The organism is Xanthomonas sp. NCPPB 2922, assembly GCF_041520885.1.
In the GTDB taxonomy this organism is placed as follows: domain Bacteria; phylum Pseudomonadota; class Gammaproteobacteria; order Xanthomonadales; family Xanthomonadaceae; genus Xanthomonas; species Xanthomonas campestris.
Genome location: NZ_JBGOFY010000006.1, coordinates 168,339 through 222,317 on the forward strand (window position 1 = coordinate 168,339; position 53,979 = coordinate 222,317).

Consider the following 53,979-nt stretch of genomic DNA (forward strand, 5'->3'; position numbering starts at 1 on the left):
TGTCCGGGCGCCTGCGTACGCTGGCGGCCAATGCCGACCGGCTCGGCGAAGGGCTGCCGCTGGCCGCACAGCCGCGTGCCGGCGATGAACTCGGGCAGGTCGGCCAACGCCTGGCACAGGCCAGCGAACTGCTGGCCGCACGCGCCAACGAAGCACAACTGGCCCGCCGCGAGGCCGAGACCGCCAACCGCGCGAAGACCGAATTCCTCTCGCGCAGCAGCCATGAACTGCGCACCCCGCTCAACGCGATCCTGGGCTATGCGCAGGTGCTGGAGATGGATTTGCCCGAGCCGGGCCACCGCCGTCACCTGCAACACATCCTGGGCGCCGGCCGGCACCTGCTCGGCCTGATCACCGAGCTGCTGGACATCGCACGCATCGAAGCCGATCAACTGGACCTCAGCCCCGAACCAATCGCGGTGCGCGCCGCCGTGCACGAGGCGCTGGGCCTGATCGCGCCGGACGCCGACAAGCACGGCATCAGCCTGCAGCCGCCGGCCATCGATGGCCCCTGGACGGTGCGCGCTGATGCGCAGCGCCTGCGCCAGGTGCTACTCAATCTGTTGTCGAATGCGGTCAAGTTCAATCGCACCGGCGGCCAGGTGCAGGTGAGCGCGCAGCCGGATGGCGATCGGGTACGCATCGTGGTCGCCGACCAGGGCGCCGGGCTCACGGCGGCGCAGATCGAACGGCTGTTCACCCCGTTCGAGCGGCTGGGCGCGGAACGCTCGGCCGTGGAAGGCACCGGGCTGGGGCTGGCGCTGAGCAAGCGCCTGATCGAGGCCATGGGCGGGCAGATCGGCGTGAACAGCAGCCGTGACGGCGCGCGTTTCTGGATTTCCCTGCCGCAAGGCGAGCCGCAGAGCGCCGAACCTGCACGCACACTGCTGCCGCCCAGCAACGCCGGCAGCGGTGTCTGCCGCCTGCTGAGCATCGAAGACAATCCCTCCAACCAGGCGCTGATCCGCACACTCACCGAGCGGCGGCCGCAGTGGCGGTTGCTGGAAGCGGCCAGCCTGGCGCAGGCGCGTGCGCTGCTGCAGCACGAGGTACCGGACCTGATCCTGCTCGACCTGCACCTGAGCGATGGCAGTGGCGAAGAACTGCTGCGCGACCTGCAGGCGCAGCCGGCCACTGCCGCGGTGCCGGTGGTGGTGATCAGCGCCGACGCGACCTCTGCCACGCTGGCGCGCGTGGGTAACCAGGGCGTGCGTGCCTATCTGACCAAACCGCTCGATGTGGCGGAATTCTTCACCGTGATCGACAGGCTACTGGCATGACACGCGACGACATCCTCGCCTCCCGCATCCTCATCGTCGACGACGAGCCTGCCAATGTGCGGCTGCTCGAAGACCTGCTGCAACGCGAAGGCTTCCAGCAGGTGGTCGCCACCACCGACCCGCAACGGGTCATGGGCCTGGTGTCGGCATTCGCGCCGGACCTGATCCTGCTGGATCTGAAGATGCCGGAACTGGACGGCTATGCGTTGCTGGAGCAGCTGGCGCGCCTGTCCGACCCGGGGCAGTTCCTGCCGGTGATCGTGCTCACCGCAGACCCCAGCCGCAGCGCCCGCCATCGCGCGCTCGGGTTGGGTGCCAAGGACTTCCTGACCAAGCCGTTGGACACCTTCGAGGTGGCGTTGCGGGTGTGGAACGTGGCCGAAACCACGGTGTTGTTCAAACGCCTGCGGGCACTGGCCTCGCCCGATGCCGCGCCGCCGGGCTGGCGTCAGCCGGAGTAATCGTGCCGCCGATCTGCGCGCGCGACCTTCGTAGGAGCGCACCTGGGCGCGACCGGCGTTACCGGGGAAACCTCATCGCGCCCAAGTGCGCTCCTACGAGCAGCACAGGACACGCACAGGGACCGCGCACCGCTACAGCGCGCGCGTGACCTCGCCGCACAGGCCGATCTCGGCCAGCACCGCTTGCGCCTGGCTCAGATGCATGTCTGCCACGCAGACCTGCAACACGCCGAAGGCCGGCAGTTCGCCTGAGCCGCCCAGCAGCGATTCGCCGAACACGAAGGCGGTGATGCCAGCATCTTCCAGCGCGTGCTTGGCCAGATGGGCATCGATGATGTGACTGGCTCGGTAGGCGATCTGCATGCTCAGCCGCGCCCCAGCCGTTCGCGTTCGGCATCCAGTTTCCACTCGCGCAGTGCGGGCAGGCTGTCGAGCGCGGCCAGATAGTCGCCGGCGGCTTCGAACAGCGGCACACCGTAGCTGGCAAAGCGCAGTGCCACCGGCGCGAACATCGCATCGACGATGCCGAAGTCGCCGCACAGGAACGCACCACCCTGCCCGTGTTCGGCGCGCAGGCTGGCCCACAGCGCCTGGATGCGCGCGATGTCGCGCTCGGCGGCGGCATCCCAGTGGGCGGGCCCAGGCACACGCGCCAGATCCATCGGCAGCTGGCTGCGCAGCGCGGCAAAGCCACCGTGCATTTCGGCGGCGGCGGCGCGGGCCTGCGCGCGCACTGCCGGGTCGGCCAGCCAGCCGCGGCCGTCAAGCCAGCGCTCGTTGACGTACTCGCAGATCGCCAGCGAATCCCACACGTGCAGCGTGCCATCCCACAACACCGGCACCAGCCGGGTCGGCGAATAGCCGGCGATACGGGCCTGGAATTCGGGCGTGTTCAACGGCAAGGCGACTTCTTCGAACGGCACCTGGAAATGCCGCAGCAACAGCCACGGCCGCAACGACCAGGAGGACAGGGTCTTGTCGCCGATCACCAGGCGGGGCAGTGACATTGCGCAGCTCGCTCGAAGGAGTGCGCGCAGCGTACGCGTCGGGCGCGATGCCGGCCAGCGGCCGATGGCCGAGCCGATGAACCGGTTGCGCGCCTGCCCCGGCCGCCGTAGGTGCCAAGGCGCCCTGGCGCTGCCCCGCACGGGCCACCAGGCCGCCACGTGCGCCGCGCCTACCCCTAAACCGGTGCCACCGCCTAAACTTGCGGTTTATCCGATACCGATGCCCCGCATGTCCGAGATTCCAGCCACCGACGCCACCGCCCCGGCGGAGAAGAAAGACTTCATCCGCCAGATCGTTCGCGAGGATCTGGCCAGCGGCAAGCACACGGCCATCCGCACCCGCTTCCCGCCCGAGCCCAACGGCTACCTGCATATCGGCCATGCCAAGGCGATCTGCCTGGACTTCGGCCTGGCGGCCGAGTTCGGCGGGCTGTGCAACCTGCGCCTGGACGACACCAACCCGGCCAAGGAAGACCCCGAGTTCGTGGTCGCCATCCAGGACGACGTGCGCTGGCTGGGCTTTGAGTGGGCGCAGCTGCGGCACGCCTCCGATTACTTCGAGGTGTACTACCTGGCGGCGGAAAAGCTGATCCGCGACGGCCATGCGTTCGTCTGCGACCTCTCGGCCGAGCAGGTGCGCCAATACCGCGGCACGCTGACCGAGCCGGGCCGCAACTCGCCGTTCCGCGAACGCAGCGTCGACGAAAACCTGGACCTGTTCCGGCGCATGCGGGCCGGCGAATTCCCCGATGGCGCGCGCACACTGCGCGCCAAGATCGACATGGCCAGCGGCAACATCAACCTGCGCGACCCGGCGCTGTACCGCATCAAGCACGTCGAACACCAGAACACCGGCAACGCCTGGCCGATCTACCCGATGTACGACTTCGCGCATTCGCTGGGCGATGCGGTGGAAGGCATCACCCATTCGCTGTGCACGCTGGAATTCGAAGACCACCGCCCGTTGTACGACTGGTGCGTGGACAAGGTGGACCTGAGCGGCCATCCCGAGCTGCTGGCGCCGCTGCTGGGCAAGGGCTACCCGAAGGAAGCCGCCAAGCCGCGCCAGATCGAGTTCTCGCGCCTGAACATCAACTACACGGTGATGAGCAAGCGCAAGCTCACCGCACTGGTGGAAGAACAGTTGGTGGACGGCTGGGACGACCCGCGCATGTACACGCTGCAGGGTCTGCGCCGGCGCGGCTATACGCCGGCGGCGATGCGCCTGTTCGTGGACCGCGTGGGTATCAGCAAACAGAACTCGGTGATCGATTTCTCGGTACTGGAAGGCTGCCTGCGCGAAGACCTGGACGCGGCCGCCGCGCGGCGCATGGCCGTCATCGACCCGCTCAAGCTGGTGCTGACCAACCTGCCCGAGGGCCACACCGAGACACTGCAGTTTTCCAACCACCCCAAGGACGAGAGCTTCGGCACGCGTGAGGTGCCGTTTGCGCGCGAGCTGTGGATCGAGCGCGAGGATTTTGCCGAAGTGCCGCCCAAGGGCTGGAAGCGGCTGGTGCCGGGCGGCGAGATCCGTCTGCGCGGCGCGGGCATTGCGCGGGTGGATGAAGTGATCAAGAACGCCGCCGGCGAGATCGTGGAGCTGCGCGGCTGGCTGGATCCGGAATCGCGCCCGGGCATGATCGGCTCCAATCGCAAGGTCAAGGGCACCATCCATTGGGTCAGCGCCGCGCATGCGATGGAGGCGGAAATCCGGCTGTACGACCGTCTGTTCTCGGTGGAAAAGCCCGACGACGAGTCTGAAGGCAAGACCTACCGCGACTACCTCAATCCCGAGTCCAAGCGCAGCGTGCGCGGCTATGTGGAACCGTCGGCGGCGCAGGCCGCGCCCGAGCAGGCGTTCCAATTCGAACGCACCGGCTATTTCGTGGCCGACCGCCGCGACCACAGTGCCGCCACGCCGGTCTTCAACCGCAGCGTGACCCTGCGCGACACCTGGGCCAAGTGAGGCTCCGCCGCGCCGCTGTTCGCAACGGCGCGGCCCTGCTGCAATGACCGATGGCGCCCTGCACCTGCGCCAGTACGGGCGTGACGGGTATCGCCACCGCCACGCCCATGTGCAGGTGGTGCTGCCGGTTCGCGGCACGTTGGAGATCGAGGTCGGTGGACGCGGCGGGCGCGTCGATCACCGGCAGGCGGTGGTCATCGCACCGCACACCGCTCACGATCAGGCCGCGCACGACGACAACCGTTTTCTGATCCTGGAATGCAGCGTCGCTGACGTGGGCGCCCATCGCGTGGAGCAGCTGCAACAGCGGCCATTTGTGGCCACCACGCCACGCCTGCTGGCCATTGCCAACTTCATCGACCAGCACTGCCGCACGCGCGATGCCGTACCTGCCCTGCTGCGTGGCCATTGTCTGCCGCCCCTGCTGCACGCCCTGCGCGCCGATCCTGCACCACTGCAGCGCCTGCAGCAGCTGTGCGACACGATTACCGCAACACACGCCGAGCCCTGGCCGGTGCAGCGCATGGCCGCGTACCTGGGCATGGGCGCAGGCCGCGTACACGCGCTGTTTCGCGACACCTTCGATCAAACGCCGCAGCAATGGCTGGGTGCGTTGCGGCTGCAGCGCGTCTGCCTGCAGCTGGCGCATACCGATGTGCCGATCGCGCAGCTGGCACTGGTGCATGGCTGGTCGGACCAGACCGCACTGACGCGTGCGATGCGCCGCACCCTGGGCATGACGCCGGCGGCGTATCGACGCCAGCCCCATGCCGGCACGCGCTGAGCGGCATGCCGTGGGCGGTGTGATCCCCGCGCACAGCGGCGGCCAGGCTGAACGTCGCACAAGAGTTCGGGTCAAGCCGCCCCTGCACACACGCGGCATGCTGTGCGCCTGGAAGGAGGCGTGCGATGCGTGAGCGGCTGATGGCAGGCGTGGCCAGTGGCATGGGCGCCGGCGCGTTGTGGGGGTTGGTGTTTTTGGCACCACAGTTGCTGGCGGCGTTTTCGCCGTTGCAACTGGCGTTGTCGCGCTACCTGGCGTATGGCGCAGTGGCCGCATTGGTGCTGGCGCCGCGCGCGCGGCGCACCGCCGCCCGGCTGGGCCGCGCCGAGTGGTGGGCGCTGGTGCGCCTGAGCCTGCTGGGCAACCTGATCTACTACGTGCTGCTCGGCAGTGCCGTGCAATGGGCCGGTGGTGCGGCCACCGCGCTGATCATCGGCCTGCTGCCGGTGGTGGTCACGGTGATCGGCACGCGCGCCGCCGGTGCGGTGGGATTACGGCGCCTGGCCGCGCCGTGCGTGCTGTGCGTGGCAGGCGTGGCGCTGGTGGCCGTGGACACCTTGCAGCGCAACGGCGGCGCGCAGGCGTCGGATCTGGGCACCCGCGTGGCCGGGCTGTTGTGCGCGGTGGGCGCACTGATCAGCTGGTCGGTGTATTCCATCGGCAATGCCCGCTGGCTGCGCCGCCGCGCCGACCTGTCCAGCCAGGACTGGTCGCTGCTGACCGGCGTGGTCACCGGAGCACTGGCGCTGCTATTGGCCCCGCTCACATTGCTCGACACCACCGTGCATGCGCCGCTTGACTGGGCCCGCTTCTGGGCCATTGCACTGGTGCTGGCGGCGCTCGCCTCGGTGATCGGCAATGGCCTGTGGAACCGCGCCAGCCGGCTGCTGCCGCTGACCCTGGTCGGCCAGATGATCGTGTTCGAAACGGTGTTCGCGCTGCTGTACGGCTTTGCCTGGGAAGCGCGCCTGCCCACCGGGCTGGAGCTGGCCGCCATCGCCTGCCTGCTGGTGGGCGTGCTGTGGTGCGCAGCGCTGCATGGCGAAACGAACTGACTCACCGCCGGCACCACACCAGGTGCCTACCCTGCGGCATTGACCCCACGCAATGCCCATGCATATTTCCCCATCCCTACGCTGCGCGTTGGCTTGCCTGATGCTTGGCCTGGGCGCCTGCACAACCCAGCCCGCTGGCCCACAGGCGAGCACGCCGCCCAGCGGCCCCTGCGATGTGGTCGCAGTGCCGCCGAACTACGACATCCCGCCAGCGCGGCTGGACGAAACCATGCAGCAGCTGGCCCACGCCACCCGCTGCGCGATTCAGTTTTCCCCGCCCACCGACCGCTCCTTCGATGCAGTGCCGGTCAATGCGGTGCACGGCCAGGTGAGCATCCGACAGGCAGTGCGCCAGGCCATCGCCGGCACCGGGATCGTGGTCCAGCAAGAAACCGCCGATTCGATCACGCTGAGCCGCTGACCGGCCACAGCGGCGTGCGGCGTGGGCAGGAGGGCTACCATGGCAGTCCTCCGCCCCTTGCAGGACGCCCGCATGCCCCGCCCCCATTCCTGGCTCCTGAGCACCGTGCTGCTGATCGCACAGGCCTTGCTGATTGGCTGTGTTGCTCCCCCGCCCACTGAAGCGGCCACACCGCCCGCATCGGCCTCACCCATCAAGCGCATCCAGGTCAACACCACCTGCCGCACCGATGCCGATTGCACGGTGAAAGACGTGGGCAACTGTTGCGGCGCGTTTCCCGCATGCGTCAACGTCAACAGCGCCACCGACCCCAAGGGCGTGCTGGCGCAATGTCAGGCCAGCGGCACGATGAGTGTGTGCGGCTTCCGCGAGATCAGTGCCTGTCAGTGCGTTTCCGGCCAATGTGCCGCAAGCGATGCACAGACCGATACACTGCGCCGCCCCGATTCCTCTCCTGCACCGGTCCAGTGATGCTCTACGCGCAAGTTCACCTCACCCTGCCCGCCTGGATCCACGACCATGTGGACGCTAGCCGCGCCTATCCTGGCGACGCCGAGAAAGTGGCGCTGGCGATCGATCTGTCGCGGATGAACGTGGAAGCACGCAGCGGCGGCCCGTTTGGGGCGGTGGTGTTCGGGCCCGACGACCGCATCATCGCCGCGGCGGTGAACCGCGTGGTGCCACAGAACACTTCGCTGGCACATGCGGAAAACATGGCCTACATGCTGGCCCAGCAGCGCCTGCAGACGCCACGGTTGAACGATGTCCTGTCGCCGGTGACCCTGGCCACCTCTGCGCAGCCGTGCTGCCAGTGCTACGGCGCCACCGTGTGGGCCGGCATCGACCGCCTGCTGATCGGCGCGCGCGCCGAAGACGTGATGGCCTTGACCGAATTCGACGAAGGCCCGCTGCCGGCCGACTGGGTGGGCGAGCTGACCCGTCGCGGCATCGAGGTGGTGCGCGATGTGCAGCGCGAACAGGCCTGCGCGGTGTTGCGCAGCTATGGCGAGGGTGGCGGTGATCATTATTGACCTCCCACGGCAGGCACTGCGATGAGCGGGCTGCTGTGCTATTGCCGGCAGGGCTTCGAGCCGGAACTGGCCGCCGAACTCAGCGCCCGCGCAGCGTTTGTCGGCATTGCCGGCTATGCGCGCACGCAGCGTAACGATGGCTATGTGTTGTTTGTCTGCGACGAGGCCGCGCAGCTGGCCGCCAGGCTGCAGTGGCGCGAGCTGATCTTCGCGCGCCAGAAACTGGTGGTGCTCGCCGAACTCAAGGGCCTCGATCCCAAGGACCGCATCACCCCGATCCTGGCGGCGCTGGACGGCCAACCGCGCTTTGGCGATCTGTGGGTGGAGCATCCGGATTCGGACGCCGGCAAACCGCTGGCCGGCCTGGCCCGCAGCTTCGGGAATGCGTTGCGGCCTGCATTGCGCAAGGCCGGCCTGCTGACCGACAAACCACAAGCGCGACTGCCACGCGTGCACATCTGTTTTCTGGATGGCGACCACGCACTGCTGGCAGTGGCCGACAGCAGCGACAGCGCGCCCTGGCCGCTCGGCATTCCGCGCCTGAAATTGCTGCCGGAGGCGCCATCGCGCTCGGCACTCAAGCTCGACGAAGCACTGCTCACGCTGCTGACCCCGGAAGAACGCGAACAGCTGGTCAAACCCGGCATGCGCGCCGCCGATCTGGGCGCCGCACCGGGCGGCTGGACCTGGGTGCTCACCCGCCAGCACGTGCACGTGACCAGTGTCGACAACGGCCCGCTACGCGAGCATGTGCTGGCCACCGGTCTGGTCGAACATCTGCGTGCCGATGGCTTTCACTGGAAGCCCGCACAGCCGCTGGACTGGATGGTCTGCGACATGGTCGAGCAGCCACGCCGCGTGGCCGAACGCATGGCCACCTGGGTGCGCGAAGGCTGGTGCCGCCACACCATCTTCAATCTCAAGTTGCCAATGAAAAAACGCTGGGACGAGACCCGACTGTGCCTGGACCTGTTCGAGCAGCAAGCCGAGAAATCACTGACCGTGCGAGCCAAGCAGCTGTATCACGACCGTGAGGAAATCACGGTGCTGGCGATGCGGGGCTAGGAGCGGGGATTGGGGAATCGGGATTGGGGAATCGTAAGAGCGGGGATTGGTGGTGTCATTGCTACTCGCTGGCGGGCATGCGCTGACTAGGCGCGACGGTTCACTCGCGCGCAGTTGGTATTTTTTGGCGGGCGGTCGCGCTTTCGGTCACCGCTGGTAGTGCTGCTGCAGGCTTGTTCTCAGCGCATGCATCACGGCAGGCTGGTTTGTGCCAGCCTGCTCGCTTGATTTAAGCGGGCCGCTCCGTCGACAAAAAGAGCGGGCTGCGGTTACAGCACGATGCGCTTGCTGCCCTCGCGCGCAGAGCGGTAGATCGCATCCACGATGCGGATGTCGCGCAGGCCTTCTTCGCCCGGTGCACGTAGCGGCGTGCCGTTGAGGATGGCCAACGCATCTTCATCCATCTGCAGTGCCTGCTGGTGCGGCACCTTGGCGTCGAACACGCGGCCATCGCTGGCCTTGCCGGTGACGCCCTGGTAGGCCTGAAACGGCGACAACTCATACCAGCCACGTTCGCACTCGGCACGGAGCACATTCATGTTGGCACCGAAGCTGGTCTTGCATGCCGCACGCACGGAATTGGGGAATTCCAGCGTGAAATCCATATGTTCGTCGACTTCGTCGAACAGCTCCGGGCGATCGGTCCAGCGCTTGGCGGTCACGGCCACCGGCTCGGCACCCACCGTATAGCGCGCGGCATTGAGCGGATACACGCCCATGTCGTACATCGCGCCGCCACCGAATTGCGAACGCAGGCGCCACGGCCGGTCCGCCTTGGTCGCATCGTGATAGCCGTTGTAGCCGGCTTCGGCACGCACGCGCTGCATGGCTCCAAACGGCTTCTCGCTGGCCATCGCAATCAGGCGCCGTGTGTTGGGCTCGTGCTGCATGCGATAGCCAATGGTCAACGCCACCTTGTTGCGTTTGCATGCAGCGATCATCGCCTCGCACTCGCCTGCGTTCATTGCCATCGGCTTTTCGCACCATACGTGCTTGCCGGCCGCGGCCGCGCGCAATGTCAGCGGCGCATGCAGATGGGTGGGCGTGACGATGTAGACCACGTCGATGTCGTCGTTATCGGCGATCTGGTCGAAATTCTCGTAGTTGTAGACGTTGCGATCGGGAATCTTGTACTTGGATTGCCACTGCGGAATCTTCGAGGCCGTACCGGTCACGATGCCGGCGAGCCTGCAGTGCTTGGTCAAGGCCAGGCCCGGTGCGAGCTGTTCGCTGGCATAACTGCCCAGCCCGGCAAGCGCGACATTGAGCGGTTTTCCTGGCGCTTTTTTCGGCAATGCCCAGGCAGGTGCACCGAGCAGGATGCCTGCACCGCCGAAGGCGGCAAGCAAGCGGCGACGCGTTACGGATTCCACAGACATGCAAACCTCCCTCGCAAGACTAGGCCAATACTGCTCGCGCACCTTACTTGATCGGCGGCGATCACCGCCATGGTTGCAACGCACGTTCTGGCACACTGCGGCGCACCCTCTCGGAGCCTGTCGCATGATCGCTGCCGCCTGTGTTCGCTTGTTGCCGTTTGCGCTTGTCTTGTCCAGTTCGCTCGCCATCGCGGCGGATGCGCCCTTCGTTGCACGCGACCTGATCGGCGATGGTGCGTTTACAAGCAATGCAGAGGGCCCGGCCGCCGGGCCGGACGGTGCGATCTACGCGGTGAATCTCGACAAGGACGGCACCATCGGCCGCATCACGCTGCACGCCGATGGCAGTGCCAAGGCCGAGGTCTTCCTCACCTTGCCCGAAGGCAGCCGCGGCAATGGCATCCGTTTCCGCGATGGCGCGATGTTCGTGGCCGACACGCTTGGCCGCAAGATCCTGCGCGTGGATCTGCGCACGCGCGCAGTGAGCACGTTCGCCGCGCTGCCCGCCTCCAACGGCCCCAACGATCTTGCGCTCGCCCCCGATGGCAGCTTCTATACCAGCGATCCCAACTGGACCGACAACAGCGGCCGCCTGTGGCAGGTCAGCCGCGATGGCGCCGTGCAACTGCTCGAAGACGGCATGACCACGCCCAATGGCCTGGATGTGAGCCCGGATGGCAAGCACCTGTACGTCAACGAGAGCATGGCGCGCAAGGTGTGGGTCTACGACCGCGTGGACGGCGGCCTGCGTAACAAGCGCGTATTGATCGAATTCCCCGATTTCGGCCTGGACGGCATGCGCTGCGATGCCGACGGCAATCTCTACATCGGCCGCTACGACGCCGGCCAGATCGCGGTGGTGTCGCCGCAGGGCAAGCTGCTGCGCACCATCGCGCTCAAGGGCCGCAAGGCCAGCAACGTGGCGTTTGGCGGCACCGACGGCAAGCAGGTGTTCGTCACGCTGCAGGACCGCGGCGCAGTTGAAACGTTCAGGTCCGACCGCCCCGGCCGCGAAACCGGACGCTGAAACTGCTGCGCACGTCGCAGCGGTTCTCAGGGCACGCAACGGCGTCCTGGCATGCTGCATGTCACCTGTGGAGGACTCCTCATGCAACCGATCGAACTGAAGGACGCGGCCGCCTTTGGCAGCGAATTCCTGCGCCTGACCTTGCTGCAAGGCTTCCAGTCGCTCACCAAACGCGATCTGGAATTGTTGATCTTCGTGTTGCTGGAGCGCGACGGCGCGATCTCCCGCAACAGCTCCAATGCCGCGGTCGCACTGCAGCTGCGGGTGACCTCGGCCAAGGTGAAGGCGCTGCGTCGCGATGGCTACGCACGCTGGCGCGCGTTGGTGCCCGAAGAAGGCGACGCGGCAATGCAGCGCATCGTGGCCAACGTACTCACCGAAGATAATCTGCGCTCGGGCGCAAAACATGTCAGCGAACGCAGCCGCAAGGAAGGGTTTCTGGCCGTGCGCATCGAACACCCCGATGATGCACAGCAGTTCGAGCAGGCCATTCTGGATGTCGGCGCGCTGCCGGTGTACGAGCGCAATCGTGAAGTGGTGGCGGTGCGCTTCGACACGCTGCTGAAGATCGCCGAACGCTGGGGCTATCTGCAGCCGGACCCGCAGGCCACCGTGCGCGAACTGCAAAAGCTCACGCCTACCGCCGAAGAAGTGTCCGACCTGCTGAAAAAAGACATCACGCAGGTGCGCTGGGAAGATGTGCGGCGCGCGCTCAACAGCCTGGGAGCCAAGGCCGTGGCCAGCACCGCCGAAGGCGGCTTGAAAGGCTTGCTGAAGATCGTGTTCCCCTTCATCCCTGGCTGAGCGTACGCACGGCGTTGCAGGTCCGCACGATCCTGCAACGTCGATGCGTTGATCAGCGGTTCTTCGCTGCGACAACCAGTCACCACCGCATGGCTGCACACGCTCAACACGCATGCGGATGCCGCGTCCACCACGGAAATACAGCGCGCCTCACAACCGGCCACGCCAGGAATGGCTCGCAGCCGCCCGCCATCGGCGCTAGGCTTGCGGGCTGTTCCACATCAGGGGGGATCTGATGACCAAGCTCCGCACCGTTACCTGTTCGTTGCTGCTGCTCGCCAGCGGCACTGCCTGGAGCCAGCAGGCGCCCACGCCCGCCAGCAGCATGCCGTTGATCGATGTGCCCAGCGCCATCCGTACCCAGCCGCTGGCCAGCGGCGAAGTGACCCACCAGGCGCAGTTGGAGCGCCCGCGCGGCGAATCCAGCGTAATCGTGCGCTCCATCCAGCCTACCAGCGTGGTGGGCAGTTACCGCATCGATTTCCAGGCGATGGACACCGATGGCGACGGCCGCATCAGCCGCGCCGAGGCGCAGGCCAACCCGGCACTGGCCGATGAATTCGACGCACTCGATACGCGCCACAGCGGCGCCCTCAGCCGCGAACAGCTGGCCGGCTGGCTGATCCAGTAACTGCCCGCGCTCCTTGCGCAGCGGGCCGTGCGCGCCGCCGCACGGACACGCGCACAGTTATTCATGCAGCGGCCGTCTTTGCCTATTGCAGGGTCCGCTTGGGTCGGCTAGATTGTATTTAATGGATACAATCTGGACGCCCCGATGACCGCTCGCCTGGCCCTTGCTGCCGACCTTGGCTATCAACTGCAACTGGCTGCCCTGGCTTCCGGGCATGCCGCGCGGCAGGAACTGGCCGAGCTGCACCTCACCCCGGCGCGAGTCACCGCACTGATCCACATCCGCGACCAACCCGGTTGCGATCAGACTGAACTTGGTCAACGCCTGCTGGTCAATCGCGCCGCCGGCATGAAGATCGCAAACGCGCTCGCCGAGCAGGGCCTGATCGAACGCCTGGCCGGCCGTGATCGGCGCAGCAAGGGGCTCTATCTCACGCAGCTGGGCGAACAGACGCTTGTGACCGCGCAGGGCTGCCTGGCGCGCGCCACCGAACGCACCTGCAGCGATCTGCAGGCTGGCGAACGCCAGACCCTGTTGCGCCTGCTGTGCAAATTGAACGCCAGCACTGTCCTGCAACCGGCAGACGCCGAAGACGCGCTGGCCGAATCACTCTGATCCGCTACATCCCTCACTGCTAGGAGAGGCCGCTTGAACGAGCATGACGTGGTATCGGTGCATGTGGAAAACCGCATTGCGTGGGTAAAGTTTGCGCGGCCGGACAAGCGCAACGCGATGAGCCCGGCGCTCAATCGCCGCATGCTGGACGTGCTGGACGAGCTGGAATTCGACGACAACGTCGGCGTGCTGGTGCTCGGCGGCGAAGGCACTGCGTGGTCGGCCGGCATGGACCTGAAGGAATACTTTCGCGAGACCGAAGCACAAGGCCTGCGCGGGGTGCGCCGTTCGCAGCGCGAATCCTATGGCTGGTTCCGCCGGCTGCGCTGGTATCAAAAACCCACCATCGCCATGGTCAACGGGTGGTGTTTCGGCGGCGGCTTCGGCCCGTTGTTCGCCTGCGACCTGGCCATCGCCGCCGACGAGGCGCAATTCGGCCTGTCGGAAATCAACTGGGGCATCCTGCCCGGCGGCGGCGTCACCAAGGTGGCGGTGGAATTGCTCTCCATGCGCGATGCAATGTGGATGACGCTCACCGGCGAATTGGTCGACGGCAAGAAGGCGGCCGAGTGGCGCCTGGTCAACGAAAGTGTGCCGCTGGAACGGCTGGAAACACGCACGCGCGAAGTGGCCGAGTTGCTGCTCAAGAAAAACCCGGTGGCACTGAAATATGCCAAGGACGCCGTGCGTCGCGTCGGCACCATGACTTACGACGAGGCCGAAGACTATCTGGTGCGCATGCAGGAAGCGGCCAACTCGTTCGACAACAACGCGCGCAAGGAAGGCATCCGTCAGTTCATCGACGAAAAGCGCTACAAGCCCGGTCTGGGCGCGTACGAGCCGGACGCCGGCACCAACTGAGCAACGCCTTCGGCGCGTGAGCGGCCCGTGCAACGCACGTGCCGCCCATCGCTGCCGCCAGTGGTTTTCTGCACCGAGGAGGGAGTATGGAAGCCTTAGCCGCGACCCTGCGTGGCATCGCCGCGCGTGGACCGTTGGGACTGTTCATTGATGGTCAGTGGCGCGCCAGCACCGGCCGCCAGACGCTGGATGTCGTCGCGCCGCACACCGAAGAACGCCTGCTGCGCTACATCGAACCATCGCATGCCGACACCGAGGCCGCGGTTGCCGCGGCGCGCAGAGCCTTCGACAGGGGCCCCTGGCCGCAGCTGCCGCCGCCAGAACGCGGCGCCGCACTCAAGCGCATTGCCGAGCATTTGCGGGCGCGCATGCCGGAACTGGCAGATGCATGGACGGCGCAGGTCGGCGCCACCATCGGTTTCAGTCGGCGCGCCTCCAAGCAGGCGCCGGATCTGTTCGACTACTACGGCGACCTGATCACCACCCACCCGTTCGTCGAGCCACGCACGCGCTCCAGCGGCGGGCGCGTGCATGTGGTGCAGGAACCGGTCGGCGTGGTCGTCGCCATCACGCCGTGGAATGCGCCGTTGGTGCTGCTCTGCTACAAGGTCGCCGCCGCGCTGGCGGCCGGCTGCACCGTGGTTGCCAAGCCGTCTCCGGAAACGCCGATCGACGCCTATATTCTGGCCGAATGCATCAGCGCCGCCGGGCTGCCGGATGGCGTGTTCAATTTGCTCCCGGCTGGGCGCGAGGTGGGTGAACAGCTGATCCGGCACCCCTCCGTGGACAAGGTGAGCTTCACCGGCTCCACCCAGGCAGGGCGATCGATCGGTGTGGCCTGCGCCGAGCGGCTGGCGCGCGTCGGGCTGGAGCTGGGCGGCAAGTCGGCAGCGATCGTGCTGGAGGATGCCGACATCGAGAAAGTGCTGCCCAGCCTGGTGCCCTACTCGATGCCGATCACCGGCCAGGTGTGTTTCGCGCTCACCCGCGTACTGGTCCCCGCGCATCGGCGCGAGGCCATCCTGCAAGCGTATTGCTCGGCGCTGGCCACGCTCAAACTCGGCGACCCGTTTGCCGCCGACACGGGCATGGGCCCGCTGGCACTCGGCCGCCAGTTGGAACGTGTGCAAGGCTACATCGCCCAGGGCAGCGCCGAAGGCGCAAAGCTGGTCATGGGCGGCGGGCGGCCAGAGCACTTGCCACGCGGTTTCTTTCTTGAGCCGACCGTGTTTGCAGGTGTGACGCCGGAGATGACCATTGCCCGCGAAGAAATCTTCGGCCCCGTCGTGAGTTTTATCGACTATCACAACGAAGAAGATCTGATCGCCAAAGTCAACGACAGCGATTACGGCCTGCATGGCACCGTCTATAGCGACGATCCCGAACGCGCCTACGCGATTGCGCGACGCATGCGGAGCGGCAGCCATTCGATCAACGGCATGTGCGTGGATATCGAGATGCCGTTCGGTGGTGTCAAACACTCCGGCATCGGCCGCGAAGGTGGCATCGAAGGCCTGCACGGGTTTCTCGAAACCAAAACGATCTATCTCGGCTAACACCGTTTAACGCAGTCAAAAGCGTGCAACACCGATCACGTTGCCAACATGCGCAACGCGCTGCGCCATGCGTCGCGTTGCGCTCGCTGCTGCAGCTTTGCTTGCCAATGCTGTGGTGAACGCGCACTGCATACAGATGCATGCACTTGAACCGTCTTGCCACCTCCGTCGCACTACACGCCCGTCACTCCCTCATCCGTACCGGAAGACAGCTTCTTGACCATGCCGACCGACTCGATATCGTTCCATGCCCGCCTGACACCGCAGCGGCTTGCTGCCCGCGACCTGCTGCTGCAACAGGAATGGACCTACGCCGAACTGGACGACCTGATCGGTCGCCTGGCTGCCGTGCTGCAGACACGCGGCTGTGTCGACGGCGAACGGCTTGCGGTGCTGGCGCGCAATTCGGTCTGGCAGGTTGCGTTGCATTTTGCCTGTGCGCGGGTTGGTGCAATCTACGTACCGCTCAACTGGCGGCTGAGTGGCACTGAGCTGGATGCCTTGTTGCAGCGTGCAGAGCCTCGCTTGCTGCTGGGCGACGATGTCGCTGCCGGACGCGCGCAGGTGGAAGACTTCGCCCGCTTCATCGACAACGCCAAGCAGCTTGCACCTGCCGAAACACCCTACATTCCGCCCGATCGGGTCAGCCTGATCCTGTTCACCTCCGGCACGTCCGGCCAGCCCAAGGGCGTGATGTTGAGCGAACAGAACCTGCAACAGGTCGCGCACAACTTCGGCGTCACCACACGGGTGGAAGCGCACAGCAGTTTTCTGTGCGAGGCGCCGATGTTTCATATCATCGGCCTGGCTACCAACGTGCGCCCGGTGCTGGCAATGGGCGGCTCGATCCAGGTCTCCAATGGCTTCGAGCCCAAACGCACGCTGGGCTGGCTGGGCAACCCGGCATTGGGCATCACCCATTACGTCGGCGTGCCACAGATGATGCAGGCCTTCCGCAGCCAGCCAGGCTTCGATCCTGCAGCGCTCCGTCATCTCACCGCGTTGGTCAGCGGCGGCGCGCCGCACGCCAGCGAGGACCTGCTGGGCTGGCTGGAGGATGGCATCCCGATGGTCTGCGGCTTCGGCATGAGCGAAGCCGGCACCGTGTTCGGCATGTCGGTGGATTGCGAGGTGATCCGCAGCAAGCTCGGTGCAGCGGGAATCTCATCACCCACCGTGCAGACGCGGGTCGTGGATAACGAGGGCAACGACTGTGAGGTGGGCATGCCGGGCGAACTGCTGTTGCGCGGGCCCAACCTCAGCCCAGGCTACTGGCGCGACCCGCAGGCCACTGCCGAGATGCGCGATGGCGCGGGCTGGTTCCGCACCGGCGACATCGTGCGACGCGATGCCGATGGGTTTTTCTGGGTAGTCGACCGCAAGAAAGACATGTTCATTTCCGGGGGTGAAAATGTGTATCCCGCAGAGATCGAAGCCGTGCTGGCCGACCATCCAGAAATCCGCGAGTGCGCCGTGGTCGGCATGGCCGACGCGCAATGGGGCGAAGTGGGCTATCTGGCGATCGTGCCAGCCACCGAAACCCCGGACCTGGAGCGGATTCGCAGCTATCTGAGCGAACGCCTGGCCAAGTACAAGGTACCCAAGCACCTGCGCGTGGTCGAGGCGCTGCCACGCACTGCCACGGGCAAACTGCAAAAAGCGCGCTTGAAGGATGTCCTGGCGAAGGAGGCCTGATGCAGGTGGCGGGCCATCGAACAGGTGGGCGCGCGTACTGCGGCCCGCTTGGTTCTTGTGATTCCGCACTACCCACGCATGCACGGTACGCGACGCGACAAGACGCATAGATCCAAAGAGAAGACGCAGCTGTGCTCAACCGGTGCGGCGAGCCGCATGCTGGCTCACCACTGTGCAACACCACTTCCGGACAGCACTGCAGCAGATACACGGACACGGACACGACCGCGACGGACACGATCGCGATCGAACGGAGACCGGTGCCCAACACGGGCGTGCCCAGCCGTCCCGTTCAACCACGCAGCATCACGCGCGCGCAGCAACCTTCAGCTACGCAGACGCATCCATCAGCACGTCGTATTCACCGGCCTGGTCATCGACCCACACGGCGCCCTGCTCGGCCATGGTCTTCAGCTGACGCTCCAGCTCACGCATCAACAGCCGCACGCCCGGCTTGAGGATCGCGCCGCTGTCGCGATAGATCACGCCACCGGCGCGCGCCTGCGACGGCTGCTGCAACTGAAACGCGCGTAGCTCGCCACGTGCGATATCGCCCGAGACCATCATGCTGGGCATTACCGCGATGCAATCGGTGCCGAGCAGGATCTCGCGGGTAAAGCTCGCTGAGCTGGAACGCAGCTGATCGCGCGTGGCCAGCCCGTGCTCGCGCATCACCTGCGCCACATCGCGCTCGACATGCTGGCTTAAAGTTGGCAGTACCTGGCGATACGCCGCGGCCTCGGCGATACGCACCTGGCCATCGGCGAACAACGGATGGTCGCTGCGCGCCACCAGGGCGATCGGGTCCTGATACAGCACCTTGCGCACCAACGCGTCGTAGCGCGCCAGCGGATACAGCCGTCCAACCACCAGATCGATCTCATTGCCGGCCAGCTTGGGCAGCAGCTCGTCGGTGCGCCCATGCAGCAGGCGCACACGCAAGGTCGGCTCAGCGCGGTACAGCGCCGCCAGCACTGCAGGCAGCAGCCCGCTGGCGGCCACGGGCAGCGCGCCGACGGTGATGGTGAGCGCGTCGTCCTGCAGCAGCCCTTCGAACGTATCCTGCGCGCGCCGCAGTTGGCCCAGCACCACGTGCGCGGTCTGTACCAGCACCTCGCCCATCGCATTGGGACGCACCCCGCGCGAGTGGCGCTCGAACAGCGGCGCACCGACGATCTCTTCGATCTCCTGCAATGCGCGCGTCAGCGCGGGCTGGGTAACGTTGAGCACGCGCGATGCGCGCAGCAGGCTCTTTTGCCGGTCCAGCGCTTCGATGACGCGCAGATGCCGGACCTTGATGCGGTGTTCGAAGAACACGGAGGACATGGTCATGGGGACGACCTTCAGTAGGGAAAAACAAAAAGGCCCGCGCAATCGCGTGCCCTGGACGTGCGTGAGGTGGGATCAGCGCGCATCGGGTACGCGTCGCGTCTGCATGAAGGCTTCAAAGGTCTCGCCGCGCATGATGGCGTAGACCTGCAGGTTGGTCATGCGCACCACCCGGGCGAACTTTTCGATCACGAAGAAGTTGGCGCCGTACTGCACCAACCCCAGCCAATCGCGCGCGCGGATCAACTCTTTTTCCTGCTCGCTGAGGTCGGCCTCCTGCATCAACGCCTCGGCATCCTGCAGGAAGCGGTCGCGCCACGGCGCGCGAATCATGTGCCAGAAAAAGCGGTTGATCCGCAGCGCGCGATTGCTGGTGCGCAGATCGAACACATAGGTGCCGCCGAGTTGGTCCATGCCTTGCACTTGTGGATTCATGTCCGATCCTCAGGCTGCATTCGCGTTTGCGTGCCCAAGCCAGTCGGCAGAGCGCGGGGCATCGGCGCGTTCTTCGCCGGGCTCGTACAGCACCACGGTCATTGCGGTGGTGGTCATCAGGTAATAGTTCTGGTGCAGCTTGCGGATCGGCCCACCCATCGCGCCGCGCATCGCCAGCCACATGATCTGCTCCACGCTTTCCGCGCCGCCCAGGCGGACGTAGTCGGTATGCGTCAGGTCGGTCAGCGTTTCCGGTGCGTGCTGGAAGCGGTCCAGAAATTCCATGTCCCACTCGGTGTTGTTGAAGCCGGTGCGCTCGCCATGGATCTGGTGCGACAACCCGCCGGTGCCCACCACCACCACCTTGAGATCTTCCGGATACGACTCGATCGCCCGCCGCAGCGCCTGGCCCAGGCGGTAGCAGCGGCGCGCGGTCGGCAGCGGGTACTGCAGGACATTGATGGCGATCGGTACCACCGTGCCGGGCCAGTCAGGCACGTGCGGCCACAGCAGCGGCAGCGGCGCGGCGCAGCCGTGGTCGATGGGCTTGTCCTGGAATACGGTCAGATCGAATTCGTCATTGACCAGGCATTCGGCGATGTGGGCCTGCAGCTTGACGTCGCCCCGGATGGGCGGCAGGTCCCGCAAGCCGGCGCCCTCGTCGGCGATCGGGAAACGCTCGCCGACGCCCAGTGCGAAGGTCGGGTACAGGTCGAAGAAGAACGTCGTGCAATGGTCGTTGTAGAAGAACACCAGCACGTCCGGCTGCTGTTCGGCCAGCCAGTTGGCCACCGGGGTGTAGCCGTCGAACAACGGCTTCCACAGCGGATCCTGCTGTTTGCCCTTGTCGTAGGCCACGCCGATGGTGGGCACGTGCGAGGTGCCGATCCCGCCAATGATGCTTGCCATGCTGCACTCCTGCGAGGCGAGCGGCCGGACCGCGTCATGCGGAACAGCGCGCGTCAATGTGGGTGGGATCGGTGCCGCTTGGGATCCCAAACTCGATCAACCGGGACGGCTTCGCCCCGAAACGGTATCCTTGGGATCCAAATTGCCATCAAGCGACCTCATCCGCAAGGTTTTTGTGCGGGCTGCATCGAGTTTTGCCACTCGGGCGGGCAGGCAGCACGGTTAGGCGCGAGAGAATGGAGCCCATGGCGAACAACCACCGATTGCAAGCGGTCCAGCAGCTACGCGAACTGATCCTGTGCGGCACCTTTGCGCCAGGCGAGCGCATCACCGAGGCCGCCCTGGCCGAGCGCCTGGCGATTTCCCGCACCCCCATCCGTCAGGCGCTGCCTGCGCTTTGTCAGGAGGGCCTGCTGGTGCAGGCGGGCAACCGCGGCTACGCAGTGCGCCGCTTCAGCCAGCAGGAAAGCCTGGACGCGCTGGCGGTCCGGGCCCTGATGGAAGGCATGGCTGCGCGCGCGGTGGCCGAACAAGGCGCCTCCGCCACCCTGCTCGCCGCACTGCATGGCTGCCTGGACGAGGGTGACCGCATCCTGGCCAAGCGCACCCTGGATGCCAGCGACGAACTGGCCTACGGCGATATGAACGCGCGGTTCCACCGGATGATCGTGATGGCGGCCGACAAACCGATCCTGACCGAGACGGTGGACCGCTGCACGCTGGTGCCGTTTGTCAGCCCCACCAACGTGGTGTTCGGGCAACGCTCGCCGACGCTCGCCTACGACGATCTGTTCTACGGCCACCGCCAGCACGGCGCGATCGTCACCGCCATCGAGCAACGCGATGGCGCGCGCGCCGAACTATTGTTCCGCGAGCATGCCAACACGCAACGCCACAGCATGGGGATGTAAGTCTGCGGCTCGGCTGCGTTTGCATCGCAGCCAAACCGCGAAAGTAGCCTGCGTCAATACTCACGCGCGTGTCCACCCTGTCGTTGCGCAAGCGCGCAGTGCGAGTTGCGCCCCTCCTGCACTCCACGTCACGTGCATGCCGGCTTTGCGCCCGCATGCACGCCGTAGCGCACGCTACAACGAATGCACGTACATCAGGTTCACGCTGTTACCGGCGACCGAATTCTCCACGTCCAGCGGGATGTACAGATTGAGGTTGAACAGGTTCTTTGCATCCACGCGCCAGGACAGCCCAGGACCCAGATACAGCTGCATGCGCTTGCTGTCGGCCACGCGCTCACCGTTGGTCCGGTTGTCTTTGAGCTGCTGCAGGAAATAGCCGTTCACACCCACGCGCAGTTGCTCGCTCACTTTCACCGAGCTGGCAAAGTTGACCCAGACCGCATCGCCGGCCTGGCCGTTGCGAAACCGGAACCCCGGGATTGGTGGCACGCCACCGGCGCGATCGGTGCGGAAATTGTAGAGATAGTTGATGCGCGCACTGATTTCCCAATTATCGGTGGGCTGCACCGTGAATGCCCACTGCGGTGCGATCGACCAGAAACCGGTGCCCTGGTTGATGGCGATGTCGCGATCAAACTTACCGACCGGTGCGAACAGATCCAGCGCAAAGCGCTGAAAGAAGAACACACGCCCGTCCCGCATGACCGGCGGCATCTGCAGCGCCGGACCGAACGAAATATCGCCCATGCCAAACCCATTGCTGCGCAAGCGCACCGGGCTGTCGGCTGCGAACGAGGTGTCGTAATTCACCAGCGGGATGATGGTGTTGAAACTCAGCGAGCCGCGCCCCAGCGAATACGGGGTCACGTAGATCAACTGGGTCAGCAACGCACTGACCCCGACCTGCGGGTCGCGAAACGCAGGCGAGTTATCCCCGCGCGCATTCTTGATCGCATCCAGATCGTAGTAGCGCAGGTATTCCAGCACCGTCCAGCCAGGCGTGGTGGAGCCGAAGCCATCCATGAAACTGGTGCCGCCCAGGTTGATGCCCTGCGGCATGGCCACTGTGTCGGGCGCTGCCTGCGCAAGGACGACCGCCGGTGCCAGCGTGCCGAGCAAGAGGGCCAGCCTGCCCGCATGCTGGCGGCGCGACCGGGACGATGAAGGACGACGACCAACAGACAAGCATGCGCGTTCCACTAGGCGATTCTCCGATAAGGATGGGCGATTGAGGCAACGCGACAGGGGGGAGGAGCGGTGGTGCAATGCCGCCCGGGTTCGTCGGCGGCATCGGTGAACAGCGGTGGTAGGTGTCTAGTGCGCTTCCACGCGCACCAGCAATGCGCCGAGGCGTTGCTTGAACAGCCAATGCTCGTCCTGGCGCACTAGCACATCGTCGAACGTGCCAATCAATGCCGGCGCCTGTGCGGTCCACGGCGGCGGCGTGGTGGCCTGTGGTGCGCTGTACAGCACCACGTAGCTATGCGCATGGGCCAATGTGTCAGAGTGCACGCTGACCAGGGTATTGAGCATGAGATGGCAGGTACTACGCGGCGCACGTGCACGGAATGCCTCGCGAATCGCCTCACGCCCATGCACGGGTGTATCTGGCGCGCTCGGCCGTGCAAACACGCCATCGGCGGTGAACAATGCAGCCAGCGCGTCATGTTCATGGCGATCGTTGTGCAAGGCGAATCGGCGGATCAGCTGTTCGCAGGCAACGGTGATCGAAGCGTCTGGGGACACGCGGTGGCCTCACTGGCAATGGGTGCTACGGATAAAAATGCGGCGGGCGACGCTGACGTCAGCGCACGTGCATTGGCGAGCCGATGGGTCTGCCGTCGAACGGGGAGACGGTGGTCATGCAGCCAGCCAATCGCGCAGCGCGGCGCTGACCGCAGCAGGCGCTTCTACCGGCGTCATATGCCCGCTGTGTTCGAACACCACCAATTGCGCGTGCGGGATCTCCCGCGCCATGTCCTGGTGGCGTTCCAGCGGACTCCAGCTGTCTTGGCGGCCAACGCCGAGCAGCGTTGGACACTGCACCTGCGCCAGCACGGGCGCGGCATCGGGCCGGTTCAGTAGCGCGGTCACCTGGGCGGCATAGCTGTGCGGGGTCTGCCGCATGACCATGGCGACTAGTGCGTCCATCAGTTCGGCATCGTCGTGGCGGTCGGGGTGCAGCATCGGCGGCAGCCACTGCCGGGCCAGCACCTGCATGCCGTCACGGCGCGCAAGCTCCACCAGCGCACCACGCTGCGTGTGCTCCTGCGCGTGCGCCGGATGCACGCCGGTGTCGAGCAGCGCCAGACGCTGCACGCGCCCCGGCGCCTGCCGCACGATCTCCAGCGCCACCCGGCCGCCCATCGAATGACCGGCCAGCGCAAACTGGTCTGGCGCGGCGGCCAATGCCTGTGCAGCCATCTGCTGCACGCTGTCGATGCCGGGGAAATCGAGCACCTGCACCTCGGCGATGTCCGCCAGCGCCGCGCGTTGCGCGTCCCAGATGCTGGCATCACACAGCAGCCCGCTCAGCAGGAGCAGCGGCGGGGTGAGTCGTGCGGGAACGGCGGAGGTCATGGCCCGACTGTAGCCAGCCCGGGCGTATCCGTCGTATGGAAACTGCAGCCTTCGCTATTAGCGCTGGAACATAGCGGCCAGCAAACCGTCAGCGCGGTGCGCCTACGCGTTGCCGGACGCGCGCTTCCACAGCAGGTCCACCAACGGCGGCAGCTTGCCCGCCGCCCCCAGCACCGAACCGCGCAGCAGGGTCAGATGCATCTCGTCGTTGGAGAACACGCGGTTGATGGCGTCGAACCCATACGCAGCGACGGTATTTTCGCTGCGGCGCGTGCGCGCCCAGCGCTGCAGCCGGTGCGGCGCGGCCCAGTCGGCGCGACGCGCCAGTGCGTCGTGCGCCAACGTGCTCAACGCCGCGACATCGCGCAATCCCAGATTCACGCCCTGCCCGGCCAGCGGATGCACCACGTGTGCGGCATCTCCCAGGGTCAGGACGCGGCCGCTGACGTACTGCTGCACCAGTTGCCGCTGCAGCGGGAACGCCGCGCGCGGCGAGCTCACCTTCACCGCGCCCAGACGGCCAGCAAAGGCCTGGGTCAGCTCGCGCGAAAACGCAGCATCGTCCAGATCCAGCACGCGCTCGGCATCGGCATCGGGCAAGGTCCACACGATCGAACTGCGGCCATCGGTGAACGGCAGGAAGGCCAGCGGGCCGGTGGGCAAAAAGCGCTGCCATGCGGTGGATTGATGCGGCTGCTCGGTCTGCACGAACGCCACCACGCCTCGCTGTGCATAGGCATGCCGCGCCACCGGCATGCCGGTCAACTCGCGCAACGTGGATGCCGCGCCATCGGCGGCAATCGCAATCGCCGCCTCCAGCCGGCTGCCGTCATCCAGGCGCAGGCGCACGCTGCTTGCATCCTGCTCCAGCTCGGTCACGCGCGCCGGGCAATGCACTGCGATGCCTGCGGCATGCACGGCGGCCCACAGGCGATCGACCAGCAACGCGTGTTCGACGATCCAGCCAAGTTGTTCGCGGCCCAGCGTGTCGGCATCGAAACTCAATTGGCCGCCACCGCCTGCGTCCCAGACCCGCATGCGCCGGTACGGCTGCACACGTGCGGCGCGCACGGCCTTCCACACGCCCAGACTCTCCAGCAGCGCGGCATTGTCAGCGGCAAAGGCGTACACGCGCAGATCGGGTTGCTCTGCGTGCCACCGCGCAGGCTCACGGCCTTCGACTAAAGCGACGCTCAAGCCCGCATCGGCTAGGGCCAGCGCGCAGGCGGCACCGACCACACCACCGCCGACGATCAATGCATCGCGGGTGCTGCGGCGGCTCATGCGATCCCCCGGCATAGCTGCGGCACGTCGCCACGGAAGCCCATTGCCCCGCCGACCAGCATCGATTGCAGCGGTGCCGCCTGCGAGGTGGCCAGCAGCCCGAGACTGCGCAACGGCCGCAGCAACGGCGCCGGATTGCCGGTGAGCCGTGCCAATCCGCTGGAAAACCCGATGGTCTGTTCGCGGTCCACGCGCCGACGCGCCAGATACTCGCTCAGAAGCGCGCCCGCACCGGCATCGCTGCGATCGTGTTCGATCAATTCGGCCAGCGTCAGCGCATCGCGCAAGCCGAGGTTGAAGCCTTGCGCGCCGATCGGGTGCAGTGTCTGCGCCGCATTGCCGATCAGCACCACGCGCTCGGCCACCAGATTGGTGGCCAGCACCTGCACCAACGGATACGCGCTGCGCTCGCCGCTGGCGACAAAACGCCCGGCGCGCCAACCGGCCGCGCGCTGCAGGCGGGCCAGCCAGCCGGCCTCGTCGAGCGCAGCCACCGCCTCGGCGTCGGCACGCGCCACGCAATGGATGGCGCCGTAATGTCGGTCGCCGCGCGGCAGTAATGCCGTTGGCCCGTGCTCGCCGAAGCGCTCCCACGCGGTGCCATCCGGCGGCTTGGATGCGCGCACCCGCGCGACGAACAGGGTCTGGAAAAAGTCGTGCGCTTCGCTGCCGATATGCAGCAGCTCGCGCACTGCGCTGTCGCGGCCATCGGCGCCGACCACCAGCCTGGCCCGCACAAGCTGCTCGCCTTCATCGGTAGACAGGCGCAGTGCGCGCAGGCCGTCCTGCACCGGTTCGACCCCGATGCAACGCGCCGGGCGATAGCGGCGTAGATGGGTCAGTTCGTCCAGGCGTGCCTGCAAGGCGTCACCGAAGTCGCGCGCCACCACCACCTGGCCGAAGCTGTCGCGCCCGTAGTCGGCGGCGTCCAGCTGCACCCGGCCAAAGTCGCCTGCGCGGCTGACATGGATGCGCCGGATCGGCCCCGGCGGGCTGCGCAACTTGGCCATCACCCCAAGTCCGCCGAGCGCGTTGACGGTGGCGGCGGCAAAACTGAGGTTACGTTGGTCGAACACCGCTGGCGGAGTGCCCGCCGGGGTGGCTTCCACCAGCCCGACATCCAGGCCGATGCGGTCCAGCGCGATCGCCAGGCTGGAGCCGACCAGGCCGCCGCCCACGATCAGAACGTCATGTAGGTATGTCATCCCCACATGATAAGCCTTCGCCCATGGCCTGTTGGCGTGATCGGGTGGGACAGCTTGACGCGCCAGGCGCGCGTGGCGCGGTGGGTTCCACGCTACACTCCCGGGCCTGTGATCCGGCTCCTTTCGCGCATGACTCCTCGCTCGCACGACACCCTGATTTTGAGCCTGCTCGCCGTCCTGATGGCGGCCACGCGGATCAACCACTTCGCGCCGGTCCCGGACGCGTCCTGGGCGGTGTTCTTCATTGGCGGATTCCATCTGGCCGCGCGTAGCAAACTGGCGTTCCCGCTGCTGATGCTGCTGGCGGTGGCGGTGGACTGGCTGGTGATCACCAACCAGGGCCTGAGCTTCTGGCAGCACTACTGCGTGTCGCCCGCTTACTGGTGCCTGATCCCGGCGTATTTCGCGCTGTGGGCCGGTGGCGTTTGGCTGCGCCGGCATTACCATGGCGCCGAGTGGAGCGCGCTGGGCAGGCTGGTGCCTGCATTGCTGATCGCCGTGGCGCTGTGCCAGCTGATCGCCCAGGGCAGCTTCTACTGGATCAGCGCCAGCGTGGCCGAGCCGACCGTCGCCGGCTGGTTCAAGAACTACACCGACTGGCTGGGGCCTTACCTGCGCAGCGCCGCGCTCTACGTTGCGGCGGCCGCGGTGATCCAGGTTGCCGCCGAGCGCCTGACCAGCGCGCACGGCCAGACCCAGGCCGGCTGAGATGGGCAACCGGCTCTCACGCATCTATACGCGTACCGGCGACGACGGCAGCACCGGTCTGGGCGACGGCAGCCGCACCGGCAAGGACGCGCTGCGCGTCACTGCCTACGGCACCGTGGACGAAGCCAATTCGGCCATCGGCGTATTGCTGGCCGCCCCGGGCGTGCCGGAGCCGATCGCCGCGCTGCTGACGACCATCCAGCACCAACTGTTCGATCTGGGTGGCGAGCTGTGCATCCCCGGGCATGCAGCGATCGACGCCGCCGATATCGAGGCGCTGGAGCGTCAACTCGATCACTTCAACGACACGCTTCCCGCGCTGCAGGAATTCATCCTGCCGGCCGGTGGCGAAGCGGCCGCACGTTGCCATCTGGCCCGCACCATCGTGCGCCGGGCCGAGCGCGAGACCGTTGCGCTGTCGCGTCAGGAGGAAGTGCGCAGCGAGGCGATCGGCTATTTGAACCGCCTGTCCGACCTGCTGTTCGTACTCGCCCGCGTGCTGGCGCGTGCCGATGGCCAGCAGGAAGTGCTGTGGCGGCACGACCGCCGGCGCGGCTGAGCATGCACATGGCACGGCGGACAGGCTAGATTTGCCCCATGTTGGTCTTTACCCATCCCGCCTGCCTCGGCCACGACGCCGGCCCCGAGCATCCCGAGCGCCCCGCCCGTCTGGAAGCGGTGGTCGATGCCCTGCGCGACGCCTTCCCGGATCTGGACTGGCGCGAGGCGCCGCTGGCCAAGCTCGGCGACCTGTGCCGGGTGCACGAGCGCGAACAGGTCGATGCGATACTGGAAACCGCCTTCGAAGGCCATCACCGGCTCGATGTGGACACCGTGATGTCGCCCGGCTCGCGCGCGGCCGCCTTGCGCGCGGCAGGTGCCGGCATCGCGGCCGTGGACGCGGTCATGCACGACCTCACCCGCACCGCGTTCTGCGCGGTCCGCCCGCCCGGTCACCACGCCACCGGGCAGGTGTCGATGGGCTTTTGCCTGTTCAACAACATCGCCCTGGCAGCCGCCCACGCGCGCGACCGGCATGGGCTGGAACGCATCACCATCGTGGATTTCGACGTCCACCACGGCAACGGCACGCAGGCGATCTTCGAGCGCGACCCGACCGTGCAATACCTCAGCACCCACCAGTCCGGGCTGTATCCGCACTCGGGCAGCGTCTACGAACGCGGCCTCGGCAACATCCACAACCTGCTGCTGCCACCGGGCAGCGACGGGTTGCGCTTCCGCAACGTGTGGGAAGACGAGATGCTGCCGCTGATCGACGCCTTCCGCCCGCAACTGATCCTGATCTCTGCCGGCTTCGATGCGCATCTGCGCGATCCGCTGGCCGATCTGATGCTCGACGCCGACGATTTTGCCTGGCTGACCCGTGCCTTGCGCAGCCTGGCCGAACGGCATGCGCGCGGACGCGTCGTGTCCATGCTGGAGGGCGGCTACGACCTGCAGGCGCTTGCGGAATGCTCAGTCGCGCATGTTAAAATCTTAATGCAGTAACCAGAAACACTATTACTTCTCATTTTAAAGGACATAAAATGAAATTATTTAAAGTAATATTATTTTTCACGACTGCATTGACTTTTAGTCAAGCCAACTCTCAGACGCTACGCCCCAAGTTTGCAGGCCAGCTAAGTCAGGGAGAGCGGTTAGTTCCAGAGGAAACTTTAACCTCACCCGGAGGCGCTTATTCTTTAAGGTTTCTCGCAGACGGGTCGTTGAGGCTTTACAGAAATTCAGATAACTCTGAGACATGGGTAGCCAAGAGCGGCGGACGAGTATCTCAGGGGGATTCATTTAACTTCCTGCCCAATACAAGCACGAGGCTCTCAAGGTGCGCTGGCATGCAAAAGAACGGCGCTTCAGGCCCACCACTGTTCTGGACATGCGCACCTTCCCAGGTGACTGGGATGGTGCAAGACGGCTACCTCGCAGTTCAAGACGATGGGAATTTGGTAGTTTACGGCCTAGGCCAGTCATGGAGAGCTACGGGAGATTTTCCTGACGGATTAGACGGAATAACATTTCTTCCAGGAACAGTTTTTACAAAAGGAAGTAGCTTTCAAACGCCAGGAGGAACGGCAAGGTTAGACTTTACCCCCACAGGAAATTTGGAGTTATATTTCCAGGGATCTCTTAAATGGCAATCAGGGACATCTGGATTAGGGCAAAACGCAGTCATGCAGACTGATGGTAATTTTGTGGTCTACAATTCTGCAGGCAGCCCCGTCTGGGCGTCAAACACGCAAGGGGGGTCGGATTTTTATTTATTGTTAAGCGCAAATGGTGCGCTAGGAATTTTGGGCAGGGCACAAGGTAGAAACGGCGTATTCTGGTCGTTGAGATAAAACTCAAGTGGCCGTCCGAACTATTCCGAGACGGCCACTTTTGATCTTAAAAAAAGCCGCTGTCGTTCATCACCATTCATTGCTCATGCACGGATAATAGGGCAAGCTAGCTTCTGCTTTTCCTAATGATAGTCGCGTGCGCCGAGTCCTCCGCCTGCTGCCCCTGCCTTTGAGCATTGCCATTTGCCTCCCAGCCATGGCTGCCGACAAGCCGTTGAACTGGGGACTGTGCCCGGCCGTGGATCCGCTGCCCGGTTTCGACGGCGCCCCGGCCGCCGATGCCAAAGCCGCCGAGATGCGCCAACAGCTGCCCACCGATATCGAAGGCGATCAGCTGTCCGGCACCAGCACCACCCCGCAATACCAGGGCAACGTGGCGCTCAAGCGCGGCGACCAGTTCCTGGGTGCGGACAACCTGCGCATGGACACTGAGACCGGCAATTACATCGCCGAAGGCAACGTGCGCTATCAGGACACCTCCTTCCGCATGGTTGCAGACCGCGCCGAAGGCAATCAGGACACCGACGCCCACAAGGTCAGCAACATCCAGTACCAGTTGGTGGATCGCCGCGGTAATGGCGCGGCGGAATCGGTGGACCTGCAGGGCCAGGTCGGGCAGATGCACCGTTCGACCTATACCACCTGCGATCCCTCGCAGCCGATCTGGCGCGTTCGCGCGCCGGAGATCGACGTCGACAACGAAGAAGGCTTCGGTACCGCGCGCAACGCCGTGCTGCAGATCGGCAAGGTGCCGGTGCTGTACTTCCCGTGGTTCAAGTTTCCGATCGATGACCGTCGCATGACCGGCCTGCTGTTCCCGCAGTTCGGCCTGTCCGGCCGCAACGGCTTCGATTACCTGCAGCCGATCTACCTCAACCTGGCGCCGAATTACGACGCCACGCTGCTGCCACGCTACATGAGCAAGCGCGGTTTCATGTTCGGTACCGAATTCCGCTACCTGTACGACGGCGGCCGTGGCGAGATCACCGGCAACTATCTGCCCAACGACAAGTTGCGCGACAAAGACCGTGGCAGCGTCTTCTATAGCGGCTACCACAACGTCAACAGCAATTGGCAGGCGCGCAGCAGCATCTCCTGGGTCAGCGACACGCGCTACGTGGAAGATTTCACCAGCCGCATCAACGGCATGGGCTCGGCCTCCAGCCTGCAAAGCACCGTGGGCATCTACGGCACCGGCGAGACCTGGACCGCGGGCCTGATGGCTGACCGTTGGCAGCTCACCGACTACACACTGGATGAGCGAGCGTTACCTTACAACCGGCAGCCGCGCGCGTATTTCACCTGGGAAAAGCCGTTTGGCATTTTCGAGGCGGGCGTCTACGCCGAAGCCGTGCGTTTCACCCATGACGACTCCTACTTCGTCCAGCCTCCGAGCCCCAGCGCTCCAGGCGAAACAAACAACCGCGACGATAACGACGAGTACGTCCGTACCAACATCCGTAACCAGGAATACGGCAGCGGCTCACGCCTTGACCTCAAGCCTTATATCTCGATGCCTTTGTCCGGCGCAGCCTGGTTCTTTACTCCGACCGTGGCCTGGCGCTATACCGCGTACCAGCTGGATTCGACGCTGGCCAACACGGCGCCGCTGACCGGCGATCGCTCGCCCTCACGCAGCCTCCCGATCGCCTCGGTGGATGCCGGCCTGTATTTCGACCGCGAGACCTCGCTGTTCGGCACCAACTATCTCAATACGTTGGAGCCGCGCATGTACTACCTGTACGTGCCCTACCGCGACCAGGACGATCTGCCGGTCTTCGATACGCGTCCGTTTACTTTCAGCTATGGCCAGTTGTTCCGCGATTCGCGTTACACCGGCGCGGACCGTCAGAACGATGCCAACCAGCTGACCCTGGCGGTGACCTCGCGCTGGCTGCGCCAGGACGATGGTCGCGAGAAGTTGTCGTTGAGTGCAGGCCAGATCCTGTACTTCAACGATTCGCTGGTCACCATCAACAACAGCACCAACTCGGCGGCCGGTAGCGAGCAGACCATCGAACAGGGCAAGTCCGCCTGGGTGGCCGATGCCAACTACATGATCAACGACCGTTGGTCGATGGGCGCCACCTATCAGTGGAATCCCAACTCGCGTAAGGAAGATCTGGCCAGCCTGCGCACGCGTTATCTGCTCAACAACGACGGCATCATCAACCTGGCGTATCGCTACCGTCGCAACCTCATTGATGAAAGCGACCAGCTCAAGCAGGCCGACTTCTCCTTCCTGTATCCGATCAATCCCACCTGGAGTGCGGTTGGTCGGTATTACTACTCGCTGCTGGACCGCAAGCCGCTGGAAATCATCGGCGGCGTGCAGTGGGACAGCTGCTGCCTGGCGGTGCGCGCCCTGGTGCGCCGGTTCGTGCGCAACCGCGACGGCGAGATGGACAACTCCATCCAGTTTGAGTTCGTGCTCAAGGGCCTGAGCTCGTTTGGCCAGAACACGGACCGCACTTTGCGCCGTGCTATTCTCGGCTATTACCGCGACGACCTCTACCTGGTCCCGCCCAGCAACACCACGACTAATCCGGACGATTACGATCCGAACTTGATTCCATGACCAAGCCTTTCTCTGTACTCCTCGCCTCGCTGCTGGTGATCACCAGCACGGTCTCGCCGCTGGCCTCGGCACAGCAATCCCAGCCGCTGGATCGCATCGCTGCCATCGTGGATGAAGACGTGGTGCTGCAGAGCGAGCTTGATCGCGCTGTGCGCAACGTCAAGTCGCAATACGCCGGCCGCGACAACCAGCTGCCGCCGGACGACGTCCTGCAGCGGCAGGTGCTCGAGCGCCTGGTGTTGGTCAAGTTGCAGGTCGGTCGTGCCGAAGGCAGCGGTATCCGCGTCAGCGACGAGGAACTGAACCGCGCCATCGCCAGCATCGCCCAGCAGAACGGCACCTCCGTGGACGGGCTGCGCCAGAAGCTGGCGGCCGACGGCATGGGCTACGCCGATTTCCGCGCCTCGGTGCGCGATGAAATCATCGTGCAGCGCCTGCGCCAGAGCTTTGCGCAGAGCCGCATCAGCGTGAGCGAAGGCGAAGTGGACACCGCACTGGCCCAGCAGGCCACGACCGGTAGCCAGTACCACTTGGCGCATATCCTGGTCGGCCTGCCGGAAGGCGCCACGGCCGAACAGATTGCCACTGGCCAGAAGAAGGTCGACGGCGTCAAGGCATTGATCGACAAGGGCGAGCTGGACTTCTCCGCAGCTGCGGTGCGTTATTCGGATAGCCCGAATGCACTGGAAGGTGGCGACCTGGGCTGGCGCAGCCTGGACGAGATTCCCAACGCATTCGCCCAACTGATCCGCGACATGCAGCCTGGCCAGGTTGCCGGGCCGCTGCGTGGCCCCAGCGGTTTCCAGTTGCTCAAGCTGGTGGAAATGCGCGACGCCAATGCAGGCGGCGAAAAGAAGGTCGTCACCGAGTACAACGCACGGCACATCCTGGTGCGTATCGGCGACAACCAGACCGAAGCGCAGGCCAAGGCGAAGATCGACACGCTGCGTGCGCGCATCGTGGGCGGCGCTGATTTCCAGGCAACGGCGAAGGAGTCCTCCGAGGACACCAACAGCCGCGGTCAGGGTGGCGACCTGGGCTGGTTCCCAGCCGATGCGTTCGGCCCGGACTTCGGCAAGCAGGTTGAAGGCCTGACCGATGGCGCGGTGTCCGAGCCGTTCCGCACCCAGGCCGGCTGGCACATCGTGCAGCGTGTTGGTACGCGCCAGACCGATGTCAGCGCTGAAAATCAGCGCGCCCAGATCCGCGAGACGATCGGTCGTCGCAAGCTGGAAGAAGAGTACAACCGCTACCTTCAGGAACTGCGTGGCGAGGCGTTTGTGAGCTTCCGCACCGGCGACCGCGCCGATGCCGATGCCACCGCAGCGCCCGCACCAGCGGCTGCACCCGCTGCACCGACGCCGCCGGCCCAGCCGACGCGCTAAGCCGATGGTTTCCTCGCTCGCGCTGGTGCCAGGCGAGCCGGCCGGGATCGGGCCGGAACTATGTATCCGGCTCGCCCAGCAGCCGCGCTCGGATGCCCATCTGATCGCGTACGCCGATCCTGACACCCTGCACAGCGCCGCCAAGGCGCTGTGTTTGTCTGTCCGCCTGCTCGATCCCGACCAACGCGCACGCCTGCCCGGCGATCTGCCGCTGCATCCGGTCCGTCAGGCCACCCCTACTCGCTTCGGCACGCCCGATCCCGCCAATGCGGCCGCAGTGATTGCCGGCTTGCTGGGAGCGGCAGGCGACTGCCTGTCTGGCAAGCTGCAGGGCATCGTCACCGGCCCGGTGCACAAGGCCGTGATCAACGCCGGCGGCATTGCCTACACCGGCACCACCGAGTTGCTTGCTGCACAGGCCGGCTGCCCGGTGGTGATGATGCTGGCCAACAGCATCGTGCGGGTGGCGCTGGTGACCACTCACTTGCCACTGCGCGCGGTGCCGGAGGCGATCACCGCCGAGGCGCTGGCGCGCTGCCTGCGCATCACCGCCGCTGCCATGCAACGGGACTTCGGCCTGGAACATCCGCGCATCGCGGTGCTCGGTCTCAACCCGCATGCTGGCGAAGACGGGCTGCTCGGCCGCGAGGAACTGGACGTCATCATTCCGGTGCTCGATCAATTGCGTAGCGAAGGCATGCAGCTGATCGGCCCGCTGCCGGCCGACACCGCCTTCCTGCCGCAGAAGCTCACCGGCTTCGATGCGGTGGTGGCGATGTATCACGACCAGGGGCTGCCGGTGCTCAAGTACAGCGGATTCGAGCAGGCGGTGAACATCACCCTCGGCCTGCCCTACCCGCGCGTGGCGGTCGATCACGGCACCGCGCTGGAACTGGCCGGGCGCGGCGTGGCCGATCCCTCCAGCCTGCTTGCCGCGACGGCGCTTTGCGCACGCCTGGCTGGACGCAGCTGATTCGAAAGATCGGTGCCGCGCAGCGGCAGACCCGGTTCAGCACGTGAGCGAACGCCGCCGGGTCGGGAACGCGCTTCACCGCTACCACCAGCCATGCGTTTGTTGCTGTGCCACTCCGGTCTGAGGTCAAGGTGGCATTAGGGCCGAGGGTCATCGCGTTTGCAGGCGAGGCATCGCCGGCATGTTCAAGGCGATTTCGGTCAGCGGCCTTTACCGTGCGGACACCTGTGCGGAACGTGATGCACTGAATGTCAGGCACAGCCGCGCTCTACTTTCGCGTGTCGCAAACGCCGCACGCAAAGTGGCACACCGCGCCCTCCCGTATTGGATTGGCGATGTGTGCAGCGAACGCTCGCTTGTTAGAGAGCCGATTGCCACCTGCGCATACCTACATCGGCCAGTAGTTGGGGGTGGCACGTCTGTCGCCACGGATGCTGCTTTGGCGCTCACCCGCAACTGCGCGAATCAGCGCCAGGCCAAGGCCAACAGCGCCAAATCAATCAGCTCTTCGGTAGACGCACCAGGCGCGTGCCGCGGGCATGCCCGCGCTCCGTTAAACTCTGCGCATGAATTCCTCTTTCAGCGCACCGGCCAAGAAGTCGCTCGGCCAACACTTTCTTGCCGACCGGTATTACATCGACCGGATCGTCCAGGCAGTGGACCCGCGCCCCGGCCAGCATCTGGTCGAAATCGGCCCCGGCCAGGGCGCGATCACCTTTCCGCTGCTGCGCAAGCACGGCGCATTGACCGTGATCGAGTTCGACCGCGACTTGATTGCGCCGCTGACCGACGCCGCTGCACCGATCGGCCAGCTGCAGATCATCCACCGCGACGTGCTCGCCGTGGACTTCACCGCAGTGGCCGATTGCACCCCGATCCGCTTGGTCGGCAACCTGCCCTACAACATCTCCTCGCCGATCCTGTTCCATGCGCTGGACCATGCCGGCGCAGTGGCCGACATGCACTTCATGCTGCAAAAGGAAGTGGTCGACCGCATGGCGGCCGGCCCGGGCAGCAAGGTCTATGGCCGGCTGAGCGTGATGCTGCAGGCCTATTGCGAGGTGACCGCGCTGTTCGTGGTGCCGCCGGGCGCGTTCCGCCCGCCGCCCAAGGTGGACTCTGCGGTGGTGCGGCTGGTACCGCGCGATGCGGCCAGCGTGTTGATCAAGGACCGCAAGCGCTTTGCCGATGTGGTGCGCGCCGGCTTCGGGCAGCGCCGCAAGACCTTGCGCAACGCCCTGTCCACGGTCTGCGAGCCGGCGCATTTCGAGGCCGCCGGGGTGCGCCCGGACGCGCGCGCCGAGCAGCTGGATGTTGCCGATTTCATTCGTCTGGCCAATGTCGAGCTGGCTTGAATCACCGCGCCCGACGCGGCGCGAGACCGACCGCACGCACTCACCTCAAAGTACAGAACACCCTCTAAACTTTCCCCATGCAAGATGATCCGCGCTACCGGGTCGAGGTCGAGGTGTCACCACGCTTCCTCGCCCATCAATCGACTCCGGAAGAAGGCCGCTATGCCTTCGCTTACAGCATTCGCATCCAGAACGCCGGCGCCGTGCCAGCGCGCCTGATTGCGCGCCACTGGAAAATCACCGACGCCAACGGCCGCACCGAGCAGGTGGATGGCGAAGGCGTGGTCGGCGAGCAGCCGCGGTTGCGTCCGGGCGAGGCCTTCCACTACACCTCCGGTGTGCTGCTGGAAACCGAACAGGGGCAGATGCAGGGCTACTACGACATGGTGGCCGACGATGGCACCGAATTCACCGCGCCAATCGCCGCCTTCGTGCTGAGCGTGCCGAGGACGCTGCACTGATGGATGCTGCATTGAGGGAGCACGCGCGATGAGCGTCTGGGCAATTGGCGATCTGCAGGGTTGCTACGACATCACCCAGCAGCTGCTGGAAAAGATCCGGTTCGACCCGGCCCAGGACACGCTGTGGTTCTGCGGCGATCTGGTCAACCGCGGTGGGCAATCGCTGGAAACGCTGCGCCTGGTGCACTCGTTGCGCGCGCACAGCGTGGTGGTGCTTGGCAATCACGACCTGTCGCTGCTGGCGATCGGCGCGCGCTCGGAAGAAGAACAACGCAAGGTCAATCCGGATCTGCAGCGCATCGTGCTGGCAGAAGACCGCGACGTACTGCTCGACTGGCTGCGCATGCAGAAGCTGGCGCACGTGGACCGCGAGCTGGGCTGGATGATGATCCATGCCGGGCTAGCGCCCAAATGGACCACGCAGATGGCCGAAAAGCATGCGCGCGAAGTCGAGCAGCAGTTGCAGGGCGGTGGCTATCGCAAGCTGCTGCGCAACATGTACGGCGATCAGCCGGGCTGGTCGCCGGGCCTGAGCGGGTACGACCGCAGCCGCGCGATCATCAACCTGTTCACCCGCATGCGTTATTGCACGCCACGTGGGCGCATCGCCACCGACGACAAGGGCACACCCGGCACCCAGGCCCAGGGCCTGCACCCCTGGTTCGAAGTGCCGGGGCGGGTGGAGCGCGATCTCAAGATCGTCTGCGGCCACTGGTCGGCCCTGGGGCTGACCATCACCCAGGGCGTGCATGCCATCGATACCGGTGCGGTGTGGGGCGGCAAGCTCACCGCCTTGCAGCTGGATACCGACGAACTGCGCGTGGTGCAGGTGCCGGGTCGCGAGGTCACTGCGCCGGCAACGGCGCCGCGTGCACCGCGTCGCGCGCGCGAACGCCAGGGCCGGCAACGCGCACGCGGTGGGCGTGGTGGCGGCAATGGCAATGGCAATGGCAATGGCAATGGCGGCAATGCTGCTGCACCCGCTGCAGCGCCGGGCGACACGTCCCAGGAGTGAGCCCGTGCACGCGTCGGTGCCGCCGGCCCGACGCCAGGGGCCCATCAGCGGCGCTGGTAATCCACGAAACTGAAAGCGAAGGCGTGCCGCGCGTCTGCCGCATGCGCGCTGCGCTCGGCGGGCACCCACACCGCCGGATCGATCGGCGGGAAGTGCGTATCGGCGCCCTCGACGGCCGTGTCCACTTCGGTGACCGCCAGCAGATCGGCGCGCTCCATGGTCAGGCGGTACACCTCGCCTCCCCCGATCACGCACAGCTCCTGCGCACCTTCCTGCGCCGCGCGTTCGATCGCCTCGTCTACCGAGGCCACTGCATGCATGTCATCGAAGGGCACCTGCCCCGAGCGCGTCAGCACCAGATTCAGGCGCCCTGGCAGCGCACGGCCCAGTGACTGCGCAGTCTTGCGCCCCATCAGGATCGGCTTGCCCAGTGTCAGCGCCTTGAAGCGCTTCAGGTCATCGGGCAGCTTCCACGGCAGATCGTTGTCGCGGCCGATGGCGTGGTTGCGGTCGAAGGCGACGATGAGCGAGAGTTTCATGAGGGCAAAGACGTCCGTTCAAACAGAGCGTCAGCGTAGCGCAGCGCCTGTCGAGACCCTGCGCTGTCGTGCTCACACCGCCACTGGCGCCTTGATGGCCGGATGCGGGTCGTAGCCGTCGATGGCGATGTCCTCGAAGCGGAACGCGAACAGGTCGGTGACTTCGGGATTCAGGCGCAAGGTTGGCAACGCGCGCGGAGTGCGCGTCAGCTGCTCGCGGGCTTGTTCGAAGTGGTTCGCGTACAGATGCGCATCGCCCAGCGTGTGCACGAAGTCGCCCACGCCCAGGCCAGTGGCCTGCGCCACCATGTGGGTCAGCAACGCATAGCTGGCGATGTTGAACGGCACCCCCAGGAAGATGTCGCCGCTGCGTTGGTAGAGCTGGCAGCTGAGCTTGCCGTCCACCACGTAGAACTGGAATAGGCTATGGCAGGGCATCAAGGCCATTTGCGGCAACTCGCCGACATTCCAGGCACTGATCACCAGCCGGCGCGAGTCCGGGTTGCGCTTGATCTCGTCCACCAGCCACTGCATCTGGTCGATCTCGACGCCGTCCGGACCGGTCCAGCGTCGCCACTGCTTGCCGTAGACCGGGCCGAGGTCGCCGTTGGCATCGGCCCACTCGTCCCAGATGCGGACCTGGTTGTCTTTCAGGTACGCGATGTTGGTATCGCCCTGCAGGAACCACAGCAGCTCATGGATGATCGAGCGCAGGTGCAGCTTCTTGGTGGTGACCAGCGGAAAGCCAGCATTGAGGTCGAAGCGCATCTGCCAGCCGAACACGCTGCGCGTGCCGGTGCCGGTGCGATCGGACTTCTCGGCGCCGTACTCGAGCACGTGCTGCAGCAACTCCAGGTACGGCTTCACTTGGCCGCCTCCACACCTGCTGCAGCCGGCACCACCGGCTGCAGGACCGGCGCGCGGCGCGACAGCGCCAGCAGCACCAGGCCCACGCCGATCAACGGCAGGCTCAGGATCTGCCCCATCGTCAGCCAGTTGAAGGCCAGGTAGCCCAGCGGTGCATCCGGGACGCGGACGAACTCCACGATGAAGCGGAACACGCCATAAAGCAGCGCAAACAGTCCCGACACCGCATAGCGCGCGCGCGGCTTCATCGAGAAGGTCCACAACACCACGAACATCACCACGCCTTCGAGCGCGGCTTCATACAGCTGCGACGGATGCCGGGCGAAGCGGTCCAGCGCGCCGGCCGCGTACTGGGCCTGGAGTTGCGCGGGCGGCCAGTCAGCCAACTCCGGCGCATGCGGGAAGATCACGCCCCAGCCGGCCTGGGTGAACTTGCCCCACAACTCGCCGCCGACAAAATTGCCCAGCCTCCCGAAGCCCAGGCCCAACGGCACCAGGGGCGCGACAAAATCCATGACATCGAAGAAATGCAGGCGGTGCCGGCGCGTCCACAGGCCGCAGGCGATCAACACGCCCAGCAGCCCGCCGTGGAAGCTCATGCCGCCTTCCCACACCTTGAACAGGATCAGCGGGTTGGCCAGCAAGGTGTCGAAGGCATAGAACAACATGTAGCCGATGCGCCCGCCGAGCACTACGCCGAGCATGCCGTAGAACAACAGGTCGGAAAATCCGTCCATGTCCACGCCGGGCAGGCGACCGCGCAGGATGCGCGAGCGGCCCAGGGCCCAGGCGGAAAAGAACGCGGCCAAGTACATCAACCCGTACCAGTGCACCTGCACCGGGCCAAGCGAGAAGGCGATGGGGTCGATGGCGTGCAGATAGATCATGCGGACCGCGGATCACGAAAAAGCGAGGCCGCTATTCTGACATCTACGGCGTCCTCAGCCGAGGATGTGCGGCCGATTGGGCAGCTCGTCTTCATGCTGGGCCTGGGCAGCGGCCGGAAAATGCGCGCACAGCAGTTCGGTCACCGCCTCCACCCCGGCCAGCACGGCGGCCTCGTGCTGACCATCGCGCAAGAACTGCTGCATGCGTCGGCAGACCTCGGCCCAGGCCGCGTCCGGCACCAACGCACGCAGCCCACGGTCGGCCACCACTTCAATGGCATGGTCCGCTAATAGCAGATAGATCAGCACACCGTTGTTGGCTTCGGTATCCCAGGTGCGCAGCTGTGCGAACGCCTGCTCGGCACGTTGGCGAGCACCATGACCGCGCCAGAGCGCCGCCACCGACAGATCCGCCTCCACCGCCACCATCACCTGACCGGTGTGCAACTGCTCGCTGGCCGCGATCGCCGCGGCGATGCTGTCCATGCTGCGCGGCGGAAAGCTGCGGTGCGCCGAGGGCGCAAACATGTGTCTGATCCAGCGCATCACCAGCTCCCCGAGGCGCCACCGCCTCCCGACGACCCACCACCCCCGCCCCAGCCGCCACCGAACCCGCCGCCGCCAAAGCCACCGCCGCGCCCGCCACCACCGAAACCACCAAATCCGCCGCCCCAACCGCCACCACCAATGGAGCGGCCGCCCGAACCGGACGCCAGGCCAACGACCAATCCGGCCACCGCCGCGCCGATGCTGGCAAACACCAGTGAGGTCAGCAGCAACGCGGCCGCGCCGGCCGCTGCACCGCTCAGCACTCCGCGCACCGGCCGCGGCAATGCCCGCAGGAACACCCGCGCGATCAGCGCAACGAACACGCCGATGAACAGCGCCATGACCCAGCTACCGCTGTCGCTATCGCTCAGATCGGACGCATGCCCGCTTACCGGCGCGGGCAAGGCCTCGCCTTCGATCAGCCCGGCCAGCGTGGCGGTGGCGTCACGGATGCCGCCGCCGTAATCGCCCTCGCGGAACCGCGGCGCCAGGTATTCCTGGATGATGCGGTTGGCCACGATGTCGGGAATCGCCCCTTCCAGGCCGTAGCCTGGCTGAATCCTCACCCGGCGGTCGTCCTTGGCCACCAGCAGCAGCACGCCATCGTCCACGCCCTTGCGGCCAATCTTCCATTGATCGAACACGCGCTGGGTGTATTGCTCGATCGCCTCCGGCTGGGTGGTCGGCACGATCAGAATCTGCAACTGCGCGCCCTTGCGTTGCTGCAGGGCGATCGCCTGTTGTTCCAGCTGCTGGAGCTGGGTGGCATCCAGCGTGCCAGTGGTATCCACCACCGGCGAGCGCAACGGCGGGATGGCGGCCAGATCCTGCGCGACCACCGTGGCCGGCAGCAGTGCGCAGAGCAGCCACAGCATCCACAGGGCATATCGACGCTGGGGCATTACAGACTCCAAAGGGCGGCATTGCCCATCGACATAACTGCCACGTTTTCAGGCACATGGCGCATGAGGCCTGGCACCGCGCTGTCGAACAAGGCCGCATGCTGCGGCAGGCAATAGCGAGACAGAAACAGCGAGCCGTGCGTGGCGGCTGACCTGGTAACAGTGTTTGAACGAGCGCGTTCGTCGATGTGCCCACTACGAATTCGCGTAGCAGCGCGATGGGCATTGGCTTCACTGCACAGACCGATGACGCGATCCCTAGCCTCCACCAAAGCGCCACAAGTACTGCCAAGACCGGCCGGCCGCCTCATCGACGGCCCGCCATCTGCTCGCTGCCCACCACTGCGCCGCATTACTGCGCAGGCTGCGGTTGTTGCTGCTGCGGTGCCGGCTGCGTGCCGAAATTCACCTCTGGCGCGCGCGAAATCTGCGCCTCGTTTTCCACGCTGAAATTCGGCTTGGGCTGGTAGCCGAAGACCTTGGCGGTGATCACCTGCGGGAACGAGCGGATATAGGTGTTGTAGTCCTGCACGGTCTGGATATAGCGGCCGCGCGCCACGGTGATGCGGTTTTCGGTGCCTTCCAGCTGCACCTGCAGATCACGGAACGATTGGTCGGACTTGAGCTGCGGGTAGTTTTCGCTGACCACCAGCAAGCGCGACAGCGCACTGCCCAGTTCGCCCTGCGCCTGCTGGAAGCGCTTGAGCGAGGCCTCGTCGTCGGCGTTGACCTGGATCTGGCCCACCCGCGCGCGCGCGTTGGTCACTTCGGTCAGCACCTGACGCTCCTGCTGGGCATAGCCCTGCACGGTACGCACCAGGTTGGGAATCAGATCGGCGCGGCGCTGGTACTGGTTGAGCACCTCCGACCAGCCCGCTTTGACGCCCTCTTCCTTCTGCTGGATCGCGTTGTAGCCGCAGCCGGACAGCGAGGCGGTGAGGACCAGCAGCACCAGGGCGCGAATCAGGACGGGCATGCAGGCGATTCCATGACAAGGGACCGCGAGCATGCCACGGTGCCAGTCAAGCCGGCATGCACATCCCGGCATGCATGCGGCCAGCCGTTTCACAGCCACCGCCGCGCTGCCGCACTCAGAACAGCCGCGGCAGCAGGACCAGGCCCCAGCACAGCAACACGTTGATCAGCAGCACGAACACGGCGGCCGAGCCCATGTCCTTGGCGCGCCCGGCCAGCACGTGGTGTTCCGGGCCATACCGCTCGATCACCGCTTCGATGGCCGAGTTCAACAACTCTGCAGCCAGCACGATCAGCAATGGCGCAATCAGCGCGATGCGTTCCAGCTCCGAATTCCCCAGCCACAGCGCCAGCGGTGTCAGCAGCGCGGCCAGGCAGACTTCCAGGCGGAACGAGGATTCATGCAGCCACGCCGCACGCAGACCCTGCCACGACCACACCGCCGCCTTGAGCATCCGGCGCGGGCCGCGCGGCACGTGCCCCAGTTGATCGGCCATCCGTCAGCGCATCCGAACGCTGGTGCAGGACAAGGATTGGATCAGGGACATGGGGAAGCCGTAGCAGCGGAAAGTGCGAATCTTGCCACCGCGACGGTTCCGGCCGCCAGTCGCGCCCGGATTTGCCGCTGCAGCCGCGCTGCCGCACCATGCGCAGTCCGCTCCACGTTGACAGGTCTGCCGATGAAACAACTGCCCTTGCGCGCGCTGTTGTGCGCACTCGCCATTGCGTCCAGCCCCCTGCAGGCCGCCGCGCCGCCTGCCGCGCCCCAGGTGCCGGCACAGGTCTCCAATGCGGCATGGGAGCAGGACATGCAGCGCTTCGCGGCCAGCGATGCGCAGCAACCGCCGCCCAAGCACGGCATCGTGTTCGTCGGCAGTTCGTCGATTCGTTTCTGGGAAACGCTGGCGCAGGATTTCCCCGGCAAACCGGTGATCAACCGTGGCTTTGGCGGCTCGGAAGTGCGCGACAGCACCTGGTACGCCGACCGCATCGTGATTCCCTACGCGCCGCGCCAGGTGGTGTTGTATGCCGGCGACAACGACCTCAACAGCGGGCGCAGCCCGGAGCAGGTGCGCGACGATGTGGTGGCTTTCGTCACACGCATCCGCGCCGCACTTCCCGAGGCACGCATTGGCTATTTGTCGATCAAACCCAGCCCGTCGCGTGCACAGCTACTGCCGGCGATCATGCGCGCCAACCAGCTGATCAAGCAGGCATTGGCCAACGTGCCGCGGACCGACTACATCGACATCTATACGCAGATGCTGGATGCCACCGGCAAGCCGCGCCCGGAGCTGTTTCGCGAGGACATGCTGCATATGAAGCCGGAAGGGTACGCACTCTGGCGCAAAGCGGTGGCGCCGGTGCTGGAGCGCAAGTAACGCTGGTCTTCAGGCAGCGCCCCTTGCGAGGGGCGTTGCTGGAATGACTCGCTGTTCAGGTCCGCAATTTGGCGTTGAGGGCATGCATTACGCGCTAGGTATGCCTGAGCCACGCACAGCAACCGCTGCTTGCTCAACGCGCTGCATTTACTTCGTGCTTCGCACTTTCGAGTTACTCATCCGTTCAATGCGGACCTGCATGTCTGCCTCAGGCGCAGCACTGGCATAGCGCGAGTGGTTGCCCTGGGCGTGTCACTTTTTTCTGTAGCAACAGCTCGGCAACTAGCGCTGTAGCGATCGGCGAAAATTTGTCGCGGCTTCTGGCGACCCAGCAACAGACGCAACTCACTACGCAACAACAACCGCAACAGAAGTACCGACACCCGCCTCGCTATGCAACTCGATGCGCCAGCCGAAGCGATCGCACAGCCGGCGCACGATCGATAGCCCCAGCCCGGTGCCTTGCGGCCGGGTCGGGTCGGCGCGGAAGAACGGCTCGAATGCACGCGCACGCGCCTCTTCGCTCATGCCGATGCCGGTATCGCGCACCACGATGCGGTCCTGGGTGACTTCCACCTCGATGCTGCCGGTGTCGGTATAGGCACAGGCATTGCGCAGCAGGTTGCTGAGCACCACCCGCATCACCCGTGGCGGCGCAAACATCTGCAAGCTGCGGTCGCCCACCATGTGCAGCGAGACCGGCTTGTCGCCCAGCAGTTCGCGCGCATTGTCCACTTCCTCGCTGGCCAGCTCGGCCGCATCGAAACTTTCGCTCTGCGGGTCGATCTCGGCTTCGCGCGCCAGGATCAGGAAGGCATCGATCACCGCTTCCATGTCGCGTCCGGCGCGCTGGATGCGGCGCAGGCTGCGCTGCGTGCGCGGTGCCAGTTCTTCATCGGCCAGTGCCATGTCGCTGGCGACCCGGATCACCGTCAGCGGCGTACGCAATTCATGGCTGGCATCGCGGGTGAAGTTGCGTTCGCGCGCGACGTGGTCGCTGACGCGGCGGCCCAGCTCGTGCAAGGCAGCGGCGAGCTGCCGGGTCTCGCCCTGCATTTCCACCGGCAACCGCTCGGGCGAGAGCTCGTCCACATCGGGTTGGCGCGGATCCCACTGCGCCACGCGGCGCGCCAGCCAGGTCACCGGCGACACCAGCTGTTTGGAAAGACGGTAGGTGAACCACGACACGCCATAGATCGCCAGCAGCACCAGGATCGCCGGCACCACGCCGAACCACAGCGTCAGATGCGCCGCGCGCGAGCGCGGAAACACCAGGTACAGCCGCCCTTCCGGGCGCTGGTCGACGTACACCAGCGCATCGGCGGCGGCCACTTCACGGAAGCCGGGCGACAGCAGACGCAGCGACTGCGGCACATCATCACTCGCAGGGCCGGCAGGATCGAAATAGCCGCGGATGTTGCGTGTATCAGGCGGGCGATGATCGGGCGCGCTGCGGTACATGCGCCAGAAATGCACGGCCTCGTCGGCCAGCACGGTACGCACCAGGCTGTATTTTATGACCAGCGAGATCAAATAGCCGCCCAGCATGATCGCCAGGCTCGCCAGGACGACCTGCAACAAGAATGCGATGCGGATTTTTCGCGGGAGCCCGTGCGGCATTGCGGCATCCAGGAAGATCGCCGAAGTATAGGCAACACTTCCGTGAGCCCGTCGTGCAACCAACCGGCAGCACGCGGTGACGAGCGGCGCGTGGGCGCCTTGAGGAACAGCCGGCTGCCAGGCGGCAGCCGGCCAGCGACATCAGGCCATCGGCTGTGCGATGTCGGCAATGCGATAGCCGGCGCTCTGCACGGTGTGCAGCAGCGGGCGGTCGAACGGCTTGTCGATGATCTTGCGCAGGTTGTACAGATGGCTGCGCAAGGTGTCCGAGTCCGGCAGGCCGTTGCCCCAGATCTCGCGTTCGATTTCCTGACGCGTCACCACGCGCGGCGATTCGCGCATCAGGATGGTCAGCAGGCGCAGACCGATCGGCGACAGCTGCAGTTCGGTGCCGGCACGGGTGGCGCGCATGCTCACCGGATCCAGCACCAGGTCGGCGACCTTGAGTACTTCCGAACCCACCTGGCGGCGCTCGCGACGGATCAGCGCACGCAGGCGTGCTTCCAGTTCCTGGATCGCGAAGGGCTTGGTCAGGTAGTCGTCGGCGCCGAAGCCCAGACCGGTGAGCTTGTCGTCCAACGTGTCGCGTGCGGTCAGCATCAGCACCGGGGTCGACTTGCGTGCGTCGTTACGCAGGCGGCGGCAGACTTCGATACCGTCCAGGCGCGGCAGCATGAGGTCCAGCACCACCACGTCATAGCTGTTTTCGGCGGCCAGACGGTAGCCGTCCAGTCCGTCCACGGCATAGTCGACCTCGAAGCCGCGGCCTTCCAGGTACTCGCCGATCATTTCTGAGATATTGCGATTGTCTTCGACGACCAGCACGAGGCCGGACGTTTCCTTGGTCTGACGCATGGACTTTCCTCGGTCTTCAGCTTTGTGAAACATGCCGGATTGGCGGTGGAAATGGCGTGAAGACTTCGCGTCGGATTCGGGTCGCTCGAGGCCGCTTGCTCAAGGTTTGAGCAGTGGCTTCAGTGCTGGCCAGACCGTTTCCAGCACCTTGGGCTGTGCGGCGGCGGTGGGGTGCAGGCCGTCGGCCTGCATCAGGCCCGGTTGAAGGGCGACCTTCTCGAGAAAGAACGGCACCAGCGCGGTCTGGTATTGCTTGGACAGGTCGGCATAGGTCGCCTTCAGCCGCTCGCGATAGGCCGGGCCATAGTTGGGCGGCACATCGATGCCCAGCAGCAAGACCTTCGCGCCCGCCTGACGGCTGAGCTGGATCATCTTCTCCAGGTTGCCCTTGAGCTGGGCCGGCGTGAGGCCGCGCAAGGCATCGTTGCCACCCAACTCGATGACGACCACGCCGGGGCGGTGCTTTTGCAGCAGCCCAGGCAGCCGGGTCAAGGCGCCGGAGGTGGTTTCGCCGCTGATGCTGGCATTGACGACCGGCGATGGCGTCGCCATGTCACGCTTCAGGCGCTGGTCCAGCAGGGTGACCCAGCCGGACTGCACCGGGATGTTGTGCGCGGCGCTCAGGCTGTCACCCACCACCAGGATCGGCGCGGCAGTGGCCGGACTTTTGGCAGAGGCAATCCCCGGCGCAAGCAGGGAGAGTGTCAGCAGCCACAGGCTCATCACGCTGTACCGCAGTGTTCTTTCACGCATTCGGAGATTCCTCATCGACAGTCTGGCCCCCCACTCCAGCACCCGCACCGCCATCGACGTCCGCGAGGTCGGCAAGTCCGTCAGCGGACCGGAGGGAACACTCCACATCCTCGACAACATCAGCTTGACGGTCAGTGAAGGCGACAGTATCGCCATCGTCGGCGCCTCGGGGTCAGGCAAGACCACCCTGCTCGGCCTGCTCGCCGGGCTGGACCTGCCCAGCCGCGGCAGCATCGCGTTGGCCGGGCAGGACCTGGGCCAGCTCGACGAGGAGGCGCGCGCGGCCCTGCGCGCCCGCGAGGTGGGCTTCGTGTTCCAGAGCTTCCACCTGTTGCCAGCGCTGACGGCCGAAGAAAACATCGCACTGCCGTTGGAACTGGCCGGGCGCGAGGACCCGGCGCGGGTGCGCGAGGTGCTGCAGGCGGTCGGCCTGAGCGCGCGTGCGCGGCATTACCCACGCCAGCTCTCCGGCGGCGAGCAGCAACGCGTGGCGCTGGCGCGCGCGTTCGTGGCCAAGCCGCGCATTCTGTTTGCCGATGAACCCACCGGCAGCCTGGACCAGGCCACCGGCGCGCAGATCAGCGACCTGCTGTTCGCGCTCAATGCCACCAGCGAGACCACGCTGGTACTGGTCACCCACGACATGACCCTGGCGCAGCGCTGCCGTCACATCTACCGCATCGATGGCGGGCGCCTGCACGCACAGCAGCCCGGCGCGGCGGCATGAACGTCCTCAAACAGGCCGCACGTGCGGTGCGCCGCGAGTTCCTGGCCGGCGACCTGCTGACCGTCTTTGCCGCGCTGGTGCTGGGCGTGGCGGTGATGACCGCCGTGGGCACGTTGGTGGACCGCGTCACCCTGGCGCTGACATCCAGCGCAGCCGAGGTGCTGGGCGGCGACCTGGGGGTCACCGGGCGCCAGGAGATTCCCGCCTCCTTTGCCGACGAAGCGCAGCGGCGCGGGCTGCAGACCACCCGCCTGGTCAGCTTCCCCAGCGTGTTGTTCCATCGCGAGTCCAGCCAGATGGCCAACATTCGCGGCGTCGGCGCCGGGTATCCCCTGCGCGGCGAGCTGCTGGTGTCAAAGGACGCGGCCGGCACGCAAGCGCAGGCATCTTCGGCACCGCCGCCGGGCCAGGCCTATGCCGATCCGCGCCTGCTCGACGCGCTGGGCCTGCGCGTTGGCGAACAGCTGGAATTTGGCGCCGGCCATCTCACCATCACCGGCGTGTTGCGCGCCGAACCCGATGCCTCCGGCGAGCTGATGCAGCTGTCGCCGCCGTTGCTGGTCAACCGCGCAGATATCGATCGCGCCGGACTGCTCGGCCCGGGCAGCCGCGCCTCCTACCGGTTGATGTTCGCCGGTACGCCGCAAGCCATTGCCGACCTGCGCGCCTGGCTCAAGCCGCGCGCCAGCGAATACCGGCTGGTGGGCATCGAAGACACCCAGCGCGGCATGCGCGCCGCGTTCGACCGGGCCGGCCGTTTCCTGGCTCTGTCGGCGTTGCTGGCGGTATTGCTGTCGGGCGTGGCAACCGCGCTGGCGGCAAACCGGTTTGCGATGCGCCGCATCGACACCGTGGCCGTGCTGCGCTGCCTGGGTGCGCGCCAGCGCGACATCCTGGCGATGCTGTCGCTGCAGTTGCTGTTGACCGCGACCCCGGCCTGCCTGGTGGGCATCGGCCTGGGCATGCTGGCGCAGGAGGGCCTGGTGCAGGCGCTGGGCAGCCTGATCCCGAACCGGCTGCCACTGCCACAGGCCACCCCGGCCCTGGCGGGCGCTGGCATCGGTTTGGTGCTGCTGCTGGGCTTCGGGCTGCCGCCGCTGTTGCGGCTGCGCAATGTGCCGCCGATGCGCGTGCTCAACCGCAGCTTTGCCGCGGTGCCGCCGAGCTCCTTGCTGGTCTACGCCACTGCGTTGGCGGCGACCCTGGCGCTGACCGTCTATGCCACCGGCAACCTGGTGCTGGCCGGCTGGGTATTGGGCGGATTGGCGGCACTGGCCGTGGTGGCGATGCTGCTCGGCCTGGGCCTGCTGGCGGCGCTACGGCCGATCCAGCACCGCCTGCGCGGCGCCTGGAAGCTGGGCCTGGCCTCGCTGACCCGGCGCCGTGGGCTGAGCGTGGTGCAGCTGGTGGGGCTTTCGCTGTCGTTGTGCGCGCTGTTGCTGCTGGCCGTCGTCGGCCCCGGCCTGCTCGGGCAATGGCGCGACCGCCTGCCGGTGGACACGCCCAACTACTTCCTGATGAACATCCAGCCCGAGCAGACCGAACCGGTGCTGCAAACCTTGCGCAGCCTTGGCGTGGAAGGTGCAGCGGTGGAGCCGTTTTCGACCGGGCGCTTGGTGGCGATCAACGACAAGCCACCGCTGCGCGGCGATCGCGATCCGCAGGACGATGGCGACGGCGACAACCGCCCGGTGAACTTCTCCTGGCGGCATGCCTTTCCGCCGGCGAATACGCTATTGCAGGGGAAATTCTGGAGTGCCGACAGCACGGCGCCGGAAGCCTCGGTGGAAGAAGGCTGGGCGCAGCGCTACCAACTCAAGCTGGGCGACCGCATCACCTTGTTGTTGGGAGAACAACAGCGCAGCTTCACCGTGACCAGCATCCGCAAGGCCGATTGGGATTCGTTCCGGGTCAATTTCTTCCTGCTGCTCAACCAGGGCGCCGTGGGCGATGCGCCATACAACCTGATTTCCAGCTTCCACCTGCCGCCGGGCAACGCGCCCAAGCTGGCCACGCTCAGCCGCGATTACCCGAACATCTCGGTGCTGGATATCGACGCCATCCTGGGCCGGGTGCGCGAGGTGATTGATCAGGTGGCGCAGGCGGTGCAGTTGGTGATGGGCTTCAGCCTGCTGGCCGGCGTGCTGGTGTTGCTGGCGGCCTTGCAGGCCACCGCAGGCGAACGCCGTTACGACAGCGCCGTGCTGCGCACGCTGGGCGCACGGCGCGGCCAGTTGCGCGGTGCGGTGCTGGTGGAATTCGGTGCGTTGGGACTGCTGGCGGCGCTGTTGGCAGTCACGGCCGCGGCGGTGATCGGTGCAGTGGTCGGGCAGCAGGCGTTCGAGATCGCGCTGACTCCGGATTGGCCACGCCTGCTGATTGGCGGCGCGTTCGGCCTGGCGCTGAGCCTGCTCGCCGGTTGGTCCGGGACGCGGCGCATTTTGTCCACGCCACCGGCGTTGGCCTTACGCACGCAATAACACCCCGGCGGACACGGCCGCAACGCGTGCGTCCGCCGGCACTGCATATATCCGCAGCGCATGACGAAGTTGCCAATGGTTGGTTCGCAGCCTGGCAACGACTGCCTAGAGTGAGGTGTCTGGTCGCCGGCATGCCGGCGGCCCTTCATTGCCTCCGAGGTGTTCGTCATGGCCAGTGCCACATCCGCAGCGCGCGCGCCCAACCCGCACGGCCGCGCGTCTGGCGTGCAGATCGTGTCCTTCGATGCGCCCCTGGGTGCGGAGGTCATCGGCCTGGCGTTGTCGCAGCCGCTGGATGCAGACACGTTCGCGCGCATTCACCGCGCGCACCTGGACCACCACGTGCTGGTGTTCCGCGATCAACGCATTACCCCTGCGCAGCAGGTCGAATTCAGCCGGCGGTTCGGCCCGTTGCAGATCCATGTGCTGCGCAATTTCCAGCTGCGCGGGCATCCGGAAGTGCTGGTGGTCTCCAACATCAAGGAAAACGGCCAGCCCATCGGGCTTGGTGATGCCGGCCATTACTGGCACTCGGATCTGTCGTACAAGGAAACGCCCAGCCTGGGCTCGCTGCTGCACGCGCAGGAGCTTCCGGCCGAGGGTGGCGACACCTTGTTCGCCAATCAGCATCTTGCCTGGCAGACCCTGCCCGACGCACTCAAACGCGCGGTGGAAGGCCGGCAGGCCGAGCACAGTTATCTCGCCAAGTACGAGGAACTGCGTGCGCGCAATCCGTGGCGCCCGGCGTTGACTGCCGAGCAGATTGCCGAAGTCACACCGGTGCAGCATCCGATCGTGCGCACGCACCCGGAAACCGGCCGCAAGGCGCTGTTCGTCAGCGAACACTTCACCACCCGCATCGTCGGCTTGCCGGACGACGAAAGCCACGCGTTGCTGCAGGCGCTGTTTGACCACAGCACGCGCGACGCGCTGGTGTATCGCCACCGCTGGCAGCCGCACGACATGGTGTTCTGGGACAACCGCTCGGTGATGCATCTGGCGGCCGGCACGCCAGACCATCTGCGTCGCCGGCTCAATCGCACCACCATCGAAGGCGACGTGCCGTTCTGACCTGCACGCACGCCGTTTCCCTCCCCTTCCCCACTGGAGCGTCGCATGCGCTTGACCGTTGTTGGTGACGCCATTCCCCATCGCCGCAAGGCGCCCCGCCTGGCCTGGCTGCTGCTGGCCGCGTTGCCGCTGCTGCACAGCGCGCATGCGCACGCCGAAGGAAAGCTGCGCATCGCCAAGCAGTTCGGCATCGTGTATCTGCTGCTGGACGTGGCGCAGGACCAGAAACTCATCGAGCAGCAGGGCAAGGCCGCCGGCGTGGACATCGATGTGCAGTTCCTGCAGCTGTCGGGCGGCGCGGCCGTGAACGATGCCTTGCTCACCGGGTCGATCGACATCGCCGGTGCCGGCGTCGGCCCGTTGTTCACGATCTGGGACCGTACCCGTGGCCGCCAGAACGTGCGCGGCGTGGCGTCGCTGGGCAACTTTCCGTACTACCTGATCAGCAACAATCCGCGCATCAAGAGCATCGGCGACTTCACGCCACAGGACCGCATCGCGGTGCCGGCCACCGGCGTCTCGGTGCAGTCGCGCTTCCTGCAGCATGCCTCGCAACAGCGCTGGGGCGACAAGGGCACCCATCAGCTCGATCCGCTGCAGGTGGCGTTGCCGCATCCGGATGCGGCGGCGGCCATCATCCGTGGCCGGACCGAGATCACCGCGCACTTCGCCAGCCCGCCGTTTCAGGAACAGGAACTGGCGCGCAACCCGGCCGCGCATATCGTGACCAGCTCCTACGACATTGAAGGCGGCCCATCGTCGGCCACGGTGCTGTACGCCACCGAAAAATTCCGCCGCGACAACCCCAAGACCTATCGCGCCTTTGTGGCCGCGCTGGATCAGGCGGCGAAATTCGTCACCGCGCATCCGGAGCAGGCCGCCGAGATCTTCCTGCGCCGCAACGGCTCGGGCATCGACCGCGCGCTGGTGCTGCAGATCCTCAAGGACCCCAAGGTGCAGTTCACCGTGGTGCCGCAAAACACGCTGAAACTGGGCACCTTCATGCAGCGCAGCGGTGCGATCAAGCAGGCGCCTGCCAAGGTGGGCGACTACTTCTTCGACGACCCATTGATCAGGGGCGGGAGCTGAGTGATGACCACCGCCGCGCCACTGCTGCAGGTCGATAACGTCAGCCTGGAATACGCCTCCGCGCAGCGCGTGGTCCGTGCCACGCATCGGGTGCGTTTCGACGTGCACGCGGCGGATCGCTTCGTGCTGCTTGGTCCGTCGGGCTGCGGCAAATCCACCTTGCTCAAGGCGGTGGCCGGCTTCGTGACGCCGCGCGAAGGCCAGATTCGGCTGGATGGCGCAGCCGTCACCGGACCGGGGCCGGACCGGGTGGTGGTGTTCCAGGAGTTCGACCAACTGGCTCCCTGGAAGACCGTGCGCGAGAACGTGGTGTTCGGCCTGCGCGCCACCCGCACCCTATCGCGCGCCGAAGCACGTGAGCGCGCCGACGAGGGCCTTGCGCAGGTGGGATTGACCGGTTTTGCCGATGCCTACCCGCACACCTTGTCCGGCGGCATGAAGCAACGCGTCGCCATTGCACGTGCGCTGGCGATGCGCCCGCGCGTGCTGCTGATGGACGAACCGTTCGCCGCACTGGATGCGCTCACCCGTGCGCGCATGCAGGAGCAGGTGCTGGAGCTGTGGGAACAACTGCGCTTCACGCTGCTGTTCGTCACCCATTCCATCGAGGAAGCATTGGTGGTGGGCAACCGCGTGCTGCTGTTGTCGCCGCATCCTGGCCAGGTGCGGGCCGAACTCAACGCGCATGCGTTCGGCCCGCAGAGCGCCGGCAGAGTGGCGTTCCAGCAGACCGCGCAGCGCATTCACCGCCTGTTGTTCGATCTTCCCGATGCCGCCCTGGAGGATGCCAAGGTGGCGCCGCTGCGCAGGCCGGCCGTGCGTCAACGCGAGGCCTTGCCATGAGCACGCGCAGCACGGCGTTGCCAGCCACGCCGCCGGTGCGGCCGGAGTACGAGGTCGCGCTGCAGCCGCTGGATCCAGCGCTGCTGCAGGTACATGCTCGGCCGCGTTGGCAGGCGCCTGGCTGGTTGCGCAAGGCGCTGGTGCTGGCGGTGCTGGTGGCCGCCTGGTACGTGGCCGCACGCGTGGTGGCCGACGATCTGATGCTGCCAAGCCCGTGGCAGACCGCGCAGGCGTTCTACACCGGCCTGCTGTCGGGCGAATTGCTGCGCCGGGTCGGCACCTCGTTGCGGGTGCTGGCACAAGGCTACGTGGTGGGCGTGGTGCTGGCCTTCGTGCTGACCGCATTGGCCGCCTCCACGCGCTGGGGTCGCGATCTGCTGGGCACGCTGACGGCCATGTTCAATCCGCTGCCGGCGATCGCCTTGTTGCCGCTGGCGCTGCTGTGGTTTGGCCTGGGCCCCGGCAGCCTGGTGTTCGTGCTGGTGCATTCGGTGCTGTGGCCGCTGGCGCTGACCACCTACGCCGGGTTCCAGGCGGTGCCGGACACCCTGCGCATGGCTGGCCGCAACTACGGCCTGCGCGGCCCGCGCTACGTGGTGCAGTTGCTGATTCCCGCCGCCCTGCCGGCGATCCTGTCCGGGCTGAAGATCGGCTGGGCATTTGCCTGGCGCACCCTGATCGCCGCCGAGCTGGTGTTCGGTGCCACGTCCGGGCAAGGCGGACTGGGCTGGTACATTTTCCAGAACCGCAACGAGCTGTACACCGACCGCGTGTTCGCTGGCCTGGCCATGGTGATCGCGTTGGGGCTACTGGTAGAGGGCGTGGTGTTCCAGGCGATCGAACGACTGACCGTGCGCCGCTGGGGCATGCAACGCTGAACCCTGCTGTGGCCCAGGCCGGCATGGTCGCGTGCGCTTAACGAGGCTGGCTTATGCTGCCGGCCCCGTCCTGCCGCCGCCTGCCGTCATGCCTACCGCGCCCTTCACCGCCTACCTGTATCCGATCCTGCTGCTGCTCGCCAGCAACGTCTTCATGACCTTCGCGTGGTACGGGCATCTGAAGTACAAGAGCACGCCGCTGATGATCGCGATCCTGGTCAGCTGGGGCATCGCCTTCTTCGAATACTGCCTGCAGGTGCCGGGTAACCGCCTGGGCAGCGCCGTGTATTCCGCGCCGCAGCTCAAGGGCATGCAGGAAGTGATCACCCTGCTGGTGTTCGCCGGGTTCTCGACGTTCTACCTGGGCCAGTCGTTGAAGTGGAACCACTGGGCCGCGTTCGGGTTGATCCTGGTCGCAGCGTTCTTGATGTTC

General features: G+C 65.9%; 56 protein-coding genes (1 of these 56 cut by a window edge). 35 read left to right on the top strand and 21 right to left on the bottom strand.

Features of this window, described 5'->3' with window-relative positions:
* Positions 1-1,280, top strand: partial view of an ATP-binding protein gene (locus ACD584_RS09865; RefSeq protein ID WP_076036341.1) — the 3' portion only. It extends 631 nt beyond the left edge of the window; the window shows 1,280 of its 1,911 coding nt (coding positions 632-1,911); the start codon falls outside the window, past its left edge; its stop codon occupies positions 1,278-1,280.
* Positions 1,277-1,741, top strand: coding sequence for a response regulator (locus ACD584_RS09870; protein ID WP_011036060.1), 465 nt, complete (start codon positions 1,277-1,279; stop codon positions 1,739-1,741). The genes ACD584_RS09865 and ACD584_RS09870 overlap by 4 nt, the downstream gene beginning before the upstream one ends.
* A gap of 132 nt (positions 1,742-1,873) precedes the next feature.
* Here the strand turns inward: ACD584_RS09870 and ACD584_RS09875 are convergent, their stop codons facing one another.
* The gene (locus ACD584_RS09875) at positions 1,874-2,104 is read right to left on the bottom strand and encodes a DUF2007 domain-containing protein (protein WP_019237927.1); all 231 of its coding nucleotides are present in this window, start codon (positions 2,102-2,104) and stop codon (positions 1,874-1,876) included.
* A 2-nt stretch (positions 2,105-2,106) separates the two neighbouring features.
* Positions 2,107-2,748 carry a glutathione S-transferase family protein gene (locus ACD584_RS09880; protein ID WP_076036342.1) on the bottom strand — a complete coding sequence of 214 codons (642 nt, stop codon included), beginning with the start codon at positions 2,746-2,748 and terminating at the stop codon, positions 2,107-2,109.
* Positions 2,749-2,977: 229 nt separating this feature from the next.
* Between ACD584_RS09880 and ACD584_RS09885 the strand changes: the two genes are divergently transcribed.
* The 7 genes from ACD584_RS09885 (at position 2,978) to rlmM (ending at position 9,073) form a co-directional block, all read left to right on the top strand.
* Positions 2,978-4,717 carry a glutamine--tRNA ligase/YqeY domain fusion protein gene (locus ACD584_RS09885; RefSeq protein WP_076036343.1) on the top strand — a complete coding sequence of 580 codons (1,740 nt, stop codon included), beginning with the start codon at positions 2,978-2,980 and terminating at the stop codon, positions 4,715-4,717.
* 43 nt (positions 4,718-4,760) lie between these two features.
* Positions 4,761-5,501: an AraC family transcriptional regulator gene (locus ACD584_RS09890; protein WP_076036344.1), complete on the top strand. Its 741-nt coding sequence runs from the start codon at positions 4,761-4,763 to the stop codon at positions 5,499-5,501.
* 125 nt (positions 5,502-5,626) lie between these two features.
* A complete protein-coding gene (locus tag ACD584_RS09895) occupies positions 5,627-6,556 on the top strand; it encodes a DMT family transporter (RefSeq protein ID WP_076036345.1) in 930 nt (309 codons plus the stop codon).
* A 58-nt stretch (positions 6,557-6,614) separates the two neighbouring features.
* Complete coding sequence (locus ACD584_RS09900) at positions 6,615-6,977, top strand: STN domain-containing protein (protein ID WP_029217139.1); 363 nt, start codon at positions 6,615-6,617, stop codon at positions 6,975-6,977.
* 72 nt (positions 6,978-7,049) lie between these two features.
* Entirely contained in the window at positions 7,050-7,448 is a 399-nt protein-coding gene (locus ACD584_RS09905; RefSeq protein ID WP_070691991.1) for a hypothetical protein, read from the top strand.
* Positions 7,448-8,008 (top strand): nucleoside deaminase, encoded by a 561-nt coding sequence (locus ACD584_RS09910; RefSeq protein WP_011036053.1) that lies wholly within the window; start codon positions 7,448-7,450, stop codon positions 8,006-8,008. Before ACD584_RS09905 ends, ACD584_RS09910 begins: the two co-directional genes overlap by 1 nt.
* Before the next feature lie 21 nt (positions 8,009-8,029).
* On the top strand, positions 8,030-9,073 hold the full coding sequence (rlmM, locus tag ACD584_RS09915) for a 23S rRNA (cytidine(2498)-2'-O)-methyltransferase RlmM (protein WP_076036346.1): 1,044 nt from the start codon (positions 8,030-8,032) through the stop codon (positions 9,071-9,073).
* A gap of 269 nt (positions 9,074-9,342) precedes the next feature.
* Here the strand turns inward: rlmM and ACD584_RS09920 are convergent, their stop codons facing one another.
* A complete protein-coding gene (locus ACD584_RS09920) occupies positions 9,343-10,452 on the bottom strand; it encodes a Gfo/Idh/MocA family protein (RefSeq protein ID WP_175611568.1) in 1,110 nt (369 codons plus the stop codon).
* 124 nt (positions 10,453-10,576) lie between these two features.
* Here ACD584_RS09920 and ACD584_RS09925 point away from each other — a divergent pair, with 124 nt between their 5' ends.
* From ACD584_RS09925 to ACD584_RS09955, 7 genes are all read left to right on the top strand, one after another.
* Positions 10,577-11,479 (top strand): SMP-30/gluconolactonase/LRE family protein, encoded by a 903-nt coding sequence (locus ACD584_RS09925; protein WP_012439163.1) that lies wholly within the window; start codon positions 10,577-10,579, stop codon positions 11,477-11,479.
* An 81-nt stretch (positions 11,480-11,560) separates the two neighbouring features.
* Positions 11,561-12,283, top strand: coding sequence for a hypothetical protein (locus ACD584_RS09930; protein WP_040941735.1), 723 nt, complete (start codon positions 11,561-11,563; stop codon positions 12,281-12,283).
* Positions 12,284-12,518: 235 nt separating this feature from the next.
* The gene (locus ACD584_RS09935) at positions 12,519-12,914 is read left to right on the top strand and encodes a hypothetical protein (protein ID WP_076036348.1); all 396 of its coding nucleotides are present in this window, start codon (positions 12,519-12,521) and stop codon (positions 12,912-12,914) included.
* Between the two features lie 144 nt (positions 12,915-13,058).
* Entirely contained in the window at positions 13,059-13,529 is a 471-nt protein-coding gene (locus ACD584_RS09940) for a MarR family winged helix-turn-helix transcriptional regulator (protein ID WP_076036349.1), read from the top strand.
* 33 nt (positions 13,530-13,562) lie between these two features.
* The gene (locus tag ACD584_RS09945; protein ID WP_014506751.1) at positions 13,563-14,390 is read left to right on the top strand and encodes a p-hydroxycinnamoyl CoA hydratase/lyase; all 828 of its coding nucleotides are present in this window, start codon (positions 13,563-13,565) and stop codon (positions 14,388-14,390) included.
* A gap of 86 nt (positions 14,391-14,476) precedes the next feature.
* Positions 14,477-15,946 (top strand): aldehyde dehydrogenase, encoded by a 1,470-nt coding sequence (locus ACD584_RS09950; protein ID WP_116923753.1) that lies wholly within the window; start codon positions 14,477-14,479, stop codon positions 15,944-15,946.
* A gap of 216 nt (positions 15,947-16,162) precedes the next feature.
* A complete protein-coding gene (locus ACD584_RS09955) occupies positions 16,163-17,641 on the top strand; it encodes an AMP-binding protein (protein ID WP_076036350.1) in 1,479 nt (492 codons plus the stop codon).
* Positions 17,642-17,971: 330 nt separating this feature from the next.
* Here the strand turns inward: ACD584_RS09955 and ACD584_RS09960 are convergent, their stop codons facing one another.
* The 3 genes from ACD584_RS09960 to ACD584_RS09970 form a co-directional block, all read right to left on the bottom strand.
* Entirely contained in the window at positions 17,972-18,973 is a 1,002-nt protein-coding gene (locus ACD584_RS09960) for a LysR substrate-binding domain-containing protein (RefSeq protein WP_011036042.1), read from the bottom strand.
* 72 nt (positions 18,974-19,045) lie between these two features.
* On the bottom strand, positions 19,046-19,405 hold the full coding sequence (locus tag ACD584_RS09965; protein ID WP_011036041.1) for a protocatechuate 4,5-dioxygenase subunit alpha: 360 nt from the start codon (positions 19,403-19,405) through the stop codon (positions 19,046-19,048).
* Between the two features lie 9 nt (positions 19,406-19,414).
* Positions 19,415-20,314 carry a gallate dioxygenase gene (locus ACD584_RS09970; RefSeq protein ID WP_011036040.1) on the bottom strand — a complete coding sequence of 300 codons (900 nt, stop codon included), beginning with the start codon at positions 20,312-20,314 and terminating at the stop codon, positions 19,415-19,417.
* Positions 20,315-20,550: 236 nt separating this feature from the next.
* Here ACD584_RS09970 and ACD584_RS09975 point away from each other — a divergent pair, with 236 nt between their 5' ends.
* Positions 20,551-21,225: a GntR family transcriptional regulator gene (locus tag ACD584_RS09975; protein ID WP_011036039.1), complete on the top strand. Its 675-nt coding sequence runs from the start codon at positions 20,551-20,553 to the stop codon at positions 21,223-21,225.
* Between the two features lie 174 nt (positions 21,226-21,399).
* On the opposite strand, the gene ACD584_RS09980 is transcribed toward ACD584_RS09975, so the two are convergent.
* The 5 genes from ACD584_RS09980 to ubiH all read right to left on the bottom strand — a co-directional run bounded on the left by ACD584_RS09980 (position 21,400) and on the right by ubiH (position 26,297).
* On the bottom strand, positions 21,400-22,347 hold the full coding sequence (locus ACD584_RS09980) for a transporter (RefSeq protein ID WP_014506747.1): 948 nt from the start codon (positions 22,345-22,347) through the stop codon (positions 21,400-21,402).
* A gap of 195 nt (positions 22,348-22,542) precedes the next feature.
* Positions 22,543-22,974 carry a nuclear transport factor 2 family protein gene (locus ACD584_RS09985; protein WP_011036037.1) on the bottom strand — a complete coding sequence of 144 codons (432 nt, stop codon included), beginning with the start codon at positions 22,972-22,974 and terminating at the stop codon, positions 22,543-22,545.
* Positions 22,975-23,088: 114 nt separating this feature from the next.
* Positions 23,089-23,808: an alpha/beta fold hydrolase gene (locus tag ACD584_RS09990; protein ID WP_070691974.1), complete on the bottom strand. Its 720-nt coding sequence runs from the start codon at positions 23,806-23,808 to the stop codon at positions 23,089-23,091.
* Between the two features lie 102 nt (positions 23,809-23,910).
* Complete coding sequence (locus ACD584_RS09995; RefSeq protein WP_076036351.1) at positions 23,911-25,092, bottom strand: UbiH/UbiF family hydroxylase; 1,182 nt, start codon at positions 25,090-25,092, stop codon at positions 23,911-23,913.
* Complete coding sequence (gene ubiH, locus ACD584_RS10000; RefSeq protein WP_076036352.1) at positions 25,089-26,297, bottom strand: 2-octaprenyl-6-methoxyphenyl hydroxylase; 1,209 nt, start codon at positions 26,295-26,297, stop codon at positions 25,089-25,091. Before ubiH ends, ACD584_RS09995 begins: the two co-directional genes overlap by 4 nt.
* Positions 26,298-26,426: 129 nt before the next feature.
* On the opposite strand from ubiH, the gene ACD584_RS10005 reads away from it, so the two are divergent.
* The 10 genes from ACD584_RS10005 to ACD584_RS10050 all read left to right on the top strand — a co-directional run bounded on the left by ACD584_RS10005 (position 26,427) and on the right by ACD584_RS10050 (position 37,129).
* Positions 26,427-27,005: a hypothetical protein gene (locus ACD584_RS10005; RefSeq protein ID WP_076036353.1), complete on the top strand. Its 579-nt coding sequence runs from the start codon at positions 26,427-26,429 to the stop codon at positions 27,003-27,005.
* A gap of 1 nt (position 27,006) precedes the next feature.
* Entirely contained in the window at positions 27,007-27,564 is a 558-nt protein-coding gene (locus tag ACD584_RS10010; protein ID WP_076036354.1) for a cob(I)yrinic acid a,c-diamide adenosyltransferase, read from the top strand.
* 38 nt (positions 27,565-27,602) lie between these two features.
* The gene (locus ACD584_RS10015; protein WP_076036355.1) at positions 27,603-28,514 is read left to right on the top strand and encodes a histone deacetylase family protein; all 912 of its coding nucleotides are present in this window, start codon (positions 27,603-27,605) and stop codon (positions 28,512-28,514) included.
* Between the two features lie 38 nt (positions 28,515-28,552).
* Positions 28,553-29,362 (top strand): hypothetical protein, encoded by an 810-nt coding sequence (locus tag ACD584_RS10020; protein WP_076036356.1) that lies wholly within the window; start codon positions 28,553-28,555, stop codon positions 29,360-29,362.
* Positions 29,363-29,498: 136 nt separating this feature from the next.
* Positions 29,499-31,940: an LPS-assembly protein LptD gene (gene lptD / locus ACD584_RS10025; protein ID WP_076036357.1), complete on the top strand. Its 2,442-nt coding sequence runs from the start codon at positions 29,499-29,501 to the stop codon at positions 31,938-31,940.
* On the top strand, positions 31,937-33,325 hold the full coding sequence (locus tag ACD584_RS10030) for a peptidylprolyl isomerase (protein WP_076036358.1): 1,389 nt from the start codon (positions 31,937-31,939) through the stop codon (positions 33,323-33,325). Before lptD ends, ACD584_RS10030 begins: the two co-directional genes overlap by 4 nt.
* A 4-nt stretch (positions 33,326-33,329) precedes the next feature.
* A complete protein-coding gene (gene pdxA, locus ACD584_RS10035; protein ID WP_076037783.1) occupies positions 33,330-34,298 on the top strand; it encodes a 4-hydroxythreonine-4-phosphate dehydrogenase PdxA in 969 nt (322 codons plus the stop codon).
* A gap of 566 nt (positions 34,299-34,864) precedes the next feature.
* Positions 34,865-35,653: a 16S rRNA (adenine(1518)-N(6)/adenine(1519)-N(6))-dimethyltransferase RsmA gene (gene rsmA / locus ACD584_RS10040; RefSeq protein ID WP_076036359.1), complete on the top strand. Its 789-nt coding sequence runs from the start codon at positions 34,865-34,867 to the stop codon at positions 35,651-35,653.
* A gap of 77 nt (positions 35,654-35,730) precedes the next feature.
* On the top strand, positions 35,731-36,114 hold the full coding sequence (gene apaG, locus ACD584_RS10045; protein ID WP_011036026.1) for a Co2+/Mg2+ efflux protein ApaG: 384 nt from the start codon (positions 35,731-35,733) through the stop codon (positions 36,112-36,114).
* Between the two features lie 28 nt (positions 36,115-36,142).
* Complete coding sequence (locus ACD584_RS10050) at positions 36,143-37,129, top strand: symmetrical bis(5'-nucleosyl)-tetraphosphatase (protein ID WP_076036360.1); 987 nt, start codon at positions 36,143-36,145, stop codon at positions 37,127-37,129.
* A 44-nt stretch (positions 37,130-37,173) separates the two neighbouring features.
* Here ACD584_RS10050 and ACD584_RS10055 read toward each other — a convergent pair whose 3' ends face one another.
* From ACD584_RS10055 to ACD584_RS10085, 7 genes are all read right to left on the bottom strand, one after another.
* A complete protein-coding gene (locus ACD584_RS10055) occupies positions 37,174-37,668 on the bottom strand; it encodes a dihydrofolate reductase (RefSeq protein WP_070691958.1) in 495 nt (164 codons plus the stop codon).
* A 72-nt stretch (positions 37,669-37,740) separates the two neighbouring features.
* Positions 37,741-38,535, bottom strand: a complete 795-nt coding sequence (locus ACD584_RS10060) for a thymidylate synthase (protein WP_070691956.1) — start codon at positions 38,533-38,535, stop codon at positions 37,741-37,743.
* Complete coding sequence (gene lgt / locus ACD584_RS10065) at positions 38,532-39,422, bottom strand: prolipoprotein diacylglyceryl transferase (RefSeq protein ID WP_070691954.1); 891 nt, start codon at positions 39,420-39,422, stop codon at positions 38,532-38,534. The genes ACD584_RS10060 and lgt overlap by 4 nt, the downstream gene beginning before the upstream one ends.
* 54 nt (positions 39,423-39,476) lie before the next feature.
* The gene (locus ACD584_RS10070; RefSeq protein ID WP_057673201.1) at positions 39,477-39,968 is read right to left on the bottom strand and encodes a TPM domain-containing protein; all 492 of its coding nucleotides are present in this window, start codon (positions 39,966-39,968) and stop codon (positions 39,477-39,479) included.
* The gene (locus ACD584_RS10075; protein ID WP_175611569.1) at positions 39,968-40,873 is read right to left on the bottom strand and encodes a YgcG family protein; all 906 of its coding nucleotides are present in this window, start codon (positions 40,871-40,873) and stop codon (positions 39,968-39,970) included. Before ACD584_RS10075 ends, ACD584_RS10070 begins: the two co-directional genes overlap by 1 nt.
* A 352-nt stretch (positions 40,874-41,225) precedes the next feature.
* Positions 41,226-41,849, bottom strand: coding sequence for a LemA family protein (locus ACD584_RS10080; RefSeq protein ID WP_070691948.1), 624 nt, complete (start codon positions 41,847-41,849; stop codon positions 41,226-41,228).
* Between the two features lie 115 nt (positions 41,850-41,964).
* Entirely contained in the window at positions 41,965-42,345 is a 381-nt protein-coding gene (locus ACD584_RS10085; RefSeq protein WP_076036362.1) for a diacylglycerol kinase, read from the bottom strand.
* Positions 42,346-42,528: 183 nt separating this feature from the next.
* Here ACD584_RS10085 and ACD584_RS10090 point away from each other — a divergent pair, with 183 nt between their 5' ends.
* Complete coding sequence (locus ACD584_RS10090; protein ID WP_070691946.1) at positions 42,529-43,230, top strand: SGNH/GDSL hydrolase family protein; 702 nt, start codon at positions 42,529-42,531, stop codon at positions 43,228-43,230.
* A gap of 348 nt (positions 43,231-43,578) precedes the next feature.
* Here ACD584_RS10090 and ACD584_RS10095 read toward each other — a convergent pair whose 3' ends face one another.
* The 3 genes from ACD584_RS10095 to ACD584_RS10105 form a co-directional block, all read right to left on the bottom strand.
* Complete coding sequence (locus tag ACD584_RS10095) at positions 43,579-44,850, bottom strand: HAMP domain-containing sensor histidine kinase (RefSeq protein ID WP_012439181.1); 1,272 nt, start codon at positions 44,848-44,850, stop codon at positions 43,579-43,581.
* A 141-nt stretch (positions 44,851-44,991) separates the two neighbouring features.
* A complete protein-coding gene (locus ACD584_RS10100) occupies positions 44,992-45,705 on the bottom strand; it encodes a response regulator transcription factor (protein ID WP_014506728.1) in 714 nt (237 codons plus the stop codon).
* Between the two features lie 99 nt (positions 45,706-45,804).
* On the bottom strand, positions 45,805-46,473 hold the full coding sequence (locus ACD584_RS10105; RefSeq protein ID WP_175611819.1) for an arylesterase: 669 nt from the start codon (positions 46,471-46,473) through the stop codon (positions 45,805-45,807).
* A gap of 103 nt (positions 46,474-46,576) precedes the next feature.
* Here ACD584_RS10105 and ACD584_RS10110 point away from each other — a divergent pair, with 103 nt between their 5' ends.
* The 7 genes from ACD584_RS10110 to ACD584_RS10140 all read left to right on the top strand — a co-directional run.
* A complete protein-coding gene (locus ACD584_RS10110; protein ID WP_256267867.1) occupies positions 46,577-47,185 on the top strand; it encodes an ABC transporter ATP-binding protein in 609 nt (202 codons plus the stop codon).
* Positions 47,182-49,665 (top strand): ABC transporter permease, encoded by a 2,484-nt coding sequence (locus ACD584_RS10115; RefSeq protein ID WP_076036365.1) that lies wholly within the window; start codon positions 47,182-47,184, stop codon positions 49,663-49,665. Before ACD584_RS10110 ends, ACD584_RS10115 begins: the two co-directional genes overlap by 4 nt.
* A 168-nt stretch (positions 49,666-49,833) precedes the next feature.
* Positions 49,834-50,736: a TauD/TfdA family dioxygenase gene (locus ACD584_RS10120; RefSeq protein WP_076036366.1), complete on the top strand. Its 903-nt coding sequence runs from the start codon at positions 49,834-49,836 to the stop codon at positions 50,734-50,736.
* A gap of 45 nt (positions 50,737-50,781) precedes the next feature.
* On the top strand, positions 50,782-51,825 hold the full coding sequence (locus ACD584_RS10125) for an ABC transporter substrate-binding protein (RefSeq protein ID WP_076036367.1): 1,044 nt from the start codon (positions 50,782-50,784) through the stop codon (positions 51,823-51,825).
* A gap of 3 nt (positions 51,826-51,828) precedes the next feature.
* Positions 51,829-52,668, top strand: coding sequence for an ABC transporter ATP-binding protein (locus tag ACD584_RS10130; protein ID WP_076036368.1), 840 nt, complete (start codon positions 51,829-51,831; stop codon positions 52,666-52,668).
* Positions 52,665-53,546 carry an ABC transporter permease gene (locus tag ACD584_RS10135; RefSeq protein ID WP_076036369.1) on the top strand — a complete coding sequence of 294 codons (882 nt, stop codon included), beginning with the start codon at positions 52,665-52,667 and terminating at the stop codon, positions 53,544-53,546. The genes ACD584_RS10130 and ACD584_RS10135 overlap by 4 nt, the downstream gene beginning before the upstream one ends.
* A gap of 88 nt (positions 53,547-53,634) precedes the next feature.
* On the top strand, positions 53,635-53,979 hold a 345-nt coding region (locus ACD584_RS10140; RefSeq protein WP_221284504.1), incomplete at its 3' end, for a DMT family protein.

What these genes read in the sequence shown, in the direction of transcription:
- ACD584_RS09870 (WP_011036060.1), top strand. Translation starts at nt 1,277, where the DNA reads ATGACACGCGACGACATCCTCGCCTCCCGCATCCTCATCGTCGACGAC.
- ACD584_RS09875 (WP_019237927.1), bottom strand. Translation starts at nt 2,104, where the DNA reads ATGCAGATCGCCTACCGAGCCAGTCACATCATCGATGCCCATCTGGCC.
- ACD584_RS09880 (WP_076036342.1), bottom strand. Translation starts at nt 2,748, where the DNA reads ATGTCACTGCCCCGCCTGGTGATCGGCGACAAGACCCTGTCCTCCTGG.
- ACD584_RS09885 (WP_076036343.1), top strand. Translation starts at nt 2,978, where the DNA reads ATGTCCGAGATTCCAGCCACCGACGCCACCGCCCCGGCGGAGAAGAAA.
- ACD584_RS09890 (WP_076036344.1), top strand. Translation starts at nt 4,761, where the DNA reads ATGACCGATGGCGCCCTGCACCTGCGCCAGTACGGGCGTGACGGGTAT.
- ACD584_RS09895 (WP_076036345.1), top strand. Translation starts at nt 5,627, where the DNA reads ATGCGTGAGCGGCTGATGGCAGGCGTGGCCAGTGGCATGGGCGCCGGC.
- ACD584_RS09900 (WP_029217139.1), top strand. Translation starts at nt 6,615, where the DNA reads ATGCATATTTCCCCATCCCTACGCTGCGCGTTGGCTTGCCTGATGCTT.
- ACD584_RS09905 (WP_070691991.1), top strand. Translation starts at nt 7,050, where the DNA reads ATGCCCCGCCCCCATTCCTGGCTCCTGAGCACCGTGCTGCTGATCGCA.
- ACD584_RS09910 (WP_011036053.1), top strand. Translation starts at nt 7,448, where the DNA reads ATGCTCTACGCGCAAGTTCACCTCACCCTGCCCGCCTGGATCCACGAC.
- rlmM (WP_076036346.1), top strand. Translation starts at nt 8,030, where the DNA reads ATGAGCGGGCTGCTGTGCTATTGCCGGCAGGGCTTCGAGCCGGAACTG.
- ACD584_RS09920 (WP_175611568.1), bottom strand. Translation starts at nt 10,452, where the DNA reads ATGTCTGTGGAATCCGTAACGCGTCGCCGCTTGCTTGCCGCCTTCGGC.
- ACD584_RS09925 (WP_012439163.1), top strand. Translation starts at nt 10,577, where the DNA reads ATGATCGCTGCCGCCTGTGTTCGCTTGTTGCCGTTTGCGCTTGTCTTG.
- ACD584_RS09930 (WP_040941735.1), top strand. Translation starts at nt 11,561, where the DNA reads ATGCAACCGATCGAACTGAAGGACGCGGCCGCCTTTGGCAGCGAATTC.
- ACD584_RS09935 (WP_076036348.1), top strand. Translation starts at nt 12,519, where the DNA reads ATGACCAAGCTCCGCACCGTTACCTGTTCGTTGCTGCTGCTCGCCAGC.
- ACD584_RS09940 (WP_076036349.1), top strand. Translation starts at nt 13,059, where the DNA reads ATGACCGCTCGCCTGGCCCTTGCTGCCGACCTTGGCTATCAACTGCAA.
- ACD584_RS09950 (WP_116923753.1), top strand. Translation starts at nt 14,477, where the DNA reads ATGGAAGCCTTAGCCGCGACCCTGCGTGGCATCGCCGCGCGTGGACCG.
- ACD584_RS09960 (WP_011036042.1), bottom strand. Translation starts at nt 18,973, where the DNA reads ATGACCATGTCCTCCGTGTTCTTCGAACACCGCATCAAGGTCCGGCAT.
- ACD584_RS09965 (WP_011036041.1), bottom strand. Translation starts at nt 19,405, where the DNA reads ATGAATCCACAAGTGCAAGGCATGGACCAACTCGGCGGCACCTATGTG.
- ACD584_RS09970 (WP_011036040.1), bottom strand. Translation starts at nt 20,314, where the DNA reads ATGGCAAGCATCATTGGCGGGATCGGCACCTCGCACGTGCCCACCATC.
- ACD584_RS09975 (WP_011036039.1), top strand. Translation starts at nt 20,551, where the DNA reads ATGGAGCCCATGGCGAACAACCACCGATTGCAAGCGGTCCAGCAGCTA.
- ACD584_RS09990 (WP_070691974.1), bottom strand. Translation starts at nt 23,808, where the DNA reads ATGACCTCCGCCGTTCCCGCACGACTCACCCCGCCGCTGCTCCTGCTG.
- ACD584_RS09995 (WP_076036351.1), bottom strand. Translation starts at nt 25,092, where the DNA reads ATGAGCCGCCGCAGCACCCGCGATGCATTGATCGTCGGCGGTGGTGTG.
- ubiH (WP_076036352.1), bottom strand. Translation starts at nt 26,297, where the DNA reads ATGACATACCTACATGACGTTCTGATCGTGGGCGGCGGCCTGGTCGGC.
- ACD584_RS10005 (WP_076036353.1), top strand. Translation starts at nt 26,427, where the DNA reads ATGACTCCTCGCTCGCACGACACCCTGATTTTGAGCCTGCTCGCCGTC.
- ACD584_RS10010 (WP_076036354.1), top strand. Translation starts at nt 27,007, where the DNA reads ATGGGCAACCGGCTCTCACGCATCTATACGCGTACCGGCGACGACGGC.
- ACD584_RS10015 (WP_076036355.1), top strand. Translation starts at nt 27,603, where the DNA reads ATGTTGGTCTTTACCCATCCCGCCTGCCTCGGCCACGACGCCGGCCCC.
- ACD584_RS10020 (WP_076036356.1), top strand. Translation starts at nt 28,553, where the DNA reads ATGAAATTATTTAAAGTAATATTATTTTTCACGACTGCATTGACTTTT.
- ACD584_RS10030 (WP_076036358.1), top strand. Translation starts at nt 31,937, where the DNA reads ATGACCAAGCCTTTCTCTGTACTCCTCGCCTCGCTGCTGGTGATCACC.
- pdxA (WP_076037783.1), top strand. Translation starts at nt 33,330, where the DNA reads ATGGTTTCCTCGCTCGCGCTGGTGCCAGGCGAGCCGGCCGGGATCGGG.
- rsmA (WP_076036359.1), top strand. Translation starts at nt 34,865, where the DNA reads ATGAATTCCTCTTTCAGCGCACCGGCCAAGAAGTCGCTCGGCCAACAC.
- apaG (WP_011036026.1), top strand. Translation starts at nt 35,731, where the DNA reads ATGCAAGATGATCCGCGCTACCGGGTCGAGGTCGAGGTGTCACCACGC.
- ACD584_RS10050 (WP_076036360.1), top strand. Translation starts at nt 36,143, where the DNA reads ATGAGCGTCTGGGCAATTGGCGATCTGCAGGGTTGCTACGACATCACC.
- ACD584_RS10055 (WP_070691958.1), bottom strand. Translation starts at nt 37,668, where the DNA reads ATGAAACTCTCGCTCATCGTCGCCTTCGACCGCAACCACGCCATCGGC.
- lgt (WP_070691954.1), bottom strand. Translation starts at nt 39,422, where the DNA reads ATGATCTATCTGCACGCCATCGACCCCATCGCCTTCTCGCTTGGCCCG.
- ACD584_RS10070 (WP_057673201.1), bottom strand. Translation starts at nt 39,968, where the DNA reads ATGCGCTGGATCAGACACATGTTTGCGCCCTCGGCGCACCGCAGCTTT.
- ACD584_RS10075 (WP_175611569.1), bottom strand. Translation starts at nt 40,873, where the DNA reads ATGCCCCAGCGTCGATATGCCCTGTGGATGCTGTGGCTGCTCTGCGCA.
- ACD584_RS10080 (WP_070691948.1), bottom strand. Translation starts at nt 41,849, where the DNA reads ATGCCCGTCCTGATTCGCGCCCTGGTGCTGCTGGTCCTCACCGCCTCG.
- ACD584_RS10085 (WP_076036362.1), bottom strand. Translation starts at nt 42,345, where the DNA reads ATGGCCGATCAACTGGGGCACGTGCCGCGCGGCCCGCGCCGGATGCTC.
- ACD584_RS10090 (WP_070691946.1), top strand. Translation starts at nt 42,529, where the DNA reads ATGAAACAACTGCCCTTGCGCGCGCTGTTGTGCGCACTCGCCATTGCG.
- ACD584_RS10095 (WP_012439181.1), bottom strand. Translation starts at nt 44,850, where the DNA reads ATGCCGCACGGGCTCCCGCGAAAAATCCGCATCGCATTCTTGTTGCAG.
- ACD584_RS10100 (WP_014506728.1), bottom strand. Translation starts at nt 45,705, where the DNA reads ATGCGTCAGACCAAGGAAACGTCCGGCCTCGTGCTGGTCGTCGAAGAC.
- ACD584_RS10105 (WP_175611819.1), bottom strand. Translation starts at nt 46,473, where the DNA reads ATGAGGAATCTCCGAATGCGTGAAAGAACACTGCGGTACAGCGTGATG.
- ACD584_RS10115 (WP_076036365.1), top strand. Translation starts at nt 47,182, where the DNA reads ATGAACGTCCTCAAACAGGCCGCACGTGCGGTGCGCCGCGAGTTCCTG.
- ACD584_RS10120 (WP_076036366.1), top strand. Translation starts at nt 49,834, where the DNA reads ATGGCCAGTGCCACATCCGCAGCGCGCGCGCCCAACCCGCACGGCCGC.
- ACD584_RS10125 (WP_076036367.1), top strand. Translation starts at nt 50,782, where the DNA reads ATGCGCTTGACCGTTGTTGGTGACGCCATTCCCCATCGCCGCAAGGCG.
- ACD584_RS10130 (WP_076036368.1), top strand. Translation starts at nt 51,829, where the DNA reads ATGACCACCGCCGCGCCACTGCTGCAGGTCGATAACGTCAGCCTGGAA.
- ACD584_RS10135 (WP_076036369.1), top strand. Translation starts at nt 52,665, where the DNA reads ATGAGCACGCGCAGCACGGCGTTGCCAGCCACGCCGCCGGTGCGGCCG.